The sequence below is a fragment of the Streptomyces cavernicola genome (assembly GCF_029968035.1).
Lineage (GTDB): Bacteria > Actinomycetota > Actinomycetes > Streptomycetales > Streptomycetaceae > Streptomyces > Streptomyces cavernicola.
In genome coordinates this window covers 1-54,656 of the sequence record NZ_JASCIQ010000018.1, presented here as the reverse complement: position 1 = coordinate 54,656, position 54,656 = coordinate 1, and the positions used below count along the sequence as shown (strand labels likewise).

General features: G+C 72.3%; 55 protein-coding genes and 2 pseudogenes. 24 read left to right on the top strand and 33 right to left on the bottom strand.

All coding sequences use genetic code 11. From position 1 onward, the window contains the following. Positions 1-62: 62 nt before the first annotated feature. Complete coding sequence (locus QIS96_RS18195; protein WP_282543682.1) at positions 63-272, top strand: DUF397 domain-containing protein; 210 nt, start codon at positions 63-65, stop codon at positions 270-272. Between the two features lie 130 nt (positions 273-402). Here the strand turns inward: QIS96_RS18195 and QIS96_RS18190 are convergent. Together QIS96_RS18190 and QIS96_RS18185 are read right to left on the bottom strand one after the other, a co-directional pair. Beyond that, positions 403-645 (bottom strand): annotated as a pseudogene (locus QIS96_RS18190) (transposase); the annotation flags it as partial. Positions 646-667: 22 nt separating this feature from the next. After that, positions 668-1,213: an XRE family transcriptional regulator gene (locus QIS96_RS18185; protein WP_282543783.1), complete on the bottom strand. Its 546-nt coding sequence runs from the start codon at positions 1,211-1,213 to the stop codon at positions 668-670. A 214-nt stretch (positions 1,214-1,427) separates the two neighbouring features. Here QIS96_RS18185 and QIS96_RS18180 point away from each other — a divergent pair, with 214 nt between their 5' ends. After that, positions 1,428-1,643, top strand: coding sequence for a hypothetical protein (locus QIS96_RS18180; protein WP_282543681.1), 216 nt, complete (start codon positions 1,428-1,430; stop codon positions 1,641-1,643). A 744-nt stretch (positions 1,644-2,387) separates the two neighbouring features. Here the strand turns inward: QIS96_RS18180 and QIS96_RS18170 are convergent. Further along, positions 2,388-3,251, bottom strand: a complete 864-nt coding sequence (locus tag QIS96_RS18170; protein WP_282543680.1) for an NAD(P)-dependent oxidoreductase — start codon at positions 3,249-3,251, stop codon at positions 2,388-2,390. 140 nt (positions 3,252-3,391) lie between these two features. On the opposite strand from QIS96_RS18170, the gene QIS96_RS18165 reads away from it, so the two are divergent. Both QIS96_RS18165 and QIS96_RS18160 read left to right on the top strand, forming a co-directional pair. Then, positions 3,392-3,946, top strand: coding sequence for a CGNR zinc finger domain-containing protein (locus QIS96_RS18165; protein ID WP_282543679.1), 555 nt, complete (start codon positions 3,392-3,394; stop codon positions 3,944-3,946). A gap of 163 nt (positions 3,947-4,109) precedes the next feature. Continuing rightward, positions 4,110-5,051: a hypothetical protein gene (locus QIS96_RS18160; RefSeq protein WP_282543678.1), complete on the top strand. Its 942-nt coding sequence runs from the start codon at positions 4,110-4,112 to the stop codon at positions 5,049-5,051. A gap of 60 nt (positions 5,052-5,111) precedes the next feature. Here the strand turns inward: QIS96_RS18160 and QIS96_RS18155 are convergent, their stop codons facing one another. Together QIS96_RS18155 and QIS96_RS18150 are read right to left on the bottom strand one after the other, a co-directional pair. Beyond that, positions 5,112-5,759, bottom strand: coding sequence for a sigma-70 family RNA polymerase sigma factor (locus QIS96_RS18155; protein WP_408907208.1), 648 nt, complete (start codon positions 5,757-5,759; stop codon positions 5,112-5,114). 338 nt (positions 5,760-6,097) lie between these two features. Further along, complete coding sequence (locus QIS96_RS18150; RefSeq protein ID WP_282543677.1) at positions 6,098-6,865, bottom strand: LamG domain-containing protein; 768 nt, start codon at positions 6,863-6,865, stop codon at positions 6,098-6,100. Between the two features lie 348 nt (positions 6,866-7,213). Here QIS96_RS18150 and QIS96_RS18145 point away from each other — a divergent pair, with 348 nt between their 5' ends. Together QIS96_RS18145 and QIS96_RS18140 are read left to right on the top strand one after the other, a co-directional pair. Further along, positions 7,214-8,401: an LLM class flavin-dependent oxidoreductase gene (locus tag QIS96_RS18145; RefSeq protein ID WP_282543676.1), complete on the top strand. Its 1,188-nt coding sequence runs from the start codon at positions 7,214-7,216 to the stop codon at positions 8,399-8,401. A 2-nt stretch (positions 8,402-8,403) separates the two neighbouring features. After that, entirely contained in the window at positions 8,404-9,465 is a 1,062-nt protein-coding gene (locus QIS96_RS18140; protein WP_282543675.1) for an alcohol dehydrogenase catalytic domain-containing protein, read from the top strand. A gap of 20 nt (positions 9,466-9,485) precedes the next feature. Here QIS96_RS18140 and QIS96_RS18135 read toward each other — a convergent pair whose 3' ends face one another. Continuing rightward, on the bottom strand, positions 9,486-10,133 hold the full coding sequence (locus tag QIS96_RS18135; protein ID WP_282543674.1) for a TetR/AcrR family transcriptional regulator: 648 nt from the start codon (positions 10,131-10,133) through the stop codon (positions 9,486-9,488). Between the two features lie 273 nt (positions 10,134-10,406). Here QIS96_RS18135 and QIS96_RS18130 point away from each other — a divergent pair, with 273 nt between their 5' ends. Next, positions 10,407-10,808 (top strand): alpha/beta fold hydrolase, encoded by a 402-nt coding sequence (locus tag QIS96_RS18130; RefSeq protein ID WP_282543673.1) that lies wholly within the window; start codon positions 10,407-10,409, stop codon positions 10,806-10,808. A 171-nt stretch (positions 10,809-10,979) separates the two neighbouring features. Here the strand turns inward: QIS96_RS18130 and QIS96_RS18125 are convergent, their stop codons facing one another. From QIS96_RS18125 to QIS96_RS18095, 7 genes are all read right to left on the bottom strand, one after another. Then, complete coding sequence (locus QIS96_RS18125) at positions 10,980-11,579, bottom strand: hypothetical protein (RefSeq protein ID WP_282543672.1); 600 nt, start codon at positions 11,577-11,579, stop codon at positions 10,980-10,982. A gap of 150 nt (positions 11,580-11,729) precedes the next feature. Further along, a complete protein-coding gene (locus QIS96_RS18120; protein ID WP_282543671.1) occupies positions 11,730-13,361 on the bottom strand; it encodes a class I adenylate-forming enzyme family protein in 1,632 nt (543 codons plus the stop codon). Next, positions 13,358-15,082 carry a CoA transferase gene (locus tag QIS96_RS18115; protein WP_282543670.1) on the bottom strand — a complete coding sequence of 575 codons (1,725 nt, stop codon included), beginning with the start codon at positions 15,080-15,082 and terminating at the stop codon, positions 13,358-13,360. Before QIS96_RS18115 ends, QIS96_RS18120 begins: the two co-directional genes overlap by 4 nt. Further along, positions 15,079-15,903 carry a class I SAM-dependent methyltransferase gene (locus QIS96_RS18110; RefSeq protein WP_282543669.1) on the bottom strand — a complete coding sequence of 275 codons (825 nt, stop codon included), beginning with the start codon at positions 15,901-15,903 and terminating at the stop codon, positions 15,079-15,081. The genes QIS96_RS18115 and QIS96_RS18110 overlap by 4 nt, the downstream gene beginning before the upstream one ends. Before the next feature lie 38 nt (positions 15,904-15,941). Beyond that, positions 15,942-17,519, bottom strand: coding sequence for an AMP-binding protein (locus QIS96_RS18105; protein WP_282543781.1), 1,578 nt, complete (start codon positions 17,517-17,519; stop codon positions 15,942-15,944). Between the two features lies 1 nt (position 17,520). Further along, a complete protein-coding gene (locus tag QIS96_RS18100) occupies positions 17,521-18,915 on the bottom strand; it encodes a protoporphyrinogen/coproporphyrinogen oxidase (protein ID WP_282543668.1) in 1,395 nt (464 codons plus the stop codon). Beyond that, positions 18,912-19,886: a UbiA family prenyltransferase gene (locus tag QIS96_RS18095; RefSeq protein ID WP_282543667.1), complete on the bottom strand. Its 975-nt coding sequence runs from the start codon at positions 19,884-19,886 to the stop codon at positions 18,912-18,914. The genes QIS96_RS18100 and QIS96_RS18095 overlap by 4 nt, the downstream gene beginning before the upstream one ends. A gap of 433 nt (positions 19,887-20,319) precedes the next feature. On the opposite strand from QIS96_RS18095, the gene QIS96_RS18090 reads away from it, so the two are divergent. The 9 genes from QIS96_RS18090 to QIS96_RS18050 all read left to right on the top strand — a co-directional run bounded on the left by QIS96_RS18090 (position 20,320) and on the right by QIS96_RS18050 (position 29,369). Then, on the top strand, positions 20,320-20,832 hold the full coding sequence (locus QIS96_RS18090) for a hypothetical protein (protein ID WP_282543666.1): 513 nt from the start codon (positions 20,320-20,322) through the stop codon (positions 20,830-20,832). Continuing rightward, positions 20,829-22,019 carry a DegT/DnrJ/EryC1/StrS family aminotransferase gene (locus QIS96_RS18085; RefSeq protein ID WP_282543665.1) on the top strand — a complete coding sequence of 397 codons (1,191 nt, stop codon included), beginning with the start codon at positions 20,829-20,831 and terminating at the stop codon, positions 22,017-22,019. Before QIS96_RS18090 ends, QIS96_RS18085 begins: the two co-directional genes overlap by 4 nt. After that, positions 22,016-23,155: a DegT/DnrJ/EryC1/StrS family aminotransferase gene (locus tag QIS96_RS18080; RefSeq protein ID WP_282543664.1), complete on the top strand. Its 1,140-nt coding sequence runs from the start codon at positions 22,016-22,018 to the stop codon at positions 23,153-23,155. Before QIS96_RS18085 ends, QIS96_RS18080 begins: the two co-directional genes overlap by 4 nt. Before the next feature lie 62 nt (positions 23,156-23,217). Then, entirely contained in the window at positions 23,218-24,237 is a 1,020-nt protein-coding gene (locus QIS96_RS18075) for a Gfo/Idh/MocA family oxidoreductase (protein ID WP_282543663.1), read from the top strand. Continuing rightward, the gene (locus tag QIS96_RS18070; RefSeq protein WP_282543662.1) at positions 24,227-25,252 is read left to right on the top strand and encodes a sugar phosphate isomerase/epimerase family protein; all 1,026 of its coding nucleotides are present in this window, start codon (positions 24,227-24,229) and stop codon (positions 25,250-25,252) included. The genes QIS96_RS18075 and QIS96_RS18070 overlap by 11 nt, the downstream gene beginning before the upstream one ends. Beyond that, a complete protein-coding gene (locus QIS96_RS18065; RefSeq protein ID WP_282543661.1) occupies positions 25,245-26,645 on the top strand; it encodes a M20/M25/M40 family metallo-hydrolase in 1,401 nt (466 codons plus the stop codon). The genes QIS96_RS18070 and QIS96_RS18065 overlap by 8 nt, the downstream gene beginning before the upstream one ends. After that, positions 26,642-27,832, top strand: a complete 1,191-nt coding sequence (locus QIS96_RS18060; protein ID WP_282543660.1) for an Ldh family oxidoreductase — start codon at positions 26,642-26,644, stop codon at positions 27,830-27,832. Before QIS96_RS18065 ends, QIS96_RS18060 begins: the two co-directional genes overlap by 4 nt. Beyond that, entirely contained in the window at positions 27,829-28,962 is a 1,134-nt protein-coding gene (locus QIS96_RS18055) for a Gfo/Idh/MocA family protein (protein ID WP_282543659.1), read from the top strand. Before QIS96_RS18060 ends, QIS96_RS18055 begins: the two co-directional genes overlap by 4 nt. Further along, a complete protein-coding gene (locus QIS96_RS18050; RefSeq protein ID WP_282543658.1) occupies positions 28,959-29,369 on the top strand; it encodes a DUF6917 domain-containing protein in 411 nt (136 codons plus the stop codon). Before QIS96_RS18055 ends, QIS96_RS18050 begins: the two co-directional genes overlap by 4 nt. 33 nt (positions 29,370-29,402) lie before the next feature. Here the strand turns inward: QIS96_RS18050 and QIS96_RS18045 are convergent, their stop codons facing one another. The 5 genes from QIS96_RS18045 to QIS96_RS18025 all read right to left on the bottom strand — a co-directional run bounded on the left by QIS96_RS18045 (position 29,403) and on the right by QIS96_RS18025 (position 35,221). Beyond that, on the bottom strand, positions 29,403-30,662 hold the full coding sequence (locus QIS96_RS18045) for a nucleotide sugar dehydrogenase (protein WP_282543657.1): 1,260 nt from the start codon (positions 30,660-30,662) through the stop codon (positions 29,403-29,405). A 219-nt stretch (positions 30,663-30,881) separates the two neighbouring features. Then, complete coding sequence (locus QIS96_RS18040; RefSeq protein ID WP_282543656.1) at positions 30,882-32,237, bottom strand: MFS transporter; 1,356 nt, start codon at positions 32,235-32,237, stop codon at positions 30,882-30,884. 7 nt (positions 32,238-32,244) lie between these two features. Continuing rightward, positions 32,245-33,393, bottom strand: coding sequence for a galactonate dehydratase (gene dgoD / locus QIS96_RS18035; protein ID WP_282543655.1), 1,149 nt, complete (start codon positions 33,391-33,393; stop codon positions 32,245-32,247). A 53-nt stretch (positions 33,394-33,446) separates the two neighbouring features. Further along, on the bottom strand, positions 33,447-34,082 hold the full coding sequence (locus QIS96_RS18030; RefSeq protein ID WP_282543654.1) for a 2-dehydro-3-deoxy-6-phosphogalactonate aldolase: 636 nt from the start codon (positions 34,080-34,082) through the stop codon (positions 33,447-33,449). Then, a complete protein-coding gene (locus tag QIS96_RS18025) occupies positions 34,079-35,221 on the bottom strand; it encodes a 2-dehydro-3-deoxygalactonokinase (protein ID WP_282543653.1) in 1,143 nt (380 codons plus the stop codon). Before QIS96_RS18025 ends, QIS96_RS18030 begins: the two co-directional genes overlap by 4 nt. A 79-nt stretch (positions 35,222-35,300) precedes the next feature. Between QIS96_RS18025 and QIS96_RS18020 the strand changes: the two genes are divergently transcribed. Continuing rightward, positions 35,301-36,068 carry an IclR family transcriptional regulator gene (locus QIS96_RS18020; protein WP_282543652.1) on the top strand — a complete coding sequence of 256 codons (768 nt, stop codon included), beginning with the start codon at positions 35,301-35,303 and terminating at the stop codon, positions 36,066-36,068. Between the two features lie 126 nt (positions 36,069-36,194). Here QIS96_RS18020 and QIS96_RS18015 read toward each other — a convergent pair whose 3' ends face one another. Continuing rightward, positions 36,195-37,052, bottom strand: coding sequence for a hypothetical protein (locus QIS96_RS18015; RefSeq protein ID WP_282543651.1), 858 nt, complete (start codon positions 37,050-37,052; stop codon positions 36,195-36,197). 52 nt (positions 37,053-37,104) lie between these two features. Further along, positions 37,105-37,623, bottom strand: a complete 519-nt coding sequence (locus tag QIS96_RS18010; protein ID WP_282543650.1) for an ATP-binding protein — start codon at positions 37,621-37,623, stop codon at positions 37,105-37,107. A gap of 135 nt (positions 37,624-37,758) precedes the next feature. Here QIS96_RS18010 and QIS96_RS18005 point away from each other — a divergent pair, with 135 nt between their 5' ends. Then, positions 37,759-38,232, top strand: a complete 474-nt coding sequence (locus tag QIS96_RS18005) for a MarR family winged helix-turn-helix transcriptional regulator (protein ID WP_282543649.1) — start codon at positions 37,759-37,761, stop codon at positions 38,230-38,232. A 41-nt stretch (positions 38,233-38,273) separates the two neighbouring features. Here QIS96_RS18005 and QIS96_RS18000 read toward each other — a convergent pair whose 3' ends face one another. Next, the gene (locus QIS96_RS18000) at positions 38,274-38,753 is read right to left on the bottom strand and encodes an SsgA family sporulation/cell division regulator (RefSeq protein WP_282543648.1); all 480 of its coding nucleotides are present in this window, start codon (positions 38,751-38,753) and stop codon (positions 38,274-38,276) included. A gap of 159 nt (positions 38,754-38,912) precedes the next feature. Between QIS96_RS18000 and QIS96_RS17995 the strand changes: the two genes are divergently transcribed. Beyond that, on the top strand, positions 38,913-39,392 hold the full coding sequence (locus QIS96_RS17995; protein ID WP_282543647.1) for a MarR family winged helix-turn-helix transcriptional regulator: 480 nt from the start codon (positions 38,913-38,915) through the stop codon (positions 39,390-39,392). Between the two features lie 116 nt (positions 39,393-39,508). Here the strand turns inward: QIS96_RS17995 and QIS96_RS17990 are convergent, their stop codons facing one another. The 3 genes from QIS96_RS17990 to QIS96_RS17980 all read right to left on the bottom strand — a co-directional run bounded on the left by QIS96_RS17990 (position 39,509) and on the right by QIS96_RS17980 (position 42,181). Continuing rightward, positions 39,509-40,738 carry an MFS transporter gene (locus QIS96_RS17990; RefSeq protein ID WP_282543646.1) on the bottom strand — a complete coding sequence of 410 codons (1,230 nt, stop codon included), beginning with the start codon at positions 40,736-40,738 and terminating at the stop codon, positions 39,509-39,511. A gap of 153 nt (positions 40,739-40,891) precedes the next feature. Further along, positions 40,892-41,488 (bottom strand): TetR/AcrR family transcriptional regulator, encoded by a 597-nt coding sequence (locus QIS96_RS17985; protein ID WP_282543645.1) that lies wholly within the window; start codon positions 41,486-41,488, stop codon positions 40,892-40,894. 117 nt (positions 41,489-41,605) lie between these two features. Further along, positions 41,606-42,181 (bottom strand): TetR/AcrR family transcriptional regulator, encoded by a 576-nt coding sequence (locus QIS96_RS17980; protein WP_282543644.1) that lies wholly within the window; start codon positions 42,179-42,181, stop codon positions 41,606-41,608. A gap of 113 nt (positions 42,182-42,294) precedes the next feature. Here QIS96_RS17980 and QIS96_RS17975 point away from each other — a divergent pair, with 113 nt between their 5' ends. Together QIS96_RS17975 and QIS96_RS17970 are read left to right on the top strand one after the other, a co-directional pair. Next, the gene (locus QIS96_RS17975; RefSeq protein ID WP_282543780.1) at positions 42,295-42,756 is read left to right on the top strand and encodes a nuclear transport factor 2 family protein; all 462 of its coding nucleotides are present in this window, start codon (positions 42,295-42,297) and stop codon (positions 42,754-42,756) included. 134 nt (positions 42,757-42,890) lie between these two features. Next, positions 42,891-43,301, top strand: a pseudogene (locus QIS96_RS17970) (SUKH-4 family immunity protein); the annotation flags it as partial. Here the strand turns inward: QIS96_RS17970 and QIS96_RS17965 are convergent. Continuing rightward, the gene (locus tag QIS96_RS17965; protein WP_282543643.1) at positions 43,286-43,954 is read right to left on the bottom strand and encodes a TetR/AcrR family transcriptional regulator; all 669 of its coding nucleotides are present in this window, start codon (positions 43,952-43,954) and stop codon (positions 43,286-43,288) included. The pseudogene QIS96_RS17970 and the gene QIS96_RS17965 overlap by 16 nt on opposite strands. Before the next feature lie 121 nt (positions 43,955-44,075). Between QIS96_RS17965 and QIS96_RS17960 the strand changes: the two genes are divergently transcribed. Together QIS96_RS17960 and QIS96_RS17955 are read left to right on the top strand one after the other, a co-directional pair. Next, positions 44,076-44,669: an NADPH-dependent FMN reductase gene (locus tag QIS96_RS17960; RefSeq protein WP_282543642.1), complete on the top strand. Its 594-nt coding sequence runs from the start codon at positions 44,076-44,078 to the stop codon at positions 44,667-44,669. 14 nt (positions 44,670-44,683) lie between these two features. Then, positions 44,684-45,856: a serine hydrolase domain-containing protein gene (locus tag QIS96_RS17955; protein ID WP_282543641.1), complete on the top strand. Its 1,173-nt coding sequence runs from the start codon at positions 44,684-44,686 to the stop codon at positions 45,854-45,856. A 67-nt stretch (positions 45,857-45,923) separates the two neighbouring features. On the opposite strand, the gene QIS96_RS17950 is transcribed toward QIS96_RS17955, so the two are convergent. The 5 genes from QIS96_RS17950 to pucL all read right to left on the bottom strand — a co-directional run bounded on the left by QIS96_RS17950 (position 45,924) and on the right by pucL (position 49,790). After that, on the bottom strand, positions 45,924-46,046 hold the full coding sequence (locus QIS96_RS17950; RefSeq protein ID WP_408907207.1) for a DUF6086 family protein: 123 nt from the start codon (positions 46,044-46,046) through the stop codon (positions 45,924-45,926). Positions 46,047-46,055: 9 nt separating this feature from the next. After that, complete coding sequence (locus QIS96_RS17945; protein ID WP_282543640.1) at positions 46,056-46,775, bottom strand: 2'-5' RNA ligase family protein; 720 nt, start codon at positions 46,773-46,775, stop codon at positions 46,056-46,058. 74 nt (positions 46,776-46,849) lie between these two features. Continuing rightward, on the bottom strand, positions 46,850-47,782 hold the full coding sequence (locus QIS96_RS17940; protein ID WP_282543639.1) for an NADP-dependent oxidoreductase: 933 nt from the start codon (positions 47,780-47,782) through the stop codon (positions 46,850-46,852). Between the two features lie 71 nt (positions 47,783-47,853). Further along, entirely contained in the window at positions 47,854-48,435 is a 582-nt protein-coding gene (locus QIS96_RS17935; RefSeq protein WP_282543638.1) for an acyl-CoA-like ligand-binding transcription factor, read from the bottom strand. A gap of 434 nt (positions 48,436-48,869) precedes the next feature. Then, positions 48,870-49,790: a factor-independent urate hydroxylase gene (gene pucL / locus QIS96_RS17930; protein WP_282543637.1), complete on the bottom strand. Its 921-nt coding sequence runs from the start codon at positions 49,788-49,790 to the stop codon at positions 48,870-48,872. A gap of 375 nt (positions 49,791-50,165) precedes the next feature. Here pucL and QIS96_RS17925 point away from each other — a divergent pair, with 375 nt between their 5' ends. Next, on the top strand, positions 50,166-50,573 hold the full coding sequence (locus tag QIS96_RS17925) for a hypothetical protein (protein WP_282543636.1): 408 nt from the start codon (positions 50,166-50,168) through the stop codon (positions 50,571-50,573). A 121-nt stretch (positions 50,574-50,694) separates the two neighbouring features. On the opposite strand, the gene QIS96_RS17920 is transcribed toward QIS96_RS17925, so the two are convergent. The 3 genes from QIS96_RS17920 to QIS96_RS17910 form a co-directional block, all read right to left on the bottom strand. Continuing rightward, positions 50,695-51,996, bottom strand: a complete 1,302-nt coding sequence (locus QIS96_RS17920) for an MFS transporter (protein ID WP_282543635.1) — start codon at positions 51,994-51,996, stop codon at positions 50,695-50,697. Positions 51,997-52,090: 94 nt separating this feature from the next. Further along, entirely contained in the window at positions 52,091-53,728 is a 1,638-nt protein-coding gene (locus QIS96_RS17915; RefSeq protein WP_282543634.1) for an MFS transporter, read from the bottom strand. A gap of 80 nt (positions 53,729-53,808) precedes the next feature. Beyond that, positions 53,809-54,393 carry an NADPH-dependent FMN reductase gene (locus tag QIS96_RS17910; protein WP_282543633.1) on the bottom strand — a complete coding sequence of 195 codons (585 nt, stop codon included), beginning with the start codon at positions 54,391-54,393 and terminating at the stop codon, positions 53,809-53,811. Positions 54,394-54,656 lie beyond the last annotated feature (263 nt).

The window sequence follows — 54,656 nt, the reverse complement described above, 5'->3', positions numbered from 1 at the left end:
GGCGGGTTGCGCACAACGGCGCGTGGACCGACTCCCCGCAACGGGAGGAAGGGAAACGCACCATGACCGTACGACCCGACTTCGAGTTCGTGAGCGCGGCGGCCTGCCGTGACAAGCGTGTGGGCAACTGCATGGAGGTGGCCGTCAACGTCCCCGGCATCGTCGCGCTGCGTGAAAGCGTCAACCCGGATCTCGTAATCGAGACGACCCCGGAGAAGTGGACGGCCTTCGTGGAGGCCGTGCGCGGGGGAGAATACGACCTGAACGCCTGATCCGAGGAGGCCCACTGTGGAGTCCTGCCCGCACTGCGGTAACCCGAGCACGACGGACCCGGAGAACGGCCGGCAGGGGTCTTCTCATGCGTCAGCTGATCCCCCTCGGGCGCGTATCCCAACGGGTGTACCTTTGGAGCAAACGGGCCCAGGTGCCGTCCGCCTCCCAGCGAGCGAACCGCTCATAGACCGTCTGCCACGGCCCATAGCGCTCCGGCAGGTCACGCCACGGAGCACCAGTCCGCAGCCGCCACAACACCCCGTTGATCACCTGCCGGTGATCCCGCCACGGCCGTCCACGTCCGTCAACACCAGGCAGCAGGGGCACTATCCGCTCCCACGCCGCATCCGTCAGCTCACCACGACCCACCACAAGATCAATTATCAGACAGGTCCTAGACCGGCCGGCCCCGGCTCCACAGCTCTTCGGAGGACTCCGCGAAGCGGTCGAACATGCCGCCCGCGTCTGCCCTGCGGAGGTGGAGCAGTGGGGAGTCGTGGCCCACGAGGCGCGCCAGATGCGGCGTCACCAGGGCATCGTCATCGAAGCGGAACGTCGACAGCGATACGTGGTTGACCGCGTCCTCTGCGGCGCTGAACCGTACTTCGAGGTTGTCCAGCGGGCCGAGCCGCGCCACTTCGTCCAACGTCATACGGATGCGCGTGGAGACGGTCAGCGCAACGGCTTCGATGGTTTCCCGGTCCCGCGTGGTCTGGCATTCCGGGTCGCCCAACAGGATGCGAATACGACAACCGCCCGCGGCCTTCTCCCGCAACGTGTCGTTGAAGTGCGGCTGTTGGGTCCAGAAGAAGTAGTTCGTGTAGCCCGCCAGAAAGACATCGGACGACGCACCGGCGACCAGCTCACCCCACAGCGTGGAGGGGGCCGCCGAGCGGTACGGGTAGGCCCGGATGATCTCCCGATCCGCTCCCGTCTTGATGCGGAGACCCCGATTCTCCGGGCGAGGCGCTGAGGAGTCATCCGGGCTTCCGCCATAGCTGACCAGTCGCTCATTCAAGACAACCCCCATGGACACTTTGGGCATTTCCAGCTTAGTGCTTGTTCGTCCCAACTGTCTGCAGATGACGGGTACTTGTGGCCTTTGTGCTGGGCCAACATCCCTCAACATGAACAGCGAGGAGAGGGGCATTGCGATGCGCCACCGACTGAACGACGTAGTCATGGACGTGGAGCGCTGCCTGGTCGGACAGGTCAAGGGCTACGACAACGAAGAAGTGATGTTGGAGCGTCCGAGTGGAGCCCGCTGGTTCCAACTGGCCGTACACATCCGGACGGTGAGCCCCGAGGAAGCCGAGACGCTGTCGGTCCGTACCGCGCTCCGAGCCCTCAGCGAGTGGGCCGACGCGTGAAGCCTGGTTGGAAAGACGGCACAGCAGTCGGCGCAGTCCTGGGCGTCATTGCCTGGGTGTCCCTCGTGCTCGTCTTAGTTGCCACCCTGGCAGGCTCAATGCCCCCTGAGCGCCGGGCTTCGAGCTAGGCGCTGAGGGTGACCAAGAGCCCTGCCCCGGACGGCGATTCCTTGGCCGGACACTCCGCCCGGGGCGGGCAATCCCCACCGAGATCAGAGGAGACACCCGGACATGTCCGAGGAGCTGGCGGCCCGCATAGTTGAGGAGGGACTCAAGTTCGTCGCCGCATGCTGCCGCAACCCCGGCATGGGTTTGCCCCGGTCGCGCATCGTGGACGAGGGGTGGCATGCGCTCATCCTGCACAGCGCGGTGTACGCGGACCTCTGCGCTTCGCTCGGCGGTGAGTTCGTGCACCACTGTCCGGGGTACGACCCGACGAACTACGACCCGGAGATCCTGAACCGCACTCGTACCGCCATCGCCGCCCTGGGATGGGATGCGGACCGCGACCTCTGGACACCGCCTTCGGACGAAATGCCGGCGCCCGTGGCGGCGAAGTGTCAGCACGCACCGGCTTCTGCATGCTCACCGAAGAAATCAAGCCCGCGGACACGGTTCGGGGCAACGCGCCCATGCGCTTCGAAGGTGGGTCGGTGCCGGCCTGACGGATGCTCAGGCGGCTGCCATCGTGGGGGCGGTCCCCTGACAGGAACGAGGTCGCCGGGAAGCTCCGCGCAGCAGTCCTCACCTCGGCTGCTGTTCCGCGATCGCCGCCCAGTCGTCCGCGCCGTGGCCGTCGGCGATGGCTTCGTCGAAGATCGTGCGCAGCAGTTCGCCGATCGGGAGCGGAGTGCCTTGGGCGGTCGCGGCGTCGAGGGCGAGGTGGAGGTCCTTGCGGCCGAGGAGGGTGGTGAATCCGGCGGGCTGGTAGCGGCGTTCGGCGATCATCGAGCCGTAGCCCGAGTAGACGGCGCCCGGGAAGAGTGTTGAGGTCAGCAGCTCGACCAGCTGGCCCGAGTCGACGCCGGCGCGCTCCGCGACGCTGACGGCCTCGCCGAGGGACTGGATCGCGCAGGCGATCAGGTAGTTGCCGAGGATCTTCACGATGTTGGCCTGCTCAGGGCGGTCGCCGAGGCGCCAGGTCCGCGAGCCGATCACGTCGAGATACGGCTGCACGCGGTCGAGCAGCGCGGGCTCGCCCGCCGCGAGGACGTTGAGTGCTCCGGCCTCGGCGACCGGGACGCGGCCGAAGACCGGTGCCGCGACATATCCGACGCCGTGCTCGGCGTGCGCCGCGTCGGCCCGATGAGCCAGGTCCCTGCTCACCGTGGCGAGGTTGACGTGCACGGTCCCGCCGGGGGTCTGGGCGAGTACGCCGGAGTCGAGGAACGTCTCGGCGACGGCCCGGTCGTCGGACAGGACCGAGAAGACCACCGGCGCCTGCAGGGCCTCGGCCACCGAGGCGGCCCGACGGGCGCCCACCGCGGCCAGTTCTTCCGCGGGCCCGTCGGAGCGGTTCCACACCGTGACGTCGTGGCCGGCCTTCACGAGGTTGTGCGCCATGGGCCGCCCCATGGCTCCCAGACCGATGACCGCAATGCTGCTCACGTCCAGCACCTCTTCCGTTGAACCGTCTCAAGCATATGAACCGTCTGAAGCGGTTCAAGGATGCCATGGAGTTACGATCCCAGCGAACCGTCTGAACCGGTTCGGCGTGCCCTTTTTTGCTGCTCACTGCGGAGGTTGGGATGACCGAGGACGTACGGCGGGTGTTCCGGATGGACAACGAGGTCCTGGCGTTCCGGTTCACCGCCACCCTCGGCGATCGCGGCAGCCGGACGCCGAGGGAGCGGCTGACCGATGCCGCGCGGCTGAAGATGTGGCTGGGGGCGACGGGGCTCGACGTCATGGACGTGTCGCCGGCCGGTCTGAGCGACGCCGTCGAACTGCGCGAGGCGATCTACCGGATCGGGTCGGCGATCGCCGCCGGCACACGGCCGAAGCCCAAGGATGTCCGCACCCTCAACGCGGTCGCCGCCGCCGGGCACGCGAAGGCCGCGCTGGAACGCGGCGGCGCGGTATGGCACTTGACGGAGGCGACCCCTGTCAGGGACGCCCTCGGGGTCCTCGCCGCGGACGCCGTCCGCGTCCTCGGGGGCCCCGACCGCGGCCGCATCAAGAACTGCGAGGGCCCGGGTTGCGCGGGGTTGTTCCTCGACACCAGCCGTGGAGCCAACCGCCGCTGGTGCTCCATGAACACCTGCGGCAACAAGGTCAAGAAGTCACGCATCGCCGCGGGCTGACCCGACAGAGCCCAGCCCGCCCCGTACCACCACGACGATTCCGTGAACCAACCGCCGCCCCCGCCCGTAGAGCCCAACGGACGCATGTCGCGGCCGTGGCGCGCGTTCGATACCGGCCGCTTCGGTTCGCCGGTGCCGAGGCGTCCCGACAAGGAGTCAGAAGATGATCTGGTACGTCGCTCTGGCAGTGCTGCTGGGGCTGGCGCTGGTCGGCGCGCTGGCCGCGCTGATCGTCACCGAGCAGCGGAACCGACCGCCGAAACCCGTCACCGCCGCCCCCGCCGTCCTGGAGCGGGAGGCGCTCGACGCCGTCGACGCGGGGCTGCGGCGGCTGACCGGCGCGTGCCTGCGCGCCGGCCGCGCCCTGCCCGACCTGTACGGCGTCCTGTACTCGGGCGAGCGGCTCGACCTGCTGCTCGCCGGCACCGAGGACAGCGCGCCCGAGCCGTGGACCGCCGACGCGTCCGGCGAGCGCTGGACCGCCACCCGGGAGGCACTGGAACGGCCGGGACCGGAGGGCGAGCCGGCGCTCCCGTACGCGCTGACCGTCACGGTGGGGACGTCGGGGCCCGACCGGGCGCTCGTCGACCTCTCGCGGTCCGCGTCGACCGTCTCCGTGGCGGGACCGGACGAGGAGGTGCGCCGCTGGGCGCGGGCCGTCGTCACCGAGGTGCTCACCGGCCCGGTCGGCGGCCTCGCCGAGGTCACCCTGGTGGGCTCCCTCGCCGCGGACGAGACCTTGAACGGGACCGGGCTCCGCTCCTCCCGGCTCTACACCGCGGCCAGCCTGGAGGAGGGCCTCGCCCGGACCTCCGGCACGCCCGTGACCCCGGCGGGCGGGGCCGCCGACGTCACTCAGATCTTCCGGCTCATCGAGGGGCGCAGCCAGGTCGCCGTGGAGGGGGAGGCGCCCCACCTCTTCGTGGTGGACGCCTCCCAACTCCCGCAGCGGGACGGGGCGTTGGACGCGCTGCGGCCCGGCGACGCGGTGCTCGTCCTGGGCGACGCGCCCGCCGCGTGGCGCTGGCGGGCCGCCGCCGACGGCTCGCTCGACACCGGCCCGCTCGGCCTCGCCGTCGACCGGCACGCCGGGCGCCTCGTATGACACCGACTGCTGTCAACTGGGATTGACTGATATCGACGCCGAGCCCGCCCCGTACGGCGCCTACGCCGCGTCCCGCTCCGCTTCGCCCGCCTCCCACACCTCCACTCCGCGGTCGGTCAGCGCCCGCCGCAGCGCACGGGCCGCGTAGTACGTGCGCGACTTGACGGTGCCGGGAGGCACACCGAGCACGGCGGCCGTCTGGTTCACGCTCCGGCCCATGTAGTGCATGTGCAGGAGGACTTCACGTTGCGGCGGGCGGAGGTCGCGCAGTGCCTCCGTCACCACATGGGCGGTCAGGACGCGGTCGACGCCGTCGGACACCGGGAGGTGGGCGAGTTCCGGGTCGCCGGTCTCGGGCGGCCGGGCCTGCCGCGCCCGGTGCCCGTCTATGACGAGGTTGCGCAACACGGTGAACAGCCACGGGCGCATGGACTCGGCGGCCTCGCCGAACTCGTCCGCGTGGCGCCAGGCGCGGATCGCCAGCTCCTGCAGGACGTCCTCGGCGCGGTGCCAGTCGCCTTCGAGCCGCCGCGCGGCGAACTGCAGCAACGCGCTTCCGTGACAGTCGTAGAGGTTCCGCAGGAACTCCTCGTGGTCGAGGGACTCGGTCGGGTGGCGGGGCAGTGCGGCCCCGGGGTTCTGGTGGGTCAGGTCGCTCTTCCGGGCCTGACGGGGTACGCGGTCATCGGGTGAAAGCCTGGCCGACAAGGGCCTGTTCCTCTCCGGTCGTTCTGTGAGGGGTGACGGAAAACGGCCGGCGGTGGCAGGGGCGAGCGCGTGGCGGCACGGTCGGCCCCGGCAACCGTGGGCCGTTTCTACCGGTTTTCACGGGGCCCGGACGGGCCCGCGGCTGTGCTGATCACGACCGGAATCGCCCGTACGGAGGCCGCAGTTCCGGCTGTCGCACCTGGTGGGAGGGAAGGGCGCCGGTGCGCTGGACGCGGCCTGTTCGCCGTGGCCTGCGGCCCGCTTCGTGCCCGCCGCTCTCCGTATGGGCGACAACGGGCGGGGCACCGACGCCCGGGTCACTCCGGCTCCCGGGACGCTCACTCCGGCTCCCCGGACGACAGCGCGGAGACCTCGGCCGCGGTCAACTCCCGTTCGTAGACGTGCACATCGGCGATGTCGCCCTTCCAGTAGTCGGCCGGGCGGCCACCGCTCCTGCCGCGTCCGATCACGAGGTTGCCCGGCTTCCTGGGCTGCGCGGACGCCTTCCGCTCACCGGCCGGCGAGCCGTCCACGTAGATCCGCATCGTCTTCTCGTCCTGGCTGTAGGTGCCGACGAGGTGGTACCAGCGGCCCGTTTCGGGCTTGCCGGTCTTCTCGGCGAGGGTCCGGCTGCCGGGGAGGCTGAAGGCGAACCGCTCGTCGGCGGCGGAGTACTGGAGGAAGAAGGTGCTGATGCCTGGGCCGTCCTGCGAGACCGCCGTACGGAATCCCTCGTCCGTGCCGAGCCGCACGCGGGCCGCGACCGAGTAGTCCTTCCCGGCCGTGTCGAGGACCGGGATCCCGACGTTGGCGGCGCCGCCGTCGCCGTCCAGGCTGAGCGCGCCGCCGTTCGGCCCGTCCTGCGTCCACCCGACCAGGTCGTTGGGCACGGCGTCGCGTTCGCCCGCGCGTGCCGTGCCCGAGCCGTGCAGCGGCCACCAGCCGTCGCCGCGCAGGGCGGCGGCGCCACCGCTCTGCGCCGGGCCGGGCTTGCCGCCGGAGGCCTCCTCGGCGGGCGACTCCCAGGTCACGAGCTGGACCACGACGAAGGCCAGCGCGAGGGCCAGCACGGTGATCAAGGAAATGAGCGACCATCTGCGCGTCATGTTCTCCCCGTAATTTCTGTGCGGAGTTCTGCGGAGTTCTGCAGAGTTCTGTGCGGAGTTCTGTGCGGAACAAAGCTGTCCTCTGGGATCACGGACGGCCCGCACGACCGGTTCACTCTTGAACGGCAATCGGCCGGATTCATGCCCTCGCACCCCAAAGCCCCCTGATTCGGGGCCTGTTCATGTGTGTGGGTCCGGGCGGATTCGGCCCCTCGGCGAGAGGCCGTACGGACCGCGTCGACGCGGCAGGACTTCTATCAAGTGATTCAAATCCGTGATAGATAACCAGGCGATGGTCCAGGACTCCCGCGCTCCCCGCGAGCGACGTCAGCTGAGGAGATGTCAACCATGTGGACGGCCGATTCACTGAACTTCGGGGCGTTCCTGGCCCCCTTCCACCCGCTCGACGCCGACCCTGCGCTCCAACTGCGGCGCGATCTCGACCTGATGGAGCACCTCGACCACCTGGGCTTCGAGGAGGCCTGGATGGGCGAGCACCACTCCACAGGCGCCGAGATCGTGCCCGCCCCCGACCAGTTCATCGCGGCCGCCGCCGAGCGCACGTCCCGGATCCGGTTCGGCACCGGCGTCGTGTCGCTGCCGTACCACCACCCGCTGATCACCGCCGACCGCATCACACAGCTCGACCTGCAGACCCGCGGCCGGGTCATCCTCGGCACAGGGCCGGGCAAGATCCCGCTCGACGCCCGCATGATGGGCATCGACCCCGCCGAGCAGCGCCGGATGCAGGGCGAGGCGCTCGACGCGATCCTGCCGCTGCTGCGCGGCGAGGTCGTGAACATGGAGACGGACTGGTTCACGCTCCGCGACGCCCGCGCCCAGCTGCCGACCTACGACCCGGCGGGCATCGAGGTCGTCGCCGCCTCCACGATCTCCCCGAACGGCTCGGTCCTCGCCGGCCGCAACGGCCTCTCGCTGCTCTCGCTCGCCGCGAGCAGCCCGTCCGGTTTCGCCGCGCTCGGCCGGAACTGGGAGGTGTACGAGAAGGTCGCCGCCGAGCACGGACACGTCGCGGACCGGACCCGCTGGCGCCTGGTCAACCCGATGTTCCTCGCCGAGACCCAGGAGGACGCCGAACGCGCGGTCCGCCGCCGCATCCAGGCCATGGCCTCGTACGCGAACCGCCAGGCGGGCCGCTACCCGGAGTGGGCGCAGACCCGGCAGGGCGTGATCGACCACTGGCGCCACGACTCCCTCGGCGAGTTCGGGCAGGCCGTCATCGGCACTCCGGACCAGGCGATCGCCCAGATCGAGCGGCTGATCGAGCAGACCGGCGGCTTCGGCACGCTCCTGATCCTGCATGTGGACATGGCCAACTGGGAGGACACCAAGCGGAGTTACGAGCTGTTCGCCTCCGAGGTCGTCCCGCACTTCCGCGGCCGCAACCGCAACCGCCAGGCCAGCCTGCAGTACGCCGAGGACCACCGCGAGCAGCTGATCGGCAGCCTGGCCGGCGCGATCACCAAGGCGCACACCGACTACTACGGCGAACAGCCCACCCGGACGGGAGCTTGAGCATGCGTGCAGTGCAGTACCTGGAAGGAACCTTCACCCTCGCCGACGTACCCGAGCTGCCCGCGCTCGGCCCGGGGCAGCTGCGTATCGACGTGGCCGCCTGCGGCATCTGCGGCAGCGACCTCACGGTGTCCAAGGACCCGTGCCGCTTCGTCCAGGTCGTCGAGGGCGCCGACTACCGGCTCGCCCAATTCGACCCGCAGCGGCCCATCGTCCTCGGGCACGAGTTCGCCGGCACCGTCGCCGAGACCGGCACCGCGGTCACCGACTTCGCGGTCGGCGACCGGGTGGCGGGCCTGGGCATCGTCACCGACACCTCCACCGGCATCCCGAAGATCATCGGCTACTCGAACGAGTACCACGGCGCGTTCGGCGAGCAGATAGTGGTCGACCACATGTGGGCCCGCCACATACCCGACCAACTCTCCCTGGAGCACGCCGCATTGGCGGAGCCGCTGCATGTGGGCGAACTACATGTGCAGCGCTCCGGGCTCACCTCGGCGGACTCGGCCCTCGTCATCGGCTGCGGCACGATCGGACTCGGGGCGATCATCGCGGCCAAGGCCCGTGGCGCGCGTACGGTCATCGCCTCCGAGCCGTCCCCGAAACGCCGCGAACTCGCCCTGAAAATGGGCGCCGACCACGCCGTCGACCCCAACGAGCAGGACCCGATCGAGCTGTACGCCTCCCTGGCGGCGGGCGGGACGGCGGACGGGACGACGACCGGCGGCGGCATCCTCGTCGCCTACGAGTGCAGCGGCCGCCCCGGCATGATCGGCAGACTCCTGCACGAGCTGCCGTACGACTCGCTCATCCAGGTCCTCGCGGCGCCCTTCGCGGACGAGACGATCATCCCGGTCGTCGGGCAACTGCGCCGTATCGCGATCAACTTCGGCCACGGGCCCACCGACGGCGCCTACGAGACCGTGCTGCGGCGCCTGGCCGACGGTGAGATCGACGCGGACGCGATCATCACCGGCCGGGTCGGACTCGACGGCGTCGCCGACGCGTTCACCGCCCTCAGAAACCCCGAGGAACACGTCAAGATCATGGTCGTTCCGTAGGCCTGGCGCGCCGGGTCCGGTCAGCCCTTCGGGCCCAGCATCCGCTCCGCGCCGCCGATCGTGAAGGCCACCAAGTCCTCGTGGAACGCGACGAGTTGCTCCCGGTCGACGCGGCCGCCCCGCGTCGCCAGATCCTCGGCGTGGCTGAGCGTCTGCAGGTACCCCATCACCACGATCGGCCAGCGCAGTTCGAGCCGCTCGCCGTCGCAGTCGGGAAACGCGCGCCGCACCTGCTCGCGCAGACTCGCCGCGACGGCGTCCTGCCCGGTGGCCTCCACGGCGGGCCGCCCGCCGCGCGAGACCTGCACCACGATCTGCACCCAACGCATGCCGCGCACCCGGTGCTTGAGCAGCAGCGCCAGATAGGGATCGGTCAGCGCATGCACCACCTCGGCCGCCGTGGGCGCCGTCGGCCGGGCGGCGAGCGCCGCCACGTTCCCGGCGATCCGGTCGCGTACGTCGGCCCCGACACCGAGCAGCACCGCCGCGAGAAGGTTCTCCTTGGAGCCGAAGTGGTAGTGCACGGAAGCGGGCCCCTGCCCCGCGGCGGCGTTGATCGCGCGCACCGAGACGGCGTCCACGCCGTGGGCGGCGAACAGCCGCTCCGCGGCCTTGACCAGCCGCTGCCGCGTGGCCTCGCCCTGTCGGTTGTTCGAGGTGGCGGCCATGAGCCGCAGCTTAGCCATGGATCACTCACCCCAACCACCCGCCCCTTGAGGAGCCAGCCATGCAGCCAGCCCAGCCACTCCTGCAGGGCTTGCCGGAGCCCCGCTTCGTATCGACCGACGGCGTCCGCCTCGCGGTGTACGAGGCGAAGCCCGAGCGCCGGGCGAAGGACGTGTGCGTCGTCCTCTGCCACGGCTTCCCCGAACTCGCCGCGTCCTGGCGGAGACAGCTGCTGGCCCCTGGCCGACGCGGGCTTCCACGTACTGGCCCCCGACATGCGCGGCTACGGCCGCTCCACCGGCCCCGAGGACCGCACGGCGTACAGCATCGCGGAGACCACGGCCGACGTCGCAGGCCTGATCGCGGACGCTGGGTACGAGCAGGCCGTCGTCGTCGGGCACGACTTCGGCGGGATGGTCTCGCGGATGATGCCGTACCTGCAGCCGGACTCGGTGGCGGGCGTGATCACCCCCAACACCCCCTTCGGCCACTCCCGCGAGAACCCCGCCGAGCGGTACGAACAGGCCTACGGCCCGCGGAACTGCGTAGCGCACTTCCAGACCCAGGAGTGCGGGGACGAACTCGACCAGGACCCCGAGCGGCCCTTCCGCTTCTTCATGCGGCGCGACACCGGCTCGGGCACCAGCCTGTCTTCGAGGACTTCGAGCGCGGCATGATCGACATCGGCCACTGGACCCAGCTGGAGGCCCCGGAGGAGACCGACGCGATCCTGATCGACTGGCTGACCCGCCACTTCTGACGCCCCGGCCCGCCCCCCAACACGCACGACAGCGGCCCCGAGGTGCACCCCGGGGCCGCTGTCGTGCGTGGGCGTCAGCCGGTGTGGATCACAGGGAGACGACGGTGAGCGGGAACCGCGTCACGCTGGCGACCGTCTGGCCGTTCGCGTCCACGAACTCGACCGGGCTGGTCAGGTCGAGGATGTTGCCGGTCGGCGGGAACTGCTGCAGGGTGCCGCCGAGTTGGGCCGGGGCCTTGGCCTTGAGCGACACCGGGGTCATGCCGCTCTTCAGGATGGTCAGGTCGCCGGTCGCCGACAGGTCCAGCTTGGCCGGGAAGGGCTGCAGGAGGCTGTTGAAGGACGCGGTGCCGGTGGCCTGGCTCTGCAGCGAGATCTTGCCGAGCGCGGAGTCCTCAGCGGTGACGTTGAGGGTGCCGGTGACCTTCGTCCGGAGGTTCCCCAGCGAGGGCGCCTCGATGCTGAGGGAGGCCGTGCCGGAGAGGTCGATGGTGTGGGTCTGGCCGTGGACGTTCAGCTGCACGCCCTTGATGGACACCGGGAACTCGGCCTGCAGCGGCACTGCTGCCTCAGCCGTCGAGGCAGCGGCCGCGGGACCTGCGGGAGCTGCGGCGGTGGCGGCGGGGGCGACGGTGAGGAGAACCGCGCCGGCAGCGGCGGCGACTGCGGTGGCGAACCGGATGTTCACGTAGATCTGTCTCCTTGAACGGGGTGGGGGTGACTGTGTGTCACGCTGCGGCGCGCGTTCGCCGGGAGCCAGCAGTCGCACGCTTCAGCGAGTTCCAAACGGTCGTTCTTCTCATATCTGTCCATGTCGGGTGACGGGATCTCACACCCCTCACCGCCGAACCTCCGAGTGGCCCACGGATCCCCACCCGATCGGCAGAGCACGGAGGGCCAGGGTGGGGCGGCAGATCTTCCCGGTGGGACCCAACGGCATCTGCCCCACCCGCAACAGCAGTTCCGGCAGCTTGCGCCGCTCAAGGCCGCACTCGCCCTCCAGGAACCCGGTCAGATCGGCCAGGCTGAGCGCCGCCGCCCCCGGCGTCTCCCGGACGCAGGCACACAGCCGCTCGCCCAGCTCCTCGTCGGGTACGGCGACACAGGCGACCTCGGCGATCGACGGGTGCCCGGCGAGTGCCTGCTCCACCTCGGCGGGGCTGATGTTGTAGCCGCCGCGCACCACGATCTGCTTGAGCCGGCCGAGGACGTGCAGCCTGCCCTGCTCGTCGAGCCGGCCGCGGTCGCCGGTGCGGACCCAGCCGTCCGGGGTGCGGTACCGGGCGTCGAGCTCGGGGGCGGCCACGTAAGCGAGCGGGGTCATGGGGCCGCGGGCGCAGATCTCGCCGGTGTCCTCGGTGATGCGGATGTCGGCAACGGCCGGGTCGGGCAGGCCGGTTCCGGCCTCCGGCGTCGTGCCGGTGGCGGCGGTGTGGCAGTTCACGCCGTCGGAGGAGCCGTAGATGGTGATCACGGGGCGGCCGAAGCGGCGGGTGACGACCTCGGCCGTGGCGGGCGGCAGCGCGTCGCAGCTGGAGACCACGGCCCGCAGCGCGGAGAGGTCCTCGCCGGGCGGCGGGGGCAGTTCGGCGAGGCGCCGCAGCATCGTCGGCACGCCGAAGACATGGGTGGGCCGGTGCGCGGTGAGCGCGCGCAGGGCCGCGTGCGGGTCGTAGCCGTCCTGGACGATCAGCGTGCCGCCGAGCGCGGCCACCGTCACGGAGGTGCCGAGCGAGCCGTAGGAGGAGGCGAGCGGCGCGAGGACGAGGTTGCGTACGGGCCCCGGGTGGCCGCAGGACAGGGCGCGGACGTAGTTGGCGCGGCCGCCGCCCATCGCGTTGTGCGAGTAGGCGATCATCTTGGGCTCGGACTCGGAGCCGGAGGTCACCAGGATGCGGGCGGGCGCCTCGGCGTCGACGGGCCGCGGCGTGAACGGCCGCCGGGCGGGTCGACGCAGGTCGACGCCGGCCGGGTGGGTCGGCTCGCCCCAGCTGAACACGGCCTTGAGGTACGGGAGTTGGGCGTCCGGTACGGCGGCCTTGGCGTCGGTGTCCCGCTCCACGACGATCGCGCTCGCCCGGGAGCGGCTGAGGAGGCTGACCGGGCCGCGGCTGCCGTGCCCCGGCGGGTAGGGCAGGGCGACGGCGCCGATCGCGGCCACGGCGAGCTCCGCGGCCACCGCCCGGCGCCCGTTGGGCACGCGGACGGCGATGATGTCCCGCTCCCCGAGGCCCTGTTCGGCGAGCCGGGCGGCGATGTGCCGTACCTGGGCGTCGAGTTCGGCGTAGTCGAGGCTGCCGTCGGGGTCGACGACGGCCTCGCGCGTGGGGTGGTCCCGTACGTGGTCGGAGAAGAGGCTGTAGAGGTCGCGGTCGGGGCACAGGCCCTCGGCGACCCAGGCGCGGCGGAGCGCGGCGGGCACCAGGTCGCGCAGCACGATGCCGTGGGCGGAGGTCCAGGGGTGGGTCACGAGAACTCCCAGGGCGGGTGGACGAAGGTGTGGGCGCCGGCGCCGGCGTCGAGGGCGGGGGCGAAGCGCGGGTCGCGGGCGAGGGCGGCGAGGTCGGTGCAGACGGGTGTCGCGGTTGTGCGCAACTCGCCGAGCAGGGACTGGAGTTCGGAGCTCGTGCGGCGGGCCGCCGCGGCGGCGAGGGCGGCCGGGTCGGCGGCGGAGCCGAGCGCGCGGGCGACGGCCTCCGGGCGGGCGCGGGCCTCCGGGTCCGGCCACAGATACCCGTCGAGGGTGGCGAGCGGCCGGTCGAGCGGGCCCCAGCGGGCGCGCCGCGCGGGGCGGGGGACGAGCGCGGAGGCCGAGTAGAGCGAGGACACGGCGCGCTGGCCGTGGCCGGTGCGGAGCCGGGTGAGCAGCGCCGCCAGGGCGGCCTGGGCGCTGAGCAGGCCGCCGAGGACGTCGGTGACGGTGAGCAGGGACGTCCGGGGCGGCTCGTCCTCGGGCCGGAGCGCGGCGGCCAGGCCGCTGTGCGCCTGGACGAGGTAGTCGGTGCCGAGCGGCGGCCGGGGCCCGAGCGCGTCGCCCCAGCCGGACGCCCACGCGTGCACCAGGCCGGGCTGTACGCGGTGCAGGTCTTCGGCGTCCAGGCCGAGCCGGGCGGCCTTGCCCGGGGCCCAGTTGTGCAGGAACACGTCGGCGTCGCGGGCGAGTTCGCGTACCGCGTCGCGGCCCGCCGCCGTGGTGAAGTCGATCTCGGTGACGTCCTTGCCCGCGTTGAGGGCGCTGAAGCGGGCCGAACAGCCTCCGGCCATGGGCGGGATGCCGCGCATCGGGTCGCCGTCGGGCGGTTCGATCCGCAGCACCCGCGCGCCGAGGAGCTGCAGCACGCGCCCGGCGAGCGGGCCCTGCACGCGCCGCGTCGACTCCAGCACGCGCAGCCCGGCGAGGGGGAGTTCGCCCGACGGGGCGGCGGCGGGGGCGGTCCTTCCGGCGTTCGGCAGCGCGGTGAGCGTCCAGGGCGGTACGGGCTCCGGCGCGGCGGGGTCGTCGCGTACCGGGAGGAGGGCGGCCCCGGCGTGCTCGGCGGCCGCGCGGAGCACGGTGAGCGGGGCGGCGCGCACGGTGGCCGCGAGCTCCGGGTCGAGGGCGCAGACGGCGGTGCCGAAGCGGGTCTGGAAGGGCCGCCAGCCGTGCCGGACGGCCGCGCGGGGCGCGTCCAGGTACTGCCAGAAGCGCAGCCACTCCTCGGCGTAGAGCGCCTCGATCTCGATGCGCACCCCGTCGGCGGAGACGAACTCCGGGCGTCCTGGGGTGAGTTGGGATTCGTACGCGGGGTTGTCGGCGGTGGCGGCGGCCAGGTACTGGCCGAGGGCGAAGAGCGCGGCCTGGCCCACCGAGGTGCGGACGGCGCTCGTGCCGGCGCCGCGGGACCGGGCGACGAGCGCGGCGGTCGTGCCCTGGGCGGCGAGGATCCCGGCGGTGGTGGAGGCGAAGTCGACGGCGAGGGGCGTGGGGCGGCCGGCGCCCAGACCGTGGACGTGCATGAGGCCGCAGGCCGCCTGCACGGCCCGCTCCTCGGCGAGCGGCAGGCGCAGCGGCCCCGCCCAGTCGACGGCGCAGGTCACCTCGGCGGCGGGGTGGTCGAGGAGGCCGACGAGGCGGGCGGCGACCTCGGCGGCCACGGGCGGCCCGGTCACCGTCGGTCCGGTCGCCGCGGTGTGCGGCGCGGTCGTCGTCATCGGGCGCCGCCCTCCTCGGTGAGCGGCCGCCTGCCGTGCACCGAGTACATGACGCTGGAGGCGGCGCTGAACGACGGGTCCTCCATCAGGGCGCGCACCCGGTGCAGTTGGTCCCGGGTCAGGCCGGCGGCGAGCAGCCCCTCCTCCAGGCGGTGGGTGTGGTGGAGCTGCAGGCGCAGGCCGGGGGAGCCGGCGGTGCGCAGCTCGATCCGGGGCCTCGGGTCGATGCCGACGAGCCCGGCGTCCCGCATCGCGGCGGCCGCCTGCCGTCCCCACGCGGGGTCGCCGCCGGCGGCGCGCAGCACGGCGCACTTGGCGTCGAGGAAGGCCCGGTAGAGGCGCGCGGACTCCGCGTCGGGGGTGAGCAGCGGCGGCTCGTACGAGGTGTCGAACTCCTCGATCTGCAGCCATCCGCCCGGCTTGAGGGCGCGTACGAGCTTGTCGAGCACCGCGCGCCGCTCCGGCAGGCACTGGAGCACGAGGCGGGCGGTGATGAGGTCGAACTCGCCCTCGGGCAGCGGGTCCTGGACGATGTCGTGGCGGAGCGCGGTGAGGCCGGGGCGCTCCGGGATGTGGTGCGGTTTGACGTCGGTGGCGACGACCTCGCCGTCGGGTGCGACGCGGTCGGCGAGCCAGCCGGCGACGCTGCCGCTGCCGGCGCCGACCTCCAGGCAGCGCCAGCCGCGGGTGACGCCGGTCTCCGCGAGCCGGGCGCAGGTGGCGGTGTCGTAGGCGGCGGAGAGGCAGCGGTGCTGTTCGCGGCTGTGCACGCTGTCGTTGTCGAAGACGTAGCCGGGTTGTTCGGCCAGGCGGGGAGGCATGCGGGGTCCTTCCTCGGGCGCGGGGTACGAGGCGGCGGTCAGGTCCAGCGGCCGGTGCCGCCGGTGGCGGCCGTGCCGGTGAGCTGCTTGAGGAGCGTGGCGCGGCGCACCTTGCCGGTGCCGGTGCGGGGCACGTCGTCCCAGGTCAGCACCGTCGGCTCGGCCAGCGGCGGCAGTTCGCGCACGGCCGCGCGCCACTGCTGTGCGTCGAGGCGGCCGTCGGCGGTGACGACGACGGGCAGCGGCGGTCCCACGGCGCCGGTGAGGACGATGCACTCCAGGGCCTGCGGCAGCCGCTCCTCGATCAGGTCCTCCGCGCTGAGGCAGCTCAGCAGGGAGCTGTGGTCGACCTCGCGGTCGAGGAGTTCGACGCTGCCGTCCCTGCGGTGCACGGCGATGTCGCCGGTGTTCCACCAGTCGCCGTGCTGTTTGGCGGCCCAGCGCCGCTCCTCGCCGAGGTAGGTGAGGGCGCGGGCCTCGGTCCGGGCGAGGACGAGTCCGGGCCGGCCGCGCGGCACCGGCCGGAACGTCTGCGGATCGACCACCCGCAGCCGGGTCTTGACCGGAATGGGGCGGCCCAGGTTGCGCACGCCGGGCCCGCCGAGCCCGCCGTCGGAGGCGCGGGTGTGGAAGCGGAACGTCAGCGGCCCGGTCTCGGTCTGGCCCCAGCCCTGCATCCACAGCGGGCTGCGGCGCCGGCTGGCCGCGAGGTAGCTGCGGATGACCGGCGGGTGCATGGCGTCGTAGGTGCTGATGAAGAGGCGTACGCGGCGGAAGGCGTTGTCGAGCCGCTCGGTCAGCGGGCGCAGGCGGATGTACGCGGTGGGGAGCGCCTCGACGACGGTGGGCGGGTGTGCGCGGAGCAGCGGGTCGGCGCGCAGCGGGTCCTCGGCGGTGAGGACGACGATGCGGGCGGGCTCCAGGCACAGGGCGCTGGCGGTCCAGCAGAACGTCCGGCCGTGGGCGTAGGAGTTGGCGTTGAGCAGGGTGTCGGTGCGGCGCACCCCGATCTTCGGGTAGCGGACGCACTCGGAGCGGGCCAGCTTCCCGATGATGGTGCGGGTGGAGTGGGCGACGAGTTTGGGGACGCCCGTGGTGCCCGAGGTGTGGTTGATGACGAGGGGGGCGTCGTCGTCGCGGCGCACCGGGGCGGGCGCGCGGTGCCCGCGTACGTCGGCGGGGCCGAGCGTGCCGGGGACGCCGTCCGCGTCCACGACGAGCGTGCGCGCCGCCACCGCGGCCAGGTCGGCGTCGGCTCGCTGGGCCCGTTCGAGGACGCCGGCCGAGGTGACGAGGAGCTTCGGGGAGAGCCGGTGCAGGAGGGTGGTGAGGGCGTCGCCCGACAGGTGCGCGGAGAGCTGCGCGGGCACCGCCCCGAGGCGTACGGCGGCGCAGGCGAGGAGGTCGTAGTCCCAGTGGTTCTCCTTGACGATCGCCACCCGGTCGCCGGGGCGCACCCCGGCGGTGGCGAGGCGTCCCGCCGACTCCCGTACGAGGGCGGCGAGTTGGGGCACGGTCCAGTGGACGCCGTCGTCGGGGGCGAGGTCGAAGGGGCGGTCGAGGTGGACGGTGGTGCCGTGGCCGCGGTCGGCGCACTCGTCGAACAGGACGCCCATGTCATGCGGTTTCAAGGCGGTCGCTCCTCGGTGCGGGGGCGGCCGGGCGGGCAGCGGCGGCCGTGGGGGAGGGGTGGAGTCGGCTGAGGACACGGGAGGCGGCCAGGGCGCCGGAGCGCACGGCGGCCTCGCTCGCGGGGCACAGGGTGAGCCAGTCGCCCGCGTACTCCACCCGGCGCGGGGCGCGGGCCGCGAAGCGGGGCCGGTGCGCGAGTGCCTCGGGGGTGGCCTCGGGCAGGGCATGGGTGAAGCCGTGCACGAAGTGCTCGCGGACCGCGCCGGGCAGCCCCGGCACGTAGCGGGCGGCGGCCCGGATGAGCCGGGCGGCGGTCTCCCGCGGGTCGGCGCCGCACAGTTCGGGGATGCGGCGCGGGTCGGCCATCAGGGTCAGGAGGCCCTTGCCCGCGGGTGCGCGGCCGGGGTGCTTGGCGTGGTCGACGAGGATGCCGGACAGCAGGCCGTCCTCGGCGTCCGGGGTGAGCAGCGCGTACAGCGGCCGTGCGGAGGCGGGGGCGAGCGGCCGGTCGAGGAGGCAGCTGACCTTGAAGCTGGGGGTGAAGGTGCAGGCGGTGAGGAACTCCCGCTCGTCCTCGGGCGCCGCGGGATGCAGCCGGGCCGCCACGGGCGCCGGTACGGCGAGGACCGCGGCCCGTGCGGTGACGGTGCCCGCGGGTCCGTGCAGCCGCACCTCCCGTCCGTCGTCGACGACTTCGTGCACCGGGGCGCCGGTTTCGACGTCGGCGTGCTCGGCGAGCCGGCGGGCCAGCAGGTCCATGCCGTCGTGGTAGGTCCGCCAGCGGGAGGCCGGGCCGACCGCCTGCATCAGGCTGATCAGCGGAGCCACGGCGGACCGGGCCGTGTCCCAGCCGAAGAAGCAGCCGGCGACGGGCTGCAGCAGATAGTCGTGCAGGTCGGGGTGGTAGCGGCGGGCGAAGGAGGCGACGGTACGGGTCCCGGCCGGGGTGCGCTCCGGACGGTCGGAGTCGAACTCCGTACGGTGCACGGCCGTCCAGGCGAGCAGGCGGGCCAGGTCGAGGCGGGCGCGCGGGGAGAGCCCGGCGCCGGAGACCAGGGCCGCGGGCTCGGCGACGCCGGGGTGGGCGCGGCCCGCGCGCCACACGCCGACGGCCTTCCCGATCCGCGGCACGTCACGATCCGTCACGCCGAGCCGGGCGAGGAGCTCCCAGGTGGCCCGGTAGCCCTGCTCGGGGATCTGCTCGGCGCCCTCGTCGATCACGTACCCCTCGTGCCGGAACGAGTGCATCCGGCCGCCGACGTACGGGAGTTCCTCGAAGACGCGCACCGTGAGGCCGGCCCGCCGCAGCTCGTGTGCGGCGGTCAGCCCGGCGACCCCGGCGCCGACGACGGCCACGTCGACATCCACGGCCGGGCTCATCCGGCCGCCTCCACCAGGACGATCAGGTTGGCGGCGATCAGCAGCAGGAAACCGACCCGGTGCGTCCGGAAGCCGATCCTGCGGGCCCGCATGATGTCGCCCTCGCGGAACCCGACGAGGTACTGGCGGGTGCGCAGCACGGTCACCGGCAGCATCAGGAGCACGAACCACCAGGGTGCGACGCCCGTCGCCGAGGCGGCCGCGCCGAGCAGGAACTCCGCGGCGGACAGCGCCCCGACGAAGACGGCGTTGCCCTTGGGGGAGAGCAGACAGGCCGCGGTGGGACGCCCGACCGCGCGGTCTCCTGGGATGTCGTTGGTGTTGGAGTACACCCCGAACATCAGCGGCCCGAACCCGAACAGCACGCCCTGCACCAGGACGAACCCGGAGAAGTGGCCGGCGACGAGGCCGTAGGTCGCCATCGTCATGGCCGCCCCGAGCAGGCAGAGGAACGCCTCCTGGAAGCCGTGGTAGCTGAGCTTCACGCCGTACGAGTACTGCAGCGACACCACGAAGAGGACGACGATGAGGACCACCGTCCAGGTCGGCCGGTACGGGGCGCTCGCCACGGCCGCGGCCCACAGGACGGCGCCGACGGCCGCGCTGGTCCAGGCGAAGCCGAGCGCCTCACGGACCGTCAGGGCCCCGGCGACCAGCGGCTTGCGGCGCTTGTTGCGGAGCGGGTCGTCGGGGCCGTAGTTGGCGATGTCGCTGCCGTCGAGGTAGCCCGTCACGTCGTCGAGCGCCACCATCGACATGAGCACGAAGACCGAGCCCACGAGGAACAGCGCCGTGGCCGCCAGCGCCCCGGACACCGCCGCGTTCCCCTGCGACAGCGCCGCCGAGAAGGCCACCGCGATGGCCGGGTAGTAGTCGTAGACGTCGAGTTTGCCAAGCCGGGCGTAGCTGCGGAGCTTGCTCTCCGCCGGCTCGCTGGGTGCTGAGGGCGGGGCCTCGGCGCGGGTCGTCATCGGTCCGTTCCTTTCCTGCGGAGTGGTTTTCCGTACGGACACGTGCTGCGCGCGTGCGGGCGGGCGCGAGCCGCGCGAAATGGAATGCGAATCCGCTGTGCATATGGCGTGGATCGGCTGCGGATTGCTGTGCGCCAAGGAAAACCTGTCGAATTCCGCAGGGCGCACGACAGATCCCGGGGGACTCTACGGGCCGAAACCGCTCCCGGTGAGGTGCGCCCTGCGGGTTCGCCCCTATGGACGAATGCGCAGGTCCAGACCTCGCACCGGCTCTCCGTATATCCCCGTGTCGCACGCCGCTCGCATATTTCCACGTCTGTACGCTGCGGGCGCAGGTTCCGGGTGGATATCGAGCTCCTTACGGATTCTCGGTGAATGCGGGCGCTATTCCGTGCACCCGGATCGCGCCTGCCACGTGAAAAGAGGGAGTGGGATGTACGACCGCGCGGGCGTCCGGACCGCTCCCGCCTCCCGCCTGTACGGGACCCGTCTGCGGTGGGCCCGCGGCTGCCTGACCCTGCTCACCCTCGGCGAAGGTCTGCCGGGCGCCTGGGCGCTGCTGTGGCCGCGCGGTTTCTACGACAACTACCCCGCGCCCGGCCACCCCTGGGTGGCCGCACTGCCGCCCTACAACGAACACCTCGTGCGCGACTTCGGGGCCGGTGTGCTCGCCCTGTCCGTGGTGCTCGCCTGGGCCGCGTGCACCGTGCAACGCCGGCTCGTGCAGGCCGCCTCCGTCGCGGCGCTCACCCTGTGCGTGTCCCATCTCGCCTTCCACAGCGCCCACTTGGGCCTCCCGGCCGGAGTGGAGGAAGGCGCGCAGCTGCTTTCGCTCACGTTGCCCGTGGTGTGCGCGGTGGCCGCGCTCCTCGCGGCGCGGCGGACCACGGCCCCGCCCGGCCCCCTGTACGTACGACCCCCAGGCAAGGAAGAGGTCCGAGGATGACCACCGCGCCCACCGAGCAACCCGCGCCGCACCCGGTGTCGTTCTTCAGTCAGGCCGCCTCGTTCGAGGAGCTCTGGCCGGAGATCCGCGCCCGGGTCTGCGAGGTCCTCGACGACGGCAAGTTCTCCCACGGCAGCCAGGTCGCCCGCCTGGAGACGGCCCTCGCCGAGTGGACAGGGGCCCGCCACTGCGTGGCCGTCAACAGCGGCACCGACGCCCTGGTGCTGCTGCTGCGCGCGGCCGGACTCCAGCCGGGCGACGAGGTCGTCGTCCCGGCGTTCAGCTTCATCGCCACCGCCTCGTCCGTCGTACTCGCAGGCGGCCGGCCGGTGTTCGCCGACATCGAGCCGGAGACGTACGCCCTCGACCCGAGGGCCGCCGCGGACGCCGTCACGCCGCGCACCACGATGCTGATGCCGGTGCACCTGTTCTCGCAGATGGCCGACATGGACGCGCTGGCGCGGGTCGCCGAGCGCTACCGGCTGACCCTCGTCGAGGACAGCGCCGAGGCGATCGGGATGCGCTGGAACGGCGTCCACGCGGGCCTGCTCGGCGCGGGCGGAGTCCTTTCGTTCTTCCCCACCAAGACCCTCGGCGCGATCGGCGACGCCGGCGCGATCCTCACCGACGACCCGCACATCGCCGAGACGGCCGCCGCGCTGCGCCACCACGGGCGCACCGGCCGCACCCTCGCGCACTTCCCCGGCATCAACAACGCCACCGAGCTCAACGGCGTCAACAGCAAGACGGACGACCTCCAGGCCGCCGTGCTGCTCGCGAAACTGCCCCGCCTCGCCGCCGCCGTACGCCGCAGGCGGGAACTCGCCGACGCCTACACCGAGCGCCTCCGCGACCTGCCCGGACTGCTCCGCCTGCCGACCCTCGCCCGCCGCGACGCCGACACCGACCCGGTGTTCTACGTGTACCTGGTGGAGGCCGAGCGGCGGGACGGGCTCGCCGCCCACCTCGCCGACCACGGCATCGGCACCGAGACGTACTACCCGACGCCGCTGCACCTCCAGCCCTGCTTCGCCGAACTCGGCTACAAGCAGGGGCAGTTCCCGCACGCCGAGGCCGCCTGCGAACGCACCCTCGCGCTGCCGCTGCACCCCGACCTGACCCACGCCGACATCGACGCCGTCTGCGCGCGGATCCGCGCCTACTACACCGGGAGGGCCGCGGCATGACCCGGCAGGGCACCATTCCGTTCTTCGCCCCCGACCTGTTCGAGGACGACCGCGACGTCCTGATCGACCTGGTGCGGCGCACCGGCACCGACCCCGGGCAGAAGTTCATCCTCGGCGAGCGCACCGCCGCCTTCGAGGACGCCCTGCGGGACACGCTCGGCGCGGCCCATGTCGTGGCCTGCTCCAGCGGCACCTCCGCCCTCACCCTCGTCCTTACCGCGATGGGCGTCGGCCCCGACGACGAGGTGATCGTGCCCGCGTACGGCTGCGCCCCGCTCGGCAACACCGTCGCCAACCTCGGCGCCACCCCCGTCTTCGCCGACGTCGACCCGCTGACGATGGTCGCCGACCCGGAGCGCGTCGAGGAGGCCGTGACCTCCCGCACGAAGGCGCTGATGCCGGCGCACATGTTCTCCGTGATGGCCGACATGCCGGCGATGCGGCAGCTCGCCGACCGGCACGGCCTGCGCCTCCTGGAGGACTCCGCCGTCGCCCAGGGCGGCGTGCTCGACGGCCGGCCCGCCGGCACCTGGGGCGACGCGGGCGTCTTCTCCTTCGTGCAGGTGAAGACCTTCGGCATGCCGGGGGAGGGCGGCGCCGTCGTCACCGACGACCCCGAACTCGCCCGTGTCGTACGGGCGTTGCGCAACCACGGGCAGGAAGGGCAGCGGTTCGTGCACCAGCGGATCGGCTGCAACAGCCGCTTCGACGAACTCCTCGCCGCCTTCCAACTCCACCGGCTGCCCGGCCTGCCCGCCCGCCTCGAACGCCGCGCGCAGATCGCCGACTACTACACCGAGCGCTTCACCCCGCTCACCGACCGCGGCATCACCCCGCCGCCCCCGGGACGCAACGGCCGCTGCCACTACGTGTACTCGGTGCTCGCCGACGAACGCGACGCCCTCCAGGCGCACTTGGCGGCCCACGGCGTCGACAGCCACGTCTACTACCCGCAGCCGCTGCCCCACCAGCCCGCCTTCGCCCGCTTCGCACCCCCCGGACAGACCTGGCCGCACGCCCTCGCCGCCAGCCGACGGCAGCTGGCCCTGCCCATCAACCCCCGGCTCACGGACGCGGAGACCGAGCACATCGCCGACACCGTGTGCGCCTTCTCCACGGGGCTGCCTGCCGCTTGACCCACCCCCGTCCGCGTCCGCGGCGGGACCAGCCACGAACCGGAACAGGGGGCGGCACGACCGTGCTCCGCACGCTGCTCATCGGACTCGGCCGCGCCGGCACGGGACTTCACCTGCCCGTACTGCACCGCGCCCGCGCCACACACCCGGAACTCTTCGCCGACCAGCCGGTCCTGGGGGTGGACCCGGCACGCCCGCCCACCGCGACCACCCCCGGACTGCAGGTCGTGGACCACCTGCGGGAGGCCCGCCGACGCCTCGACCCGGACACCACCGTCGTCCACCTCTGCACCCCGCCCGCCGTACGCGGCGCACTCCTGGAGGAAGCCGCACACCTCGGCTACCGGCGGTTCGTCGTCGAGAAGCCCATCGCATCCGACCGCACCGCCCTGGACCGCGTACGGCAGGTCGCCGACCGGCACGGCCTGCACCTGCACGTCGTGTCGCCCTGGCTGCACAGCGCCCTCACCGACCGCATCGCCGCCCTCGCCGGCGACCCGGCGGACATCCGCGCCGTCACCGTCACACAGGCCAAGTCCCGCTTCCGCCGCACCCTCACCAACCCCAGCCACACCGACGCCTTCCAGGTGGAGATCCCGCACGCCCTCGGCGTCCTGCTCCGGCTCCTCGGCGACGCCGACGTGCACACCGCGAGCTGCACCGACCTTCGCTACAAGGGTGTGGTCGTGCCACATATGGGCGGCGCACAGGTAGCCTTGCACCACACCGCGGGGCCGCACAGCCGCATCCGCTGCGACCTCACCTCGCCGGTGCGCAGCCGCCGTATCACCGTCGACACCGCGGCCGGCACGCGCCTCGTCGGCCACTTCCCGGTCGCGCAGGACGACGACACCGCCCAGCTCGACGTATGGCGACACGGCCGCAGGACACGGGAGTTGCTGCCCGACGACGCGCTGCACCGCTGCCTGACCCGCGCCTACCGCTCCTTCGCCGCGGACCGCCCCGCCGCCGACGACCTGCGCCTGCACACCCGGACCGTCGAACTCCTCGACGACGCCCGGCGCCTCGCCCTCGCATCCCCGTCCCGCCGTCCTCAGGAGGCCGCCCACCATGCCGGCTGACACCCGCCCCGACCCCGACGCCTCGGCCCCGGCTCTCGCCCCGGCCCCCGCCCCGGCCCCCGCCCTGGCCTTCGCCCCGCCGCCCGGCATCCGCTACGCGGGCATCGGCGACGAGGCCGCACCCGGACTCGCCGGGCAGCTCGACGCCGTCCGTCAACTCGGCTGGAACGCCGTCGAGTTGCGCACCGTCGACGGCCGCGCCCTCGCCGACCTCGACGACCGTGCCTTCGGCGACCTCACCGAGCAGCTCGCCGCGACCGGCACCGACGTGGTCTGCGTCGACTCCCGCATCGCCGACTGGAGCCGCCCCGTCACCGGCCCCTTCGCCCTCGACACCGACGAGCTGCGCACCCTCGCCCGCCGCTGCCCCGCCCTCGGCACCCGGCACGTACGCGTCATGTCGTACCCCGACGACGGCCTAGCCGAGCCCGAGTGGGCCCGCAGGGTCAAGCAGCGCATGACAGCGCTGGCCCGGCAGGCCGAGGACGCCGGGCTCGTCCTCCTGCACGAGAACTGCGCCGGCTGGGCGGGCAGCCGCGCCGACCGGATGCTCGACCTCCTCGCCCACGTCGACAGCCCCGCCCTGCGGCTCCTCTTCGACACCGGCAACGGCGTCCCGTACGGCTACGGGGCGACGGAACTCCTCACTGCGGTCCTCGACCATGTGGGCCACGTACACATCAAGGACGCCCTGCCCACCGGGCCCGGCCAGGCCGCCTACACCCTGCCCGGACACGGGGCCGCCGAACTGCGCGAGTGCCTCGGCCTGTTGCTGTGCACCGGCTGGCGCGGCGTCTGGTCCATCGAGCCGCACACCCGCCTCCGCCCGCACGACGGCACGGACGCGCGCGGCGAGGACAGCGTCGACGCGTTCGTCGCCTACGGCCGGGAACTGGAACGGCTCGTCGCCGAGGAGGTACTGGAGGCGGAGGCGGGTGCGGTCCCCGTGCCGTCGGCGGTCCCTGAGCCGTCGGCACATGTGGGCGGGGTACATGTGGGCGGCGCACATGTCTGAGCAGACCGTCGCGGACACGGCCGTGAGCGCCCCGTACCCGCAGGCCCGCCTCACCGCCGCCGACCAGCAGCTGCTGCTCCGGCTCCTCGCCACCCCCACCGCGGGCCCCCTGGAGACCGGCGGCGACACCGAGCCCGTACGGCTGTGGGAGGCGGGACGCCAACTCGCGGACGCGGCACGGGAGTTCGGTATGACGGTCGTCCGGTACGCCCCGCCCCCGGCCGAAGTCCTGGACCGTGACGACGTCCCCGTGTCCGTGCGCGAGGCGGCCGCCGCCACGCCCGGCTTCCTCGACTGCCAGCCCAGCCTGCTGCTGCGCCTCGGCCCCGCCGGGCTTCCGCACCGCGACACCGTCATGTTCAACGTCCACCTCGACACGGTGGGCGGCTGGTGGCCCCCGGACTTCGACGGCACGCGGTTCAGCGGGCGCGGCGCCATCGACGCCAAGGGACCTGCGGTCGCGCTGCTCGCCGGCATCCGCGCGGCCCGCGCCGCCGACGCCGCGCTCGGCACCCGCGTCGGGGTGCTCGTGCAGGCCGTGGCGGGTGAAGAGGGCGGCGCGATGGGCACGTTCGGCACCCGGCCCCTTGTGGCCGAAGGACATACGGGGCGGCTCAATGTGTACTGCGAACCCACAGGCCATCGCTTTCTGCCGCGCGCCACGGCCTCGATGACCGCCTGCGTGCAGGTCCACGGCGACGACGCGATCGACGACCGCCCCGAGGCCGGGCACAACGCCACCGTCCTCCTCGGCCACCTCGCCCACCACCTCGCCACCACCCTGCCCGCACGGGCGCACGGGGCGCAGGTGTGTGTGGCCGGCCTGCACACCGGCCACCAGCACAACAAGGTGTACGGAAGCGGCCGCCTCCTCCTCAACATCGCCTACCCGGACCCGAGTTGCGGCCGAGCGGCCGAGGCGGCGCTGCACGAGTCCCTGCGGGAGGGGCTTGCCGCCTTCCGGGCCGGCGCCCAGAGCCACCCCGCACTCGCCAGGACGGCCGAGGACGCCGCCGAGGTCACCTCCGTACGGTGGCTGAAGCACGGCCTGCCCGCCCTGAACGGCCCTGCAGGAGACGGAAGTTGGGCGGAAGAGCTGCTCGAACGGGACTGCGGCCTCACCCGCTGGCCCGCGCACGAACCGGCGTTCACCTGCGACGCCCTCTGGATGAGCGGCGTACCCGACACCTACACCGCCGTGTTCGGCCCCGGCAGCCTGGACGCCAACCGGGCGCACGCCGAGGGCGAGTACGCGGATCTGGCCGAACTCGACCGGTACGCCACCGAAGTGGCCCGCATCCTCCTCGCGTTCGCCCGCCGCACCGACCCGCCGACCCCGCCCCCGCACCCTTCGCCGCGCCGACGGACCCCCGTGAAAGGCCCCGCCCTGTGACAACCGCAAGCACCGCCACCCGGCCCGCGCACCCCGCTCCCGAGGGCGAGGTCCGCGTCCCTTACGACGGGCTCCTCGGCTTCGTCACCGGTGTGCTGCGCGCACATGGTCTGCCCGAACACCGGGCCCGTACCGCAGCCGAAGCCCTCTGCCACGGTGACCTCACCGGCTTCACCACCCACGGCGTCACCAACCTCACCCGCCTCTACCTCCCCCTCCTCGCCGACGGCCGCTGCGACCCGGCCGCCGAGCCCGTCCACCTCACCGACACCGGGCCCGCCGTCCTCGTCGACGCCCGGCGCGCCCTCGGCCTCTGGTCCGCCGCCGAGGCGATGGACCTCGCCGTGGAACGCGCCCGCACTCACGGCATCGGCATGGTCTCGGTGCGCGGCGGCACCCACTTCGGCTGCGCGGGCCACCACGCCCTGCGCGCCGTCGACCACGGCATGATCGGTCTCGCCACCGCCAACTGCGGCCGCCAGCGCCTCGCCCCGCCGCCCGGCAGCGCCGCCCGCATGCTCGGCACCAACCCCCTCGCCCTGGCCGCCCCCGCCGGCGAACACCCGCCGTTCACCCTGGACATGAGCACCACCGTCGTCCCCACCGGCCGCATCCGCGCCGCCGCACGCGCCGGCGAGCCCGTCCCCGAGGGCTGGCTGGCGGACGCCGACGGCGCCCCCGTCACCGACCCGGGCGCCTACGACCGCGGCGAGGCCCACCTGCGCTGGCTCGGCGGCACACCCGAGAACGGCGCCTACAAGGGGTACGGGCTCGGGCTCCTGGTCGAAGTCCTCTCCGCGCTGCTCCCCGGCGCGGGCATCGGCCCCCACCACGACACCTCGGACGAGCCGGACGACGACGTCGGCCACTTCCTGCTCGCCGTCGCCCCCGGCCGGCTGCGGCCCGAGACGGGGTTCCTCGGCGCGGCCGGCGACCTCTTCGGCGCGCTCCTCGACTGCCCGCCGCTGTCCGCCGCCGACGCGCCCGTGGCCTACCCGGGCTGGTGGGAGCAGCGGCGCACCCGGCACCGCATCGCCCACGGCGTCCCCCTTGCCGCCGGACTGCACCGCGAACTCGCCGACCTGGCAGGGGAGTTGGCGCTCCCGTTCCCGACGGCCGAACCGTACGAAGCACCCGAGCAGTACGACCAGCCCGCACGGGCCGAGCAGGAAGGCGCCACCGCATGACCCGCACCGAGACCAGTGCCAGTGCCAGTACCAGCGCCAGTACCCGTACCCCTGGCCCTGCCCCGCTCCGCGTCGGCGTGATCGGGCTCGGCGTGATCTCCCGCTTCCACCTCGCCGCCCTCGACCGGTCCCCGCACGCCGTTCTCACCGCCGTCTGCGACCACGACCCCGAGACGTACGCCGCGCTGCCCCCGCACATCGAGCGCTACGGCGACCACCGCGCGCTCCTGCGCGACGCGGACCTGGACGCGGTCGTCGTCAACGTCCCCAACGACGCCCACACCGCGGTCTGCCACGACGCCCTCGCCGCCGGGCTCGCGGTGTGCGTGGAGAAGCCCCTGGCCACCGACCCCGAGGACGCCCGACGCCTCACCCGCTTCGCGCAGCGGCAGGGCCTGGCCCTGTTCACCTCCTTCCACCGCCGCTACAACGCCCCCGTACGCGCCCTCCTGGACCGGCTCCCGCACGATGTGCCGGTGACCTCGCTGACCGTGCGCTACGAGGAGACGATCGAGGAGCACGCGGGCCGCGACCGCTGGTACCTGGACCCGGCCCGCTGCGGCGGCGGCTGCCTCGCCGACAACGGGCCCAACGCCCTCGACCTCGTCCGCCTCTTCCTCGGCGAGGACCTACGCGTCGACGAGGCGGTGCTGGGGCGTGACGTGCACGGCGTGGACCGCAGCGCACACCTGAGCCTCAGCGCCCCCGCATATGGGGCCACCGCACATGTGGAGCTCGGCTGGTCCCATCCCGGCGAGCGCAAGACCGTCGAGGTCCAACTCGCGGACGGGCGCACGGACTTCGCCGACATGTTGTCCGGCCACACAGAGTTCAAGGGTTCCCTGTGGCACGAATACGTGGGTGTCCTCGACGACTTCGTCCGTACGGTCTCGCGGACCGCCACAGCCACAGCCACAGCCACAGCCACAGCCACCGGAACCGGCACGCGTACCGCCACCGCGTCCGGCCCCGACGGGCTCGCCGTGGCCGAACTCGTCGCCGAGTGCTACGCGCGCGCCGCCCGCGAGGACGACGGCCGGCACGAAGACCGCAGCGACCGAAGCGACCGAAGCCACGGAAGCGACCGAAGCGACCGAAGCGACCGTCGCCCGCAGGAGGTGCGCGCGTGAATCCCGCGGAGGACGGCGCCAAGCGTGCCGTGCACGGCAGTCTCGTCAAGGTCCTCGTGCACCGCCTCGACGCGCGCGGCATGACCCTGGAGCCGTACGCCAGCCGCTGTGTGCGCCGCGGCGAGGTGCATGAACTGCTCACCACCGACCACACGGACCCGGCGCCCGGGGCCCGCGTCGACCGCGTCGGCTTCCTCGGCTTCGTGGAGCTGGCCTGCGCCGGCGTCCTGGACCGCGGCGACCGGGTGCTCGCCGGGGGCCGGCAGGTCGGCACCGTGCTCGGCTTCGACGCCTGCCACTTCCCCAACCACTACAACATCGTCGTCTCCGCGCCCCGCCCGGTCACCGGCCTAGACCTGGCCCTCGTACCCGAGACGGAGATCCGCTTCGAGAGCGGCGCGCCCTGAGCGTCCCGGAGCCCCGTGAGCCCCCGGGAGACGTCAGAGCCGGGCGACCTTCTTGCCGCCCGCCCGGCCGCGCGTGTCGAAGAACAGCCGGGAGGCCGTGACGAGCCGGTCGAGGGCGTACCCGCGGTGCGCCTGCAGCAGCACCGTCACATCGGCCTCGGCCGCGGCCCGTTCGGCGTCCGGCACACAGGCGAGGACCCGTTCGCCGATCCGCCAGGACGGCACGTACGGGTCGTGGTACGACACCTCGGCCCCGGCGGCGGCGAACCGCTCCGCGACCACCCGGCAGGGCGACTCGCGCTCGTCCGACACGTCCGCCTTGTACGTGGCGCCGAGCAGCAGCACCCGGGCGCCGCGCAGGCTGCGGCCTCCCTCGTTGAGCAACTCGGCCACGCGGCCCACCACATGGCGCGGCATCCCGTTGTTGATCTCCTGCGCCAACTCCGCGAAGCGGAACGGGTATCCGAGGCCGCGCACCCGGTGCGAGAGGTAGCCGGGGTCCACCGGGATGCAGTGCCCGCCCACACCCGGGCCGGGCCGGAACGGGGTGAAGCCGAACGGCTTGGTCGCCGCGGCGTCGATCGCCTCCCAGAGGTCCACGCCCAGCTCGTGGCAGAACACCGCCATCTCGTTGACGAGGGCGATGTTCACCTGCCGGTACGTGTTCTCCAGGAGCTTCGACATCTCCGCCACCTCGGGCGAACTCACCGGCACCACCTCGCCGACCAGGCCCGCGTAGAACGCCGAGGCCGCGTGCGTACAGCCCTCGGTGACGCCGCCGACCACCTTGGGGGTGTTGACGAGCGAGAACGTCGCGTTGCCGGGGTCGATGCGCTCCGGCGAGAACGCCAGGTGGAAGTCCACCCCGACCTGCCGCGCGCCGTCCCCCTCCAGTAACGGCAGCAGCACCTCGACGGTCGTGCCCGGGTATGTCGTCGACTCCAGGACGACGAGCGCGCCGGGCCGCAGCCACTGGGCGACGGCTTCCCCCGCGGCGCACACCGCCGTCAGATCGGGTACGGACTGCCGCAGTGGTGTGGGCACACAGATGACGACCACATCCGCGAGGGCGATGCAGGAGGCGTCCGTGGTCGGGTCGAAACCGCGGCCGAGCGCGTCGCGCACCTCGTCGTCGCCGACGTCGTCGACGTGGCTGCGCCCCGACGACAGGCCGCGCACCCGCCCCGCGTCGCTGTCCAGGCCGTGCACCCGCATCCCGGCCCCGGCGGCCGCCATCGCCAGCGGCAACCCGACGTACCCGAGCCCCACGACGACGAGCGAACGGCGTTCCATACGTTTCTCCACTCTCCCTCGCCCCGCCCCGAGCGTCGACGCCCCCGGAGCCGACGCACCGCGGTGACCATGGTGCACTCCCACCTCGGCGAATCCGGATATGGCTGGCCGGACCATGGCAAAACGCGCCAAAGCGGAAGCTCTCTGAACGCGGAAGCCCTGCGCGCCCGAAGGCACGCAGGGCTTCCCGCTGATGACGAGGCAGACATCGATGGGGCGTCAGACCTTCGCCGGCCGCTCCTGGACCCGTTCGACCCGGCCGACGAGGAACACGTACGACAGGATTCCCACGATCGTGACCACCGTCATGTACGCGAAGCCGGGGGCGAAGCTCTCGTCCGTGATGATCATGCCGATGACGATCGGCGTCGCGATCGACGACAGGTTGCCGATGAAGTTGAACATCCCGCCGGTGAGCCCGAGCAGCCGCTGCGGCGCCATCGCGGAGACCAGCGACCAGGTGATCGAGGCGAGCCCGTTGCCGAAGAACGCCACCGACAGGAACACGATGACCAGCGTCGTCGAGTCGGTGAAGCTCGCCCCGACCATCACCGTGCTGAGCAGCAGCCCGGCGATGATCGGCCCCTTGCGGGCCGCGCCGAGGGAGGCGCCGCGCCGCAGCAGGAAGTCCGAGAGGACACCGGAGGTGAGCACGCCGACAAGCGCGGCGACGAACGGCAGCGACGCCAGGAAACCGGACTTGATGTAGTCCATGTCCCGGTACTCGACGAGGTACGTCGGGAACCACGTCAGGAAGAACCAGAGCGTCGACGTCAGACAGAACTGGCCGAGGTAGATGCCCCACAGTTTCCGGCGGCCGAGCACGGTCGCCAGGTCGGCCCGGCTGATCCGCGCCCGCTCCGGCCGCTCGCGCGTCGTGTGCGAAGCATCCGACGCGTCCGTGGACTCCGTCGCGTCCACCAACCCGCCGCCGGCGCGGATGAGTTCGACCTCCGCCGCGTTGGCCCGCGAGTCCGCCGGCTCCCGGAACCACACGTACCAGACGAGCGCCCACAGGACGCCGACCAGGCCGGTGGCGATGAACACCCAGTGCCAGGAGATCAGCGCCTGCAGCCAGGAGAGGACGGGGGTGAGCAGGGCGAGGCCGATGAACTGGCCGGAGGTGTAGAAGCCGATGGCGGTGGCGCGCTCCCGCTCCGGGAACCACACCGTCGCCACCTTGTTGTTGATCGGGTACGCGGGCGCCTCGAACGCGCCGACCATGAGGCGCAGCACGATCAGCGCCACGAAACCGCCGATGACGCCCATGAACAGGGTGGCGAGGGACCACAGGGTCAGGCACACCGGGTAGAGGACCCGCGCCGGCACCCGGTCCACCAGCCAGCCGCCGGGAATCTGCAGCGCGGCGTACGTCCAGCCGAACGCCGAGAGCAGCAGGCCCTGTTGGGCCGTGGTCAGGTCGAGCTCGCGGGCGATCTCGGGCAGCGCGATCGACAGGTTGGAGCGGTCCAGATAGTTGATGACGACGGTGACGAACAGCATCACCGCGATGAGCACCCGGACCCGGGACGCTCGCGTACCGACCCCGGCACGCACGGAAGCGGTCTGTGTCATCGTCCGCTCACCACTCCGCGAAAGAGCCGTCGGAGTGCCGCCACACGGGATTGCGCCAGCGGTGCCCCTCGGCGGCGCGCTCCGCGATGTACTCCTCGTTCACCTCGATGCCGAGGCCAGGACCGTCCGGGATGGCGACCTGGCCGTCCTCGTACGTGAACACCGCGGGGTCGACGAGGTAGTCGAGCAGGTCGTTGCTGGTGTTGTAGTGGATGCCCAGGCTCTGTTCCTGGATCGTCGCGTTGTAGCAGCCGGCGTCGATCTGCAGGCAGGCCGCGAGCGCGATCGGCCCGAGCGGGCAGTGCAGCGCGAGGCCCACGTCGTACGCCTCCGCCATGTGCGCGATCTTGCGGGCCTCGGTGATGCCGCCGCAGTGCGAGGGGTCGGGCTGGACGATGTCCACGGCCCCGGAGGCGAGCACGGACTTGAAGTCCCAGCGGGAGTAAAGGCGTTCGCCGAGCGCGATCGGTATCGGCGAGTTGCGCAGTACGTCGGCGAAGCCGTCGACGTGCTCGGAGAGCACCGGCTCCTCGACGAACATCAGCCGGTACGGCTCCAGTTCACGAAGCAGCACCTTGGCCATCGGCTTGTGCACCCGGCCGTGGAAGTCGACGCCGATGCCGACGTTCGGGCCCACCGCCTCACGTACCGCAGCCACGTTGGCGATGCACTGGTCGACCTTGTCCCAGGTGTCGAGGTACTGCAGCTCCTCCGTGCCGTTCATCTTCACCGCGGTAAATCCGCGGTCCACCACCTCGCGCGCGGCTCGGGCCGTCTCCGCGGGACGGTCGCCGCCGATCCACGAGTACACCTTGATCCGGTCCCGCACCCGCCCGCCGAGCAGCTCGTGCACCGGCACCCCGAGGGCCTTGCCCTTGATGTCCCACAGGGCCTGGTCGATGCCGGCGAGCGCGCTCATGTGCAGGCCGCCGCCCCGGTAGAACCCGCCCCGGTACAGCACCGTCCACAGGTCCTCGATCCGCGACGGGTCCTGCCCCACGAGGTAGTCGGAGAGCTCCTCGACGGTGGCGGCCACCGAAGCGGCCCGGCCCTCCAGGACCGGCTCGCCCCACCCGGTGACGCCCGCATCCGTCTCGATCTTCAGGAAGCACCAGCGCGGCGGCACCTGATACGTCGTCACTGACGTGATTTTCATCGGTTCTCCACTCCTGCAAGGGCAACGCTGTCGTCTTCAGGCCCGTTGAGGGCTTAGTGGTTGAGGGCTTGGTGGCCGAGGGCTTCGTGCCAGATCCGGACCAGTTCGCGAGCACGGGCGCCGACCGTCTCGGCGGTGTCGCCGGGCCGGTAGAGGTGGGAGCCGAGCCCGGCTCCCACCGCGCCGGCCGCCGCCCACGCGGCCAGGTTCGTCTCGTCGACCCCGCCGACCGGTACGAGGCCGACGTCCGGCGGGAGCACGGCCCGCCAGGCCTTCATGCCGCTGATCCCGACCGCGTCGGACGGGAAGAGCTTGAGCCGCCGGGCGCCCGCGCCGATCGCCGTGAACGCCTCGGTGGGGGTGGCGACGCCCGGGTACGGCGTCAGGCCCGCCGCCACCGCGGCGGCGATCACCGCCGGGTCGCAGTTGGGGGCCACGATCAGCCGAGCCCCGGCGTCCCGCGCCCGCGCCACGTCCTCGACGGTGAGCACGGTGCCCGCGCCGATCGCACACCGCTCGCCCAGCTCGTCGGCGAGGAGTCGCACGCTCGTGAACGGCTCGGGGGAGTTGAGCGGCACCTCGATCGTGGTGATGCCGGCCTCGGCGAGCGCCCGGCCCACCTCCACGACCTCGCCGGGCTCGACGCCGCGCAGAATCGCGATCAGCCCTGTCGTGGTCAACGTCGTCATCGTCGCGGTGTCCTTTCCTGGCGTACGTCTGGTACGTCGTCCTGGGGGCCGAGTTCAGGGCTGCCGGTTTCAGGGCTGCCGGTTTCAGGGCTGCCGGTTTCAGGGCCGAGGAGCCCCGCCCGCCCCGCGATCCGCCACAGCCCCATGGCGGTGACCTCCTCGCCGAGCACCCTGGGCCGCACCCCGTGCACCGCGAGCGCCGCGGCGTAGCGCCGGCACAGGTCGGCCGCGCCGCAGAGCACCACGTCGCCCTCCGTGCCGGGCAGCAGGTGCGCCACCTCGTCGGCGATCAGCACGCCCGACACGTACTCCGGCAGCGAGGCCGGCGCGAGGAGGCCGTCGAGGACCAGGGGCCGCGCCCCGAACAGCTCCGCGGCGAGCCCGCGCGACCGCCCGGCGGCAAGGCCGCGCGCGAAGGCCGCGTCATCCCGTACGGCAGGCTCATCCCGTACGGCAGGCTCATCCCGTACGGCAGATCCGGCCTGTTCGGAAGATCCGGCCTGTTCGGAAGATGCAGCGGGCTCGGCGGTGCGGGCGAGGAGGCCGTGGCGGGTGAGCAGGCCGTACAGCTCGCCCGACATCGCGGTGTGGAAGTCGGTGACGCGGCCGCGGTCGAGGCGGACCCACTTGGTGTGCGTGCCCGGCAGGACCACCGTGAACGGTTCGTCGCGCTCGCCCAACTCGTCGAGGACGCCCGCGAGTTGGGACTCCTCGCCGCGCATCACATCGCCGGGCCCGGTCGCGTCCGAGGCGACCCGGAGGCCCGGCACCACATGCAGTACGCCCGCGCGGTGCGCCACCGGCACCAGTGCGCTGAAGTCCACCGGCGCCGGCACGGTCCGGTACCCGCTGTCGACCCAGCCCTGCGCGCTGCCCACCATGCCGCACGCCACCACGGGCGCCTCCGGGTACGAGGTCAGCCAGTCGCCGCAGGCCTCCCACAGGGCCTCCTCGTGGGCGGCCGCCCTGGCGTGCGGATCGTGCGCGTCGACGCCTTCCGTCGTGGCCAGGAGTCCATGCTCCGACCTGCGGGTTTCCAGGGTGCGGCCATGAGTGTCGAGCAGCCAGGCGCGCCGCCCGGAGGTGCCCCAGTCGAGCGCGACGAGGCCGGGGGCGCGGCCCGGTTCGGTGTCCGTCATGGGCGTCACTCTGCGAGGCCGATCCCAATAATGCGAACACCGTCCCTATATATAGGACTGGATGGGTAGGGTCGGGGGCATGGCTGACACTCCGGCGCCGGCGCCCGGCACCCAGACCCTCGCCCGCGGTCTCGCGCTGATCCGCGCCGTGGCCGACGGCGCGCACGATCTCCGTACGCTCGTCGAACGCACCGGCATCGGCCGCAGCACCGTGCACCGCCTGGCCCAACTCCTCATCGCCGAGGGCTATTTGAGGGGCGGCAAGGATGGGTACGCGCTCGGCCCCACCCTCATCGAACTCGGCTTCCAGGCCCTCCACGGCAACCCCCTGCCGGTGGTCGCCCGGCCCGTGCTCGAAGAGCTCTCGGCGCAGTTGCAGGACACCGTGCACCTCGCCGTGCGCGACGGGGAGTCCGTCCTCTACCTCGACAAACTCCCCGGCACCCGCGGCGCCGAGATGCGCTCCCGCATCGGCCACCGCATGCCCCTCACCCGCACCGGAGTCGGCATGGCCCTGCTCCTCGACTCCGCCCCGGAATGGCAGGCCCTGTACGAGGCGGAGGCGCCCGTGGAGCCCGGCGAGGTGCACCCGGAGGACGTCGACGCGTTCCTGGCGCGGATGCGCGAGTACGCCGAGGCGGGCGTGGCCATGGACCTGGAGGACAACGAGCCCGGCATCCGCTGTGTGGCCGCGCCCGTGCGCGACGCGGCGGGCGAGGTCGTCGGCGCCATCAGCGTCTCCGCGACCCGCCCCTACATGCCCGCCCCCCGGATGCGCGGCCTGACCGCGGTCATGGCCCGCGCCGCCCAGCGCATCTCGGCGGGCCTCGGCCACCGGGAGCCCTGAGCTCTACTGGCTTCGTGCGCCCCACTGTGCCCACACCTACGCAGACTGGGTCACCCACCACGCCACGGCCTTCGGGGGCTGACTGCTCTGACTCCTCGGGCGGCTTCTCCGGAGCCGAGCGCGCGGTCAGCCGGCCTGAAGTTCCGCGACGAATTGCTCCGCCACCAGGCGAGCAGGCTTGATCCTCGGGTCCTCCGGATGCGCGTGCGGCCCGAGGATCTTCGACGCCGTGAACAGCGCCATCAGCTTGCCGTCGCGGCTTGCGAAGTCGCAGCGCCGTTCGTGTCGTACGCGGTCGGCCAGAGCCGGGGCGGCGAGCGAACTCGCCCACAGCGAGGCCGAGTCGAGGCCACGCGGCGCGTTGCCCCAGTCCTCCCAGTCGAAGATGCAGAACTCCGGTGCCGTCAGGTTGGCCCAGTTCAGGTCCGCGTGGGCGGGCACCCAGTTTTTGACGGTCGTTTCGAAGCCATCGGCGAACACGCTGCGGATGGACTCTGTGACGACGGCCTGCGTGAGGGTGACGGTGTCCGGGGTGGCGATGCGCCGGGTGGTCTGCCCCATGAGCGCGTCGAGCGAGGCGTTGAACTGCGGCCACCAGTCGTCGGGCAGCTCTGGGTCCCCGCTCAGTACGGCCGTACCGATGGGAGGGGCGGGCAGGAGGTCGGTCTCGTCGGCCCGCCACATCACCGGCTCGGCCGCGTCCCGCCAGACCACGCAGCCGTGCCACTCGGGTTGGGCGACGCCGTTCAGGAACGCGGCGCGCTCGGTCCCGTTCCAGCCCTGCGCGTCGATTCGGTCGAACCCGCGCCGCTCCACGCGCACCCAGGTGCCCCGGTCCGTCCGCGCCCCGACCGAGCGGCGCTTCCGTACGACTGAATCTCGGTCCAGGCACGTCCGGAGCGCGGTCTCCACACGTTCCAGAACCTCGTCCACGGGCTCAATCCGCAGGTCAACGGCGCGAGTTGGTACTGCCGAACGCGTCATCCGAGCGACCGTAGCACCGGGCGACCACACACCCAGCGCGGCAGCCGCCCCCTCACCCCGACCGCCCGAACCCGCCCTCCCCCAAGTCGAGTTGGGCCCAGACGGCTGTGCCGTGGGGTGTGCTGGTGCGGCCCCAGTGGGACGCGAGGGCGGCCAGGATCGGCAGGCCGGGGTCAGGGGCGGAGTCGGGGTCGGGGAGGGCGGAGCCGACTACGCGGAGGGTCAGGACGTTGCCGTCGAGGGTGAGGCCGAGGGCGATCGCCGGGCCGCCGGGGTGTTGTGCGGCATGACCGGCGAGGTCGCCGACGATCTGCTCGGCATCCTCGGCCACCTCCTCGGGCATGCCCCAAGCCCCCAGCGTCAGGCGGGTGTTGAAGCGGGCGAGGCGGGCCATGTGGTCCGTGACGTCCAGGTGCCACGCCTGGCGGCGCCGGGTCGGGTCGCTGATGAGCGCGGCCACGGCCGGGCCGATCAGCGCGGACAGCTCCGGCGGCGCGCCATCGGCGGCGTCCCGCGGGGGCGGGCGCCCCGGTCCGGCGCTCCCTTGGCCCCTGCCGGTGTGCGTGGTCATGACTCTCCTGACGGTGCCCCGTCGGCGGCGGTCGACGGGAGTTGTGTGATGCGTCACCTACATTCCAGCAGGGGGATGTGTGACGCGTCAACCATTTCTGGTGACGTGTCACCAATTTCTGGGTACGCTGACGTCATGGACACCGAGACCCCCTGGTTGAGCGAGCGTCGACAGCACATCTGGCGGAACTGGCTGCGGATGAACACCGAGCTCCCGGCGGCCCTGCACCGCCGGCTGCGGGCGGACTCCGACCTGTCCCTCTCGGACTACGACGTCCTTGTCCAGCTCACCGACACCGCGGAGGCGCGGGTGCGGGTGCTCGACCTGGCACGGGCCCTGCGCTGGGAGCGCAGCCGGCTCTCGCACCACATCAGGCGGATGGAGGGGCGTGGACTCGTACGACGTGAGGACGTCCCCGGCGACGGCCGCGGCGCCTATGTGGTCCTCACCGCCCACGGGCGCGCCGCCATCGAGCAGGCCGCCCCCGCGCATGTGCGCACCGTGCGCGACCTCGTCTTCGACTCGGTCGACGCCGACGAGCTGACCGCGCTCGGCGCCGCCGTCGACAAGGTGCTGGCCCGCCTGGAGGCCGCCGAACGCCCCGCGTGAACGGCCCAACACCCGTGTGAAGCCCCGCGCCTGACGGCTCGTCACCCCTCGCCGATGTCCTGGCCGAGGAGCTGGCGGACGAGTCCGTCGGCGTCGAAGTGGTCCGGTTCGCTGCCCGGCGGGACGATTCGCTCGGTCCAGCGCAGGAAGGCCTCCACGTCGGAGGCCTGGGCGCGCATCAGCGCCGTCTCCGCCTCCCCGTCCGCGTCGCGCCCGGTGAGCAGCAGGTACAGGCTGTCCGCGTCGCGCCCGTGGCCGGGGTAGACCGAGACGTCGCCGACCCCGACTCGTTCCTGAGTGCCGAGCGCGAGCAGGTCGCGGGAGAGCTCCCAGGTCACCGGGATGTCGGTGTCCGTGTGGCTGTCCAGGTAGACCGTGAAGGGGTCGTCCGCGGAGTACGCCAGGCAGGCCGGCACGGGGTGCAGGCCGCCGGCCGTGACCTTGTGCATCAGGAGGTGTGTGGTGCACAGCCATGCGCTGGAGCCTTGTCCGGGCCTGGCTCCGCTGCCGTGAATGCTCATCTCTCGGTCTCCTCCCGCGCCCGGAGGGCGCTGTGCGGCGGGGTGGACGCGCCGGGGTCCGACGTATGTACGTGACGCGTCACGCACATACGATCAGGTATTAGGTGATACGTCAACTATGCAGGTGACGTATCACCAATTCCGGCCTATGCTTGTCTCGTGGACCCTGAAGCACCGTGGCTGACAGATCAGCAACAGCACATCTGGCGCAGCTGGCTGCGCATGAACACCGAGCTGCCGGCGGCCCTGCACCGCCAGCTGCAGGCCGACTCCGAACTCTCCCTGCCGGACTACGACGTGCTGGTCCAGCTCACCGACACCGCGGAGGCGCGGGTGCGGGTGCTCGACCTGGCGCGGGCCCTGCGCTGGGAGCGCAGCCGGCTCTCGCACCACATCAAGCGCATGGAGAACCGAGGTCTCGTACGGCGGGAGGAGGTGCCCGGGGACGGCCGCGGGGCGTTCGTCGTCCTGACGCCCGCGGGCCGCAGGACGATCGAGCAGGCGGCCCCCGCGCACGTACGGGCGGTGCGCAGGCTGATCTTCGACGCCGTCGGTGAGGAGGAGCTGGCGGCGCTCGGGGCCGTGCTCGACAAGGTGCTCGCGCGCCTGGACGAAGGGGCCGAACTTCCCGGCGTGTAAGGGGAGTTGGGGCAAGGTTGCTGGACGCGCCGCACCCCCGGGTTCCGTCGGACGGCCGACGGAACCCGGGGGTGCGGATGTTTTCTGGCGTGACGCGTTGTCGGATCAGGGTCCGGTCAGACGCTTGCTCGCTCCGCCTCCCTGGCCGGGCCGAGGTCGCCCGCGGTCGGGGTGCCCGGCGCGGTGGCGGTCTGCTTCGGGGCGGGGTGGCCGCGGCGGCGCAGTTCGGGCAGGAGGCTGACGAGGCCGAGCACGGCGATCGCCGCGCCGAGCCACAGCGGCGAGCGCAGGCCGAAGCTCTCGACGAAGACGCCGCCGAGCGACGAGCCGATGATGACGCCCAGGGTGATGAACGAGGAGTGGACCGTGTTCACCAGCGGCCCCGGGTTGCCGGTGCGCTGGACACGGGTGGCCATCGCCGGGTTCATCGTCACGCCGACCAGGCCGATGCCCATCATCAGGACGACCGCGGCCGCGCTGACCTCGGCGAAGACGGCGAACCCGGCGAGGAACAGGGTGTTGAGGACGAGCCCGACGACCTGGACGCTCACCGTCCGCCGGTCGGCGAGGTGGCCGACGACGCTGTTGCCGATGACCGTGGCGGCGCCGTACGCGATGAGCAGGACCGGGACGGTGCCCTCGCTGAAGCCGCTGACCTCGGTGAGGATCGGGTTGAAGTAGCTGAACGCGGAGAACGTGGCGCCGATGATGAGCGTGCTGGTGGAGAGGACGAGCCACAGCCGCGGCTTCTTGAAGACCTGGGCCTCTTCGCGGAAGGTGCCGCTGGAGCTGCCCGGACGCTCCAGGCGCGGGACGCCGAAGAAGGTGGCCACGGCGGCGATGACGGTGAGCAGCGAGATGGCCCAGAAGGCGGCGCGCCAGCCGAGGTGGCCGCCGATGAAGGTGGCCATCGGCAGGCCGAGGAGGGTGCCGAGCATCAGCCCGTTCATGGCGACGCCGATGGCGCGGCCGCGGATCTCCTCCCGGGTCACCGCGGAGCACACCGAGATCGCGACGCCGAAGAACGCCTGGGCCGCGATGCCGGTGATGATGCGGGCGGTCAGCATGACGCCGTAGCCGGTGGCGGTCGCGGCGAGTGCGTTGCCGACGAGGAAGACGACGAAGAGGACGAGCAGCGCCGGCTTCGGGCGCAGCTTCATCAGAGCCATGGTCAGAAAGGGGCCGCCGACCGCCATGGCGACGGCGAACGCGGTGATCAGGTAGCCGATCTGAGGGATCGTCGCACCGAGGCCTTCGGCCATCTGCGGCATGAGGCCGGCGACGACGAACTCGCTGGTCACCATGGCGAAGATGCCGAGGGCCAGCACATACACCGTACGGGGCATGAGCGGATCACGTCCTTGCGTGGGAGTCGGGGTCGCTTGCGCGAGGGTTTTGGATCGTTCAGTACGAAATTGGGGTGTGCCGAACTGCGGCGGGGTGAGGCGGGAGAGGTCAGGGGGTGAGGCGGGAGGGATCAGGGGCTGGGGTGGGAGGGGTCAGGGGGTGAGCGCGTCCAGGGCGGTCTCGGTGATGGCTTCGAGTGCGGTGCGGTCGAGGCCGTTCTGGGCCGAGACGCGCATGCCTCCGATGGTGGCGTTGAGGAACAGGGCGATGGCGCGCGGCTCCCGGGTCCGGGAGATCTCCCCGGCGTGCTGGCCGGCGGCGATCACGCCCTGGAGGGAGTCGAGGCGGCGCTCCAGGTCGCGCTGCAGGAGGCCGGCGACCTCCGGGTCGCGCAGGGAGAGCTCCGTGCTGCTGTTGACGCCCAGGCAGCCGATGCCCAGGCGCTCGTGGCGGTTGTGCTCCTCGGCGTCGACGGCGCCGGCGAGGAAGCTGCGGATCCGGGTCAGGGGCGACTGGCCGGTGTCGTCCAGGAGGGTCGTCTGGTCGGCGGTCATGGTGTCGAGGTAATGCGTCAGCGCCCGGACGAACAGGGCGTGCTTGCTGCTGAAGGCGTTGTAGATGCTGCTGCGGCCCAGGCCGGTCGCCTCGCACAGGTCCTGGGTGGAGGCGGCTTCGTAGCCCTTCTCCCAGAACAGGCGCATGGCGCCCTCCAGGGCGACTTCCTCGTCGAACGTCCTCGGTCGTGCCATGCAGGCAGCGTAGCACGTATTGGACTGTGCGTTTCAAAATTTCGGTCGGTCGGGTCGGGCTCCCAGTGAGGGGCGAACTTCCGCAAGGCGCAGGGTTGTTGACCGGGCGCGCTCGGCTCAGGACATGCCGAGGAGTGCGGCGGCGGCTGTGCGGGCGTGTCGGGCCGGGGTCGGGTCGGCGTTGATGCCGGCGGTCACGATGGCTCCCTCGGCGAGCAGGTAGACCGGTTCGACCACTGGTACCCCGGTGGCTCGGACCCAGCGGGCGAGCTGGTCGTGGAACGCCCGCTTGTGGGCCCGTACTTCGGCGAGGATCGCAGGCGAGGACGACCCGAGTTCGCCGTGCGCGTTGATCCAGGCGCAGCCGCGGAAGCCCGGCTGCGCGAACCACTCGGCGAGCCAGTCGAAGACGGCGAGGACGCGCTCGCGGGGGTCGGGGAGCTCCGGGACCCGTTCCACGTGGGCGGCGAGCTCGCCGCGCCAGCGCAGGTCACGCCGGCGGAGGGTTGCCACGACGAGGTCCTCCTTGGTCGCGAACGACTGGTAGATCCGCCGCAGCGGCAGTCCGGACGCCGCCCGGACCGCGTCCATGCCGACCGCCTGCACGCCCCGCTCGTAGAAGAGCCGCTCGGCCGCGTCGAGCAGCGATTCGCGGTCCAGGCGCTGCTGTTCCTCGGTGATGGGGGCGGGCACCGGTGGCTCCCTGGGCGCTTGACGTCAAGAACGGTCGTTCTCTACCTTAGCCTCGTTGATCGAGAACGTACGTTCTCAACGTGAGGAGACCGGAGTTGCCGCAGTCGCCGCAGTTGTCGGAGGACCGCCCGCCCTTCCCGCCGTTCACCCGCGAGAGCGCCCTGCGCAAGGTCCAGGCCGCCGAGGACGCCTGGAACACCCGCGACCCGCACCGGGTGGCGTCGGCGTACACCCCTGACTCGACCTGGCGGAACCGTGAGACGTTCGTCCGCGGCCGCGAGGAGATCGTCGCCTTTCTGACGCGGAAGTGGGAGCGCGAACGGGACTACGCCCTGCGCAAGAGCCTCTGGGCGTTCGAGGGGAACCGGATCGCCGTGCGTTTCCAGTACGAGTGGCACGACGCGGAAGGGCAGTTCTGGCGCAGTTACGGCAACGAGCTGTGGGAGTTCGACGAGCGCGGCCTCATGAGCCGCCGCGAGGCGAGCATCAACGACGTCGCCATCGCCGAGTCCGACCGCCGCATCCACGGGCCCCGCCCGCTGGACGAGCACGGGGTGGACATTCCGCTGGGCTGATGTAGGTATGGGCGGCGTTCGTCGTTTGTCGCTTCCCGTTGGCCGTTCGTCGTTCTCAGCTCTCGTCCGCTGCCGAATTCGGAGTTCCTGCAGTGCTTTTCGATCTGGAGTGCGTCGGAGGCGTAGGGGGTGCGGAGGACGTCCCGGAGGGCGCCGGCGAGTGGCCCGTCATCGGCTGGCTGCTCAACGCCCACCTCGCCCTCGACCCCGGTACGGGCACGGTGTACGCCTTCGACGCCGACGGGGAGACCGTGCGGGCCCTCCACGCGGACGTCTCCTCCCTCGTCCACGTCGCCCTCCGACTCCAGCGCCTGCTGGGGGAGTTCACCTTCGGCGACGGCGACGACGGAGGCGGTGTGCGCGGTGGCGGTGAGGAGGCCGACTTCGAGCGACTGGACGCCGAGGTCGAGCGCATCCGCCAGGAGACGAGCAGCGTCGACCCGCTCCCCTTCCAGGACGACGAGACCGTCTGGTCGGTGGTGGCCGACGAGATCGCCATGGGGCAGCGCTTCACGGGCGACAGCCCGGCTCAAGCCCTCCTGTAGTACCCCAAGAACATGTCCACCCCGCGTTCCACCAGGCGTTCCGCGAGGTCGGAGGGGAGGCGTTCACCGTAGGCGCTGTGGACGATGTGGGGGTAGAGGACCAGCGCGTAGAACTGGACGATCGCCACCTCCATGTCGGGGATGTCCAGGTCCGCGCGGGAGTTGAGGGCCGCGGCGAGCGGTTCGGCGAAGCGGTCGGGGCCCTGCGCGCGCCAGGCGCGGCCCAGTTGGGGGAAGCGGTTGGACTCGGCGGCGATGAGCGCGCGCAGCGCGAGGACCTCGTCCTGCGCGATGCCCTCGACCCAGCCGCGGGCCGCGGCGGCGAGCACCTCGCGGATGTCGTCGTCCGTCTCCAGCTGCCGGTTCATCGTGCGGGCCGAGTCGCCGAGGGCCTGTTCGAGTGCGTCGCCGACCACCTCCGTGAACAGGTCTTCCTTGCTGCCGAAGTGGTTGTAGATCGTCACCTTCGACACGCCCGCCTCGGCGGCGATCTGGTCCACGCCGACGCCGAAGCCATGGTGGAGGAACTGCTCCCGGGCGGCGTCGATGATCGCCGTGCGCTTGCGCGCCGCGCGCTCTCCTGACGGCTGCTTCCGCTTGTTCGTGGAGCCCTTCGTGGAGCCCTTCGTCGGGTCCTTCGTCGCGTCCTTCATCGGCCTCATCCTAGCAAGTACCTGAACTGAACAGTTGAGTTCAGTTGAACTGGACCGTACAGTTCAAGTCGTTGCGGAAGAGATCCCAATGCCCCTGCATCACCTCGGAGTTGAAGAATCCATGAGCCGAATCGACGTCCTCGCCATCTCCGGCAGCCTGCGCGCCGACTCCCACAACACGGCCCTGCTGCGCGCCGCCCGCGCCCTCGCCCCCGCCGATGTCGCCGTCAGCCTCTACGAGGGGCTCCGGGACATTCCCCCGTACGACATGGACCTCGACACCCCGGAGTTGCGCCCGGCCGCCGTGCGTGCGCTGCGGGACCGGATCGCCGCCGCGGACGCGCTGCTGATCGCCACGCCCGAGTTCAACTACTCGATGCCAGGTGTCCTGAAGAACGCCCTCGACTGGGTCAGCACCGACTGGACCGGCGCCGAGGGCCTCCCGCTGCACCGCAAGCCGATCGGCCTCACCGGGGCCGCGCCCACCAACTTCGGTTCCGTACGGGCCCAGTTGGCGCTGCGTCAGATGTTCCTCTGGACGGACTCGGACCTGGTCGTGAAGCCGGAGGTCATCGTCTTCCGCTCGCACGAGCGGTTCGACGACGCGGGTAACCTCACCGACGCCACCACGCGGGGCCTCCTCGGTGAGCTGCTCGACGCGCTCGCCGGCAAGGTCGAGGCCGCCCGTGCCGCCGCCGTGCCGGCCGCGGTATGAGGGGGAGCGCCTCGATGAACGCCTCCTCCGCGCCGCTCACTTCGGCTGCTGTGCACGGCGGCTCGGCTGCTGTGCACGGCAGCGTCGACGCTCAATTTGCCGCTGTACGCGCGGAGTTCGCCGCCGTGGCGGGGGAGGAGCCGGGGCTGAGCGCGCAGTTGGCCGTACGGCTGCACGGCCGCCAGGTCGTCGACCTGTGGACCGGGCCCGACGTCACCGGCGATGCGCTGTTCGCCCTGTACTCCTCCGGCAAGGGCGCCGCCCACCTCGTCACGGCACTGCTCGTGCAGGACGGCGTCCTTGACCTCGACCGGCCCGTGGCGCGGGACTGGCCCGAGTTCGCGGCCGCCGGCAAGGCCGGACTGACGCTGCGAGACCTGCTGTCCCACAAGGCCGGACTCCTCGGTACGGCCGAGGGGTTGAGCACCGCGGAGCTCGCCGACGAACGACGCCTCGCGGAGCTGCTCGGGCCGCTGCCCCCGGCCTGGACGCCGGGCGGCGGCAGGTACGGCTACCACGCCTTCACCGTCACGGCCCTGACCGGCGAGGTCGTCCGCCGCAGCACCGGCCGCACCCTCCAGGAGCACTACGCCGAGCGGCTGCGGATCCCGTACGGCCTCGACTTCCACCTCGGCCTGCCGGAGAGCGAGGAGCGCCGCTATCTGCCCGTGCAGGCGCAGCCGCAGCGCCCTGGCGGGGTGCCTGGTGGTCTGACCGGGCTCGCCTTCAACGTGCACGCCGATCCGCCCACCGACCTGGTGGCGTACGCCAACACCCGTGCGGTGCGCGCGCAGGGCTCGGCCTCGTCCGGGAGCGTCGGCACGGCTCGGGGCCTGGCCAAGCTGTACGCCACGGCGATCTCGACGGTCGACGGCCGCGCCCCGCTGCTCGGCCCGGACGTGCTCGCGGAGTTCACCGCCCCGCACACGCCCGGCACCGACCTGGTGACGGGGGAGGAGGACCACTTCCTGCTCGGCTTCGAGGCCCAAGGCGTCCGGTACGGGCGGTCGTTGAGCGCGCGGGCGTTCGGGCACAGCGGGGCGGTCGGCGCACAGTCCTTCGCGGATCCCGCCACCGGCATCGCGTACAGCTACACCCGTCGCCGGTTCGCCGCGGGCGGGGGTGGCGGGGCGCCGGAGAACCATCGCCTGATCGCGGCGGTCGCCGCGGCAGCGATCTCGGCGTAGCCGACACGGGCGCCGGGCCTCCTTGTCGCCGGGCCTCCCTGTGCGGGGCCCGGCGAGCGGCTCAGGCTCAGGCCGTCATGACGCGGGCGAGCTCGGCCTCGTAGAGGCGTACTTGGCTGAGGAACAGGTGGGAAGCGCCGTTGGACGGGTTCCAGAGGGGCTGCTCGCCCAGGTCGTAGTACTGGCTCAACGCGGCCTCTCACCTCTCCTGGTCCAGGCGGGCCTGGGCCCACCGCGCGACGTCCTCGGCGGTCACCTCGCCCGCGCCGCCCGAGGCCGCCCCGTACGTTTCGTACCGGCGCACCTCACCGCTGCCCAGGGCGACCGTGGCGCGCGGGCGCATGGGGTCGTCGGCGCGCCGGGAGAGCAGTACGAGCTCGTCCACCTCGGTCGTCATGACGTCGAGCCGGGCCGTGCAGTCGGCGACGACGCGGCGCGGGTCGCGGGTCCGGCCGAGGGACAGGTGCGGGGTGAACCCGCCGTGCCGGCCGCGGCACCGGGGGAAGGCCTCGACCAGCGACCCGTACAGGCCCTGCCACGGCCCCCGCCCCGCAGCCGCCGGATCGAGCCAGACCGTCGCGTACGCCCGATGCCGGAAGACCCGCACCCCGGAGAGACGTGCCGTGAACGGCCGCGTTCGCGCGGCCGCCCTGGCGAGCAGCGGAAGGGCCTGCTCGAAGTCGGACTCCGGTACGAATCCGAAGAGGACGTTGACGTGCGGCGGCCAGCGGCGGATCTGCGGGTCGTGTTCCTGCCGGATGCGCTGGATCGCGGACCACAGGCCGAACGGCGGCACCCACGCGAGGGCGGTGCGCGCCGTCGGGCTCACGTCGGACACCCGGTCTTCTGCGTCCTCCACACCGTCCTCCACGCCGTCCTTCACGCCGTCCTTCACGCCGTCCTTCACGCCGTCCTTCACACGGACATGATCCTTCCGTCCTACGGCGCCCGGAGGGCGTTCGGGTCCGCGGCCGACGTGGTTGAGGGCCGGCCTCAGGGTGCGGCGACGGCGAGGACCAGCTTGCCGCGTACGTGTCCCTCGGCCGAGAGGTCCTGGGCCGCGGCGATCTCGGCGAGCGGGAAGACCTCGGCGATCGGGACGTCGAGCTCGCCGTCGGCGATCGCGTCCATGACCTCCTGCAGGGCGTGGTCGAAGCTCGGCTCAAGGCCCGTGACGAGGATGCCGCCGCGGGCCGGCACCTCCGGGTCGACGAGCGTGACGACCGGTGCGTCGGGCGTGGTGATGCGCCGGAACACGTCGTACTTGCCGCCGGTGACGAGGTCGAACGCGGCGTCGTAGAGGCCGCCGGCAGCGGCTTCGAGCGCCGCCCGCTCCCACTCGGCCCCGGACCCGTACTCGATCGGGGTGGCGCCGAGCGTGGTGAGGTGGGCGTGGTTGTGGCGGGAGGCGGTGCCGACGACCTGGACGCCACGGGCGCGGGCGAGCTGCGTGAGGAAGGTGCCCACGCCCCCGGCGGCGCCGTCGACGAGGATCAGCTGCCCCTTCGTGACCTCGGCGAGTCCCAGCGCGCGCACAGCGGTCGAGCCGCCGACGCCGATGGTCGCCGCGACCAGGGAGGAGACGTGCTCGGGCACCTGCACGAGCGCGGCGGCGTACGTGACGACGTACTCGGCCGCGGCCCCGCTGGGCGAGAGACCGGCGACACGGTCGCCGGGCCGGAGGCCGTCGACGTGCTCGCCCACGGCGTCGACGACCCCGGCGACGTCCATTCCGGCGATGGCGGGCGCAGCGAGCGGAGAGCCGTCGCCGAGCACACCCGACCGCATCTTGGAGTCCACCGGGTTCACGGCGGCGTACTCGACCCGGACCCGCACCATGCCGGGGCCGGGCTCGGGCATGGGCACGTCGGCGATCGTCAGCACGCTGCTGTCGCCGTACTCGCGGTATATCGCGGCCTTGGGCATGGGGGTGCTCCTTCTCGTAGTACGCGGGGTGGGCGGGGTATGCGGGGTGGTGCGGGTGTCCAGTGGCTCGGTTACGCGCCGGTCCGGTGGGCGCTGTGCTCTCCGTAGAGCGTGTGAACGGTGTCCGTCAGCAGGTCGGCGAGGCCTCGCTCGTCGCGGACCAGGTGTTCGAGGACCGTGATGATGGCGACCACTGCCTGCCCGGCGGCAACCGTCGTGGCCAGGTCGTCCACCGGCGTGCCGGTCAACTCCGCGACGGCCGGGCGGATCAGCCGGGCCGTCTCGTGCGCGGTCTCCAGCCACACCCGCCGCAGCCCGACGTCCTGGAACGTCAGCCGCATCAGCCGGCGGATCGACTCCTCCGGCCGGTCCGTGAACGACACCGTCAACGCGGCATGGAGAGCTTCGGGCAAGGGCGTGCCGGGCGGCTGCGCGGCGAGCGCGGCGGCGAACGCCTGATTGCCCGCGTCGAGGAGCGGACGCAGGCAGTCGGCCTTGGTCGGAAAGCAACGGTGGAACGTACGAGGCGAGATCCCGGCCGCGGCCGCCAACTCGGCCACCGAGGCGGACGCGTCGCCCGCCGCGATCATCACGTCGGCGCACTGTGAGGAGATCCGCAGCAGCGCGGCGTCATCGAGGGCGGGGCGGGGCATGCGCACAGCCTACCTCCGTAGTGGCAGAATCTGCCACTACGGAGGTAGGTGAGGGTACGGGGCTAGGGTTCCGGCACAGCCGCCGACGAGGGGACCGGGATGTCCGGGCGCAGGCCGACCCCCGGGCCGCGAAGTGGGCCATGGCCCACTGGACCGCCGGTCGGATCGTGGACGGATCCCTCGATCCCGCTCTCGGCGCCGACCTGATCTGGGCCGACGCCGCCGATGACCTCGGCCACCCCGAGGCCCTGCAGCCGCTCGTCTCGTGCGCGCTCAACCTGGCGGCCTGGGAGGAGAGTTGGGGAATCTCCGTCGAACCTGCAGGCCCACGCCGCGGCTGTCGTGGCAGTCGCGGCGTGGACGGTCAGCTCGGCTCAGCTCGGCTCGGGTCAGCTCAGGTCTGCTCAGCTCGGCTCGGGTCCGCTCGGGTTCGCTCAGGCCGTGATCCAGTCGCTGGTGGCGATGACCGGGGTGATGCCGTCGCGGTGGACCGTGGCCTCGATCAGGCCGTACATGCGGTCCGCGGCGAAGTAGACCTCGTTGTCGTTCTTCAGGCCGAACGGCTCCAGGTCGACCAGGAAGTGATGCTTGTTCGGGAGGTTGAGGCGGACCTCGTTGATCTGCGGGCAGTGGTCCATGATGCGCTCGGCCATGGCGTTGAGGGTCTGCTGCAGGGAGTAGCTGTACGTCTCCGCGAAGGCCTCCAGCATGAGCCGCCTGGCCTTCTTGTAGAGGCGGTCCCAGTCGGTGTCCGGGTCGGCCGCGGCCGCCGCCGAGTAGGCCCAGCGGGCGGTGACCTTGGTCGCCAGGATGCGGTCGTACGCCTCCTGCAGCGTCGTGTACTTGTCCTTGATGTAGCCGTGGAACTCGGCGTTGGTCGAGTTCAGCACCGTCAGGTCCTTCAGGCCCGAGACGATCTGCAGTTGGCCGGTGTGCTTGTTGAACGTGACCTGGCTGGTGCGCACTTCCTGGCCGCTGCGCACGAACGAGTGCTGGTCCCTGCGCGTCGGCACCGGGATGCGGTCCCAGGCGTACTCCTCGAGGCGGACCTGTGACTCGTGGATGACGCTCTGCGAGTTCGTGAAGTGCTGGGCGAGGCGGGTGCCGAAGTCCTCGGGCGAGGTGACGCCGTGCTCCTTGGCGAAGGCGTACACGGTGTTCTTGGTGGTGTCGGTGGGCAGGCAGTTGCCGTTGTCGCCGGTGAGGTGCACGTCGCGGAACTCGCCGCGCAGCGCGACGGACACGTTCAGATCCCGGATCTCGTGCCAGGAGCCTTCGTTGCCCTTGCGCACGATCTTGACGATGCGGTTCTCGGCCTTGCCGTACTGGTTCTGGCCGAGCACGTACTTGCTCATGGTGATCCTTCGGGTACGCGGATTCCTGTGGTGTCTGGATCCCGTACGCCCGGCGTCCAGCGCTCCGCCCGGAGTCGCTCCCCGCCGTCCGGCCCGTACGCGACGGGCCGCCCCGGGACTGACTCGCATCCCGGTCCGTGGGTTCGCGTCGATTGGAGCACATGGAGTGCGGTCGGGGGAAGGTCCCGGGCTGCTCCGGCTGCTCCGGCCGCTCCGGGCCCTCGGGCCGCGCTCCGCTGTTTCGGACCGTGCTCGGCTGTTTCGGGCTGGGGCGAAGCTCGTTGTCCGCCGCCGAGTCCCTCGGCAAAGCTGTCCAGTGACCGCAAAAAGTCGCGTACGGCGACATAAGAGGAATGCCTGACAGGGGGACACATCGTGGTACTGACGAGCATCAAGAAGCGAGCGGCTGCCGTATCCGTCGCCGGTGCGGCGGCTCTGGCGCTCGGCGCCGGCGTCGCACCGGCCGAGGCGTCGGCTCCCGCGGCGGCCAAGGCGTCGACCGACGTGTCGGTGCAGAAGAGCTGCAACTCCGGTGCCCTGTGCGTGAAGCTGCGCAACACCTCCACCGGCAAGTCCAAGTGGAAGGACCTCTACTACTGCAAGAACTGGTACATCAGCGGGAAGTGGATCCCCACCCGCTACATCAACAACCAGACGTCGGGGACGAAGGCGAAGTTCAAGAACGCCAACAGGAAGACGATCCTGACCACCAAGGCCCCGTACGCCGACAAGAAGGTCAAGCACAGCATCGGCGTCCGCACCTGGTACATCAAGCCCTGCTGAGAGCCTGCTGAGGCCTTGCTGTAAGCCCTGCTTGAGGTCGCCTTCCCGTACGGGCCGTCCCCGCACTCACCGTGGGGACGGCCCGTTCCGCGTCCCCGAGGCGGCGCTCACGCGGCGGCGCTCACGGGGCGGCGGACATCGCGACAAGGGCGGGGCCGAGTGCTCCGCCCAGTTGGTAGCTGAGGTTGAACAGGCCGATGGCCACCGGGCGTTCGGCCCTGGCGACGGTGTCCGTGGCGAAGGCCATGAGCGCGCCCTGGCCGCCGGCCGCGGCGAAGAGCGCGAGGGCCAGAGCCGCGAGGACGACGAAGGCGGAGGCGGAGGCGGAGACGGAGACGACGGTCAGTACGGCGGCGAGGACGCCCGCGGCGGCCAGGATCGCCGCGACGGGGATGCGGCCCATGCGCATCGCGAGCGCCGCGATGGCGAACGCGAGGACGGAGCCCGCCACTTGGGAGACCAGGGTGCCCACGCCGATCGCGTCCTCGCTCCAGCCGGCCTCGGCGGAGAGCTGCCCGGGGACGACGAACAGCAGCCGGAAGAAGGACGTGGCGAGGAGCAGGGCGAGCAGGCTGACGCCGATGAACACCGGGGAGCGCAGCAGGGCGACGGGGACGAACCCGTCGGGGCGGGCCTTGATGTGCAGGGCGAGCAGCAGGGCGGCCGCCGCCGCGCCGACCGCTGCGGGCAGCGGGAAGTACGGGATGACGACCAGGGCGGTCGCAAGCGCCGTGAGCAGGACCGCGCCGCGTCCGTCGAAGGGGCTGTCGTCGGACGGGGCGGTGGGGGCGTGCCGTAGGACGGGCGGCACGAACAGCGCCGCCAGCACCGGCAGAAGCAGTACGACCAGCCAGGAGGTCCACGCGGTGACCAGCGAACCGACCAGCGGGCCGGCTGCCGCGCAGGCGGCGATCGTCGAGGTGATCAGGCCCAACCGGCGGGCGGTTCCCGCCAGGTTCATCGCGACGGCGATCAGGCCGGTGCTGCCCAGGGCCTGGGCGGACCGGCCGAGCAGGGCCGCGGGCAGCCACGGCACGGCGGCCACGAGGAGGGTGCCGGCGACCAGCAGGACGGTGGCGGCGAGCAGTGCGGTGCGCAGTCCGCGTCTGCTGATCAGGCCGCCGGCCAGGGGTGTGCCCACGGCTATGGACAGTGCCGCGACGGTCACCAGCCAGCTGGCGACGTCCGGGGTGAGGCCGTAGCCGTCGGCCATCCTGGGCAGTACGACGGCCGGTGCGGCGACGCCGAAGGTCGCCGGGGCGGCGATCAGGGCGAGCCACGGTCCCGCGACGCGGGGTGGGGCGGAGTTGCTCCGGGCAGCCGTGTCCGGCGTTGTCGGAGTGGGGAGTTGGCTGGGTTGGACGGGTTGGCTGGGTTGAATGGGTTGGCTGGGTTGGCTGGGGCCATCGGAGCGGACGGGCATGGTGTCTCCTGGGTACGAGAGGGTGCGGGGTGCCGGGTGCCGGGGGGCCAAGACCCGCCAGGGGAGGGCAAGTTGACGAAATGAGTGCGTCCCGTCAGGCGGTGCCGGTCAGAGACCCCTCCTGCGCCGCCTGCGCTCCCCGCGGGGCCTCGGCCCCGGCCCCGGGCGCCGCCTCCGCCTCGGGCGCGGCCCCGGCCCCGGAGTCGACCCGCCCCGCGCCGCGCCTGCGCAGCATCGTCAGGGCGATCGCCGCGCTGATCGCGGTGATGACCGCGCAGGCGACGCCGATCGTGTTGAGCCCGTCCGTGTACGCCGACTTGGCGGCGGTCAGCAGGGCTTCGCCGGCCGCCGCGGGCAGTTGCCGGGCGGCGTCGAGGGCGGCCTCCATGCTCGACCCGGCCGCCGCGGAGGCGTCCGCGGGGGTGCCGGCCGGCGGCGTGAACGCGTTCCGGTAGACGGCCGTGCCGAGGCTGCCGAGGGTGGCGACGCCGAGCGCGTTGCCGAGGTCGCCGCTGATGGAGGAGAGGGCCGCCGCCGAACCGCCCCGCTCGGGCGGCACGGACCCGACGACCATGCTGGTGCCGAGCGCCCCGAACGTACCGACGCCGACGAAGATGACGACGAACCCGGCGAGCAGCAGCGGCAGTCCGCCGACCGGGTCGACGAAGACGAGCAGCGCGTAGCCGACCGTGCCGATGAGGAGCGAGCCGCCGATCACGGTGCCGAGCTGGAAGCGCTTGGCGAGGACCGGCGCGAGCTGGGCGGCGAGGACGGACGCGACCGCCGAGGGCACCATCCACAGGCCCGCCTCCATCGGCGACATGCCCTCCACCATCTGCAGGAACCCGGTGATGAACAGGTAGCCGCCGCCGGTGCCGAGCATCGACACCATCAGGATCAGCAGCGCGGCCGTGAACGCCGCCACCCGGAACAACTTCAGGTCGAGCAGCGGGTGTTCGAGCCTGCACTGACGTCGTACGAACACCCAGCCCACGGCCAGACCGACGAGGACCGCGACGATCGGCAGCACCTCGAAGCCGTACCGGGCCAGCTCCTTCAGGCCGAAGATCACCGACAGGATCGACACGAGCGAGAGCAGCACGCTGACCAGGTCGATGCGGCCCGCGTCCGGGGCCTTGTACTCCGGCAGCACCAGCGGCGCGGCGACGAGCAGCAGCACCATCACGGGCACGCCGAGCAGGAAGACCGAGCCCCACCAGAAGTACTCGAGCAGCGCGCCGCCGACGACCGGGCCGAGCGCCGTACCGCCCATGAAGCAGCTCGCCCACACCGCGATGGCGCGGCCCTTCTGGTACGGGTCCTGGAACATGTTGCTGATCAGGGCGAGCGTCGACGGCATCAGGGTCGCGGCGGCTACGCCGAGCAGCGCACGCGTGACGATCAGCGCCTCCGCGCTCCCGGCGTACGCGGCGGCGACCGAGGCGAGACCGACCGCGACCGCGCCGATCATCAGCAGCTTGCGGCGGCCGATGCGGTCGCCGAGCGTGCCCATGGTGATGAGGAAGCCGGCGATCATGAAGCCGTAGACGTCCATGATCCACAGCGTCTGCGTGCCCGTGGGCCGCAAGCCCTCCGCGAGGTGCGGCAGCGCCAGGTACAGCACGCTCTGGTCGAGGGAGATCAGCAGGGTGGGCAGGGCGAGCACGGCGAGCCCCAGCCATTCCCGTGACCCGGCCCTCCGTACGGAAGCCTCGGGGGCGTTCGACGACATGGGTGTGGGTCCTTCCTTAGCGGTGTGCGTGAGCGGAGTACGAGTGCGTGCTTCTGCGTACGTGAGGGCCTGAGGTGCCGTCAGCCGGGGTACGGCTCCCGTGCGCGGGCGGTCCTCAACATCCGGCCCCACCAGGCGAGTTGGTCGAGCATCGACTTGGCCGAGGCCGCGCAGCCCTCGGGGTCCTTGGGGCGGCCCTCGTCGTCGAACTTGTCCCGGCAGTCGGGGAAGCAGACCGAGTCCCGGACGGTGACGGCGTGCAGCCCGGGGAAGACGGCGCGCAGGTCCGACACCGCGCGCAGGCCGCCCGCGATGCCGCCGTACGAGACGAACGCGACCGGCTTCGCCTTCCACTCGTCCACGTACCAGTCGATGGCGTTCTTCAGCGAGGCCGGGAAGCTCTGGTTGTACTCGGGCGTGACGATCACGAACGCGTCGGCCCTGGTCAGCCAGGGGGCCAGGTCGCGGACGGCCTGCGGCAGCGAACCGTCCAGGCTCTCCGGCAGTACGTCCGGGAGCCACACCTGGGCCAGGTCGATCACGTCGACGTCGAAGTCGTCCCGCCCGGCGGCCTGTTCGGCGATCCACCGGGCGGGCACGGGGCCGAAGCGGCCGGTACGGGTGCTGCCGATCAGCACGGCCACGTTCAGCTTGCGATCCGGCATACCGGGTCCCCCTTCGGGCGAGGCGTCGTTCGGACCGCACCACCGTGCGCCCGGCCCCTCCCGGTCCTCTCTCGGTCCGCTCTCGGTCTGGCTCTCGGTCCGCTTCCGGTCTGCCGGGGGCTCTTCCCCTGACCCGCCCCTTCCCGAAAGTCTGCGACGCTTCGGGGCTCCGCCCCGGACCCCGCTCCTCAAACGCCGGAGGGGCTGATTTTCAGCCCCTCCGGCGTTTGAGGAGGCCCGTCCGGCAGGACTTCGGGAAGGGG

What these genes read in the sequence shown, in the direction of transcription:
- QIS96_RS18180 (WP_282543681.1), top strand. Translation starts at nt 1,428, where the DNA reads ATGCGCCACCGACTGAACGACGTAGTCATGGACGTGGAGCGCTGCCTG.
- QIS96_RS18055 (WP_282543659.1), top strand. Translation starts at nt 27,829, where the DNA reads ATGACCCGCACCGAGACCAGTGCCAGTGCCAGTACCAGCGCCAGTACC.
- QIS96_RS18150 (WP_282543677.1), bottom strand. Translation starts at nt 6,865, where the DNA reads ATGACGCGCAGATGGTCGCTCATTTCCTTGATCACCGTGCTGGCCCTC.
- QIS96_RS18025 (WP_282543653.1), bottom strand. Translation starts at nt 35,221, where the DNA reads ATGACGGACACCGAACCGGGCCGCGCCCCCGGCCTCGTCGCGCTCGAC.
- QIS96_RS17940 (WP_282543639.1), bottom strand. Translation starts at nt 47,782, where the DNA reads ATGCCCAAGGCCGCGATATACCGCGAGTACGGCGACAGCAGCGTGCTG.
- QIS96_RS18130 (WP_282543673.1), top strand. Translation starts at nt 10,407, where the DNA reads ATGCGCGGCTACGGCCGCTCCACCGGCCCCGAGGACCGCACGGCGTAC.
- QIS96_RS18095 (WP_282543667.1), bottom strand. Translation starts at nt 19,886, where the DNA reads ATGACGACCCGCGCCGAGGCCCCGCCCTCAGCACCCAGCGAGCCGGCG.
- QIS96_RS18000 (WP_282543648.1), bottom strand. Translation starts at nt 38,753, where the DNA reads ATGAGCATTCACGGCAGCGGAGCCAGGCCCGGACAAGGCTCCAGCGCA.
- QIS96_RS18195 (WP_282543682.1), top strand. Translation starts at nt 63, where the DNA reads ATGACCGTACGACCCGACTTCGAGTTCGTGAGCGCGGCGGCCTGCCGT.
- QIS96_RS17985 (WP_282543645.1), bottom strand. Translation starts at nt 41,488, where the DNA reads ATGGCACGACCGAGGACGTTCGACGAGGAAGTCGCCCTGGAGGGCGCC.
- QIS96_RS18115 (WP_282543670.1), bottom strand. Translation starts at nt 15,082, where the DNA reads ATGACGACGACCGCGCCGCACACCGCGGCGACCGGACCGACGGTGACC.
- QIS96_RS17965 (WP_282543643.1), bottom strand. Translation starts at nt 43,954, where the DNA reads ATGAAGGACGCGACGAAGGACCCGACGAAGGGCTCCACGAAGGGCTCC.
- QIS96_RS18160 (WP_282543678.1), top strand. Translation starts at nt 4,110, where the DNA reads ATGATCTGGTACGTCGCTCTGGCAGTGCTGCTGGGGCTGGCGCTGGTC.
- QIS96_RS18045 (WP_282543657.1), bottom strand. Translation starts at nt 30,662, where the DNA reads ATGGAACGCCGTTCGCTCGTCGTCGTGGGGCTCGGGTACGTCGGGTTG.
- QIS96_RS17920 (WP_282543635.1), bottom strand. Translation starts at nt 51,996, where the DNA reads ATGCCCGTCCGCTCCGATGGCCCCAGCCAACCCAGCCAACCCATTCAA.
- QIS96_RS18110 (WP_282543669.1), bottom strand. Translation starts at nt 15,903, where the DNA reads ATGCCTCCCCGCCTGGCCGAACAACCCGGCTACGTCTTCGACAACGAC.
- dgoD (WP_282543655.1), bottom strand. Translation starts at nt 33,393, where the DNA reads ATGAAAATCACGTCAGTGACGACGTATCAGGTGCCGCCGCGCTGGTGC.
- QIS96_RS18100 (WP_282543668.1), bottom strand. Translation starts at nt 18,915, where the DNA reads ATGAGCCCGGCCGTGGATGTCGACGTGGCCGTCGTCGGCGCCGGGGTC.
- QIS96_RS17990 (WP_282543646.1), bottom strand. Translation starts at nt 40,738, where the DNA reads ATGCCCCGTACGGTGTATGTGCTGGCCCTCGGCATCTTCGCCATGGTG.
- QIS96_RS18015 (WP_282543651.1), bottom strand. Translation starts at nt 37,052, where the DNA reads ATGACGCGTTCGGCAGTACCAACTCGCGCCGTTGACCTGCGGATTGAG.
- QIS96_RS18090 (WP_282543666.1), top strand. Translation starts at nt 20,320, where the DNA reads ATGTACGACCGCGCGGGCGTCCGGACCGCTCCCGCCTCCCGCCTGTAC.
- QIS96_RS18040 (WP_282543656.1), bottom strand. Translation starts at nt 32,237, where the DNA reads ATGACACAGACCGCTTCCGTGCGTGCCGGGGTCGGTACGCGAGCGTCC.
- QIS96_RS17960 (WP_282543642.1), top strand. Translation starts at nt 44,076, where the DNA reads ATGAGCCGAATCGACGTCCTCGCCATCTCCGGCAGCCTGCGCGCCGAC.
- QIS96_RS17915 (WP_282543634.1), bottom strand. Translation starts at nt 53,728, where the DNA reads ATGTCGTCGAACGCCCCCGAGGCTTCCGTACGGAGGGCCGGGTCACGG.
- QIS96_RS18165 (WP_282543679.1), top strand. Translation starts at nt 3,392, where the DNA reads ATGACCGAGGACGTACGGCGGGTGTTCCGGATGGACAACGAGGTCCTG.
- QIS96_RS18080 (WP_282543664.1), top strand. Translation starts at nt 22,016, where the DNA reads ATGACCCGGCAGGGCACCATTCCGTTCTTCGCCCCCGACCTGTTCGAG.
- QIS96_RS17935 (WP_282543638.1), bottom strand. Translation starts at nt 48,435, where the DNA reads ATGCCCCGCCCCGCCCTCGATGACGCCGCGCTGCTGCGGATCTCCTCA.
- QIS96_RS18020 (WP_282543652.1), top strand. Translation starts at nt 35,301, where the DNA reads ATGGCTGACACTCCGGCGCCGGCGCCCGGCACCCAGACCCTCGCCCGC.
- QIS96_RS18145 (WP_282543676.1), top strand. Translation starts at nt 7,214, where the DNA reads ATGTGGACGGCCGATTCACTGAACTTCGGGGCGTTCCTGGCCCCCTTC.
- QIS96_RS18105 (WP_282543781.1), bottom strand. Translation starts at nt 17,519, where the DNA reads ATGGGCGTCCTGTTCGACGAGTGCGCCGACCGCGGCCACGGCACCACC.
- QIS96_RS18065 (WP_282543661.1), top strand. Translation starts at nt 25,245, where the DNA reads ATGTCTGAGCAGACCGTCGCGGACACGGCCGTGAGCGCCCCGTACCCG.
- QIS96_RS18140 (WP_282543675.1), top strand. Translation starts at nt 8,404, where the DNA reads ATGCGTGCAGTGCAGTACCTGGAAGGAACCTTCACCCTCGCCGACGTA.
- pucL (WP_282543637.1), bottom strand. Translation starts at nt 49,790, where the DNA reads ATGAGCAAGTACGTGCTCGGCCAGAACCAGTACGGCAAGGCCGAGAAC.
- QIS96_RS18085 (WP_282543665.1), top strand. Translation starts at nt 20,829, where the DNA reads ATGACCACCGCGCCCACCGAGCAACCCGCGCCGCACCCGGTGTCGTTC.
- QIS96_RS18070 (WP_282543662.1), top strand. Translation starts at nt 24,227, where the DNA reads ATGCCGGCTGACACCCGCCCCGACCCCGACGCCTCGGCCCCGGCTCTC.
- QIS96_RS18005 (WP_282543649.1), top strand. Translation starts at nt 37,759, where the DNA reads ATGGACACCGAGACCCCCTGGTTGAGCGAGCGTCGACAGCACATCTGG.
- QIS96_RS17910 (WP_282543633.1), bottom strand. Translation starts at nt 54,393, where the DNA reads ATGCCGGATCGCAAGCTGAACGTGGCCGTGCTGATCGGCAGCACCCGT.
- QIS96_RS18030 (WP_282543654.1), bottom strand. Translation starts at nt 34,082, where the DNA reads ATGACGACGTTGACCACGACAGGGCTGATCGCGATTCTGCGCGGCGTC.
- QIS96_RS17955 (WP_282543641.1), top strand. Translation starts at nt 44,684, where the DNA reads ATGAACGCCTCCTCCGCGCCGCTCACTTCGGCTGCTGTGCACGGCGGC.
- QIS96_RS18135 (WP_282543674.1), bottom strand. Translation starts at nt 10,133, where the DNA reads ATGGCCGCCACCTCGAACAACCGACAGGGCGAGGCCACGCGGCAGCGG.
- QIS96_RS18010 (WP_282543650.1), bottom strand. Translation starts at nt 37,623, where the DNA reads ATGACCACGCACACCGGCAGGGGCCAAGGGAGCGCCGGACCGGGGCGC.